The 55,739-nt window shown below is 59.9% G+C and carries 61 protein-coding genes and 1 tRNA gene (2 of these 62 cut by a window edge); 50 read left to right on the top strand and 12 right to left on the bottom strand.

The features are described from left to right. On the top strand, nt 1-590 hold the 3' portion of the coding sequence (locus tag J9870_RS20925; protein ID WP_210639815.1) for a S49 family peptidase. The gene continues 400 nt to the left of window position 1, outside the view; the window shows 590 of its 990 coding nt (coding positions 401-990); its start codon lies off the left edge, out of view; the stop codon is at nt 588-590. Between the two features lie 60 nt (nt 591-650). Here the strand turns inward: J9870_RS20925 and J9870_RS20920 are convergent, their stop codons facing one another. Further along, the gene (locus tag J9870_RS20920; protein ID WP_210639814.1) at nt 651-1,229 is read right to left on the bottom strand and encodes a nucleoside triphosphate pyrophosphatase; all 579 of its coding nucleotides are present in this window, start codon (nt 1,227-1,229) and stop codon (nt 651-653) included. Between the two features lie 105 nt (nt 1,230-1,334). On the opposite strand from J9870_RS20920, the gene J9870_RS20915 reads away from it, so the two are divergent. The 23 genes from J9870_RS20915 (at nt 1,335) to araH (ending at nt 21,565) form a co-directional block, all read left to right on the top strand. Next, a complete protein-coding gene (locus J9870_RS20915; protein WP_003204262.1) occupies nt 1,335-1,862 on the top strand; it encodes a YceD family protein in 528 nt (175 codons plus the stop codon). A gap of 13 nt (nt 1,863-1,875) precedes the next feature. Next, nucleotides 1,876-2,058, top strand: a complete 183-nt coding sequence (gene rpmF / locus J9870_RS20910) for a 50S ribosomal protein L32 (RefSeq protein ID WP_003179396.1) — start codon at nt 1,876-1,878, stop codon at nt 2,056-2,058. Nucleotides 2,059-2,061: 3 nt separating this feature from the next. After that, nucleotides 2,062-3,072, top strand: coding sequence for a phosphate acyltransferase PlsX (plsX, locus tag J9870_RS20905; RefSeq protein WP_210639813.1), 1,011 nt, complete (start codon nt 2,062-2,064; stop codon nt 3,070-3,072). A 123-nt stretch (nt 3,073-3,195) separates the two neighbouring features. Further along, complete coding sequence (gene fabD, locus J9870_RS20900; RefSeq protein WP_210639812.1) at nt 3,196-4,134, top strand: ACP S-malonyltransferase; 939 nt, start codon at nt 3,196-3,198, stop codon at nt 4,132-4,134. A 15-nt stretch (nt 4,135-4,149) separates the two neighbouring features. Next, entirely contained in the window at nt 4,150-4,893 is a 744-nt protein-coding gene (gene fabG / locus J9870_RS20895) for a 3-oxoacyl-ACP reductase FabG (RefSeq protein ID WP_210639811.1), read from the top strand. A gap of 191 nt (nt 4,894-5,084) precedes the next feature. Then, nucleotides 5,085-5,321, top strand: coding sequence for an acyl carrier protein (acpP, locus tag J9870_RS20890; protein ID WP_003175607.1), 237 nt, complete (start codon nt 5,085-5,087; stop codon nt 5,319-5,321). Between the two features lie 108 nt (nt 5,322-5,429). Then, on the top strand, nt 5,430-6,674 hold the full coding sequence (gene fabF, locus J9870_RS20885; protein ID WP_210639810.1) for a beta-ketoacyl-ACP synthase II: 1,245 nt from the start codon (nt 5,430-5,432) through the stop codon (nt 6,672-6,674). Further along, nucleotides 6,674-7,489, top strand: a complete 816-nt coding sequence (gene pabC, locus J9870_RS20880; protein WP_210639809.1) for an aminodeoxychorismate lyase — start codon at nt 6,674-6,676, stop codon at nt 7,487-7,489. The genes fabF and pabC overlap by 1 nt, the downstream gene beginning before the upstream one ends. A gap of 3 nt (nt 7,490-7,492) precedes the next feature. Continuing rightward, a complete protein-coding gene (gene mltG / locus J9870_RS20875; RefSeq protein ID WP_210639808.1) occupies nt 7,493-8,653 on the top strand; it encodes an endolytic transglycosylase MltG in 1,161 nt (386 codons plus the stop codon). A gap of 19 nt (nt 8,654-8,672) precedes the next feature. Then, nucleotides 8,673-9,305, top strand: coding sequence for a dTMP kinase (gene tmk, locus J9870_RS20870; protein WP_210639807.1), 633 nt, complete (start codon nt 8,673-8,675; stop codon nt 9,303-9,305). After that, a complete protein-coding gene (locus J9870_RS20865) occupies nt 9,298-10,284 on the top strand; it encodes a DNA polymerase III subunit delta' (protein WP_210639806.1) in 987 nt (328 codons plus the stop codon). The genes tmk and J9870_RS20865 overlap by 8 nt, the downstream gene beginning before the upstream one ends. 42 nt (nt 10,285-10,326) lie before the next feature. Then, complete coding sequence (locus J9870_RS20860) at nt 10,327-10,683, top strand: PilZ domain-containing protein (RefSeq protein WP_135846462.1); 357 nt, start codon at nt 10,327-10,329, stop codon at nt 10,681-10,683. 12 nt (nt 10,684-10,695) lie between these two features. Then, a complete protein-coding gene (locus tag J9870_RS20855) occupies nt 10,696-11,490 on the top strand; it encodes a TatD family hydrolase (protein WP_210639805.1) in 795 nt (264 codons plus the stop codon). A gap of 384 nt (nt 11,491-11,874) precedes the next feature. Next, nucleotides 11,875-12,513: a TetR/AcrR family transcriptional regulator gene (locus J9870_RS20850; protein ID WP_060741238.1), complete on the top strand. Its 639-nt coding sequence runs from the start codon at nt 11,875-11,877 to the stop codon at nt 12,511-12,513. Nucleotides 12,514-12,649: 136 nt separating this feature from the next. Next, entirely contained in the window at nt 12,650-13,618 is a 969-nt protein-coding gene (locus J9870_RS20845; protein ID WP_210639804.1) for a radical SAM protein, read from the top strand. Between the two features lie 134 nt (nt 13,619-13,752). Beyond that, the gene (locus J9870_RS20840) at nt 13,753-14,358 is read left to right on the top strand and encodes a DUF4823 domain-containing protein (RefSeq protein WP_210639803.1); all 606 of its coding nucleotides are present in this window, start codon (nt 13,753-13,755) and stop codon (nt 14,356-14,358) included. Nucleotides 14,359-14,373: 15 nt separating this feature from the next. Further along, on the top strand, nt 14,374-14,934 hold the full coding sequence (locus J9870_RS20835) for a DUF1285 domain-containing protein (RefSeq protein ID WP_210639802.1): 561 nt from the start codon (nt 14,374-14,376) through the stop codon (nt 14,932-14,934). 178 nt (nt 14,935-15,112) lie between these two features. Next, a complete protein-coding gene (locus tag J9870_RS20830) occupies nt 15,113-15,859 on the top strand; it encodes a FadR/GntR family transcriptional regulator (RefSeq protein ID WP_210639801.1) in 747 nt (248 codons plus the stop codon). Beyond that, nucleotides 15,856-16,731 carry an SMP-30/gluconolactonase/LRE family protein gene (locus J9870_RS20825; RefSeq protein WP_210639800.1) on the top strand — a complete coding sequence of 292 codons (876 nt, stop codon included), beginning with the start codon at nt 15,856-15,858 and terminating at the stop codon, nt 16,729-16,731. The genes J9870_RS20830 and J9870_RS20825 overlap by 4 nt, the downstream gene beginning before the upstream one ends. 236 nt (nt 16,732-16,967) lie before the next feature. Continuing rightward, entirely contained in the window at nt 16,968-17,786 is an 819-nt protein-coding gene (locus J9870_RS20820; protein ID WP_210639799.1) for an SDR family oxidoreductase, read from the top strand. A gap of 174 nt (nt 17,787-17,960) precedes the next feature. After that, the gene (locus J9870_RS20815; RefSeq protein WP_210639798.1) at nt 17,961-18,965 is read left to right on the top strand and encodes a substrate-binding domain-containing protein; all 1,005 of its coding nucleotides are present in this window, start codon (nt 17,961-17,963) and stop codon (nt 18,963-18,965) included. Between the two features lie 76 nt (nt 18,966-19,041). Further along, on the top strand, nt 19,042-20,586 hold the full coding sequence (gene araG, locus J9870_RS20810) for an L-arabinose ABC transporter ATP-binding protein AraG (RefSeq protein WP_210639797.1): 1,545 nt from the start codon (nt 19,042-19,044) through the stop codon (nt 20,584-20,586). A gap of 10 nt (nt 20,587-20,596) precedes the next feature. After that, nucleotides 20,597-21,565 (top strand): L-arabinose ABC transporter permease AraH, encoded by a 969-nt coding sequence (gene araH / locus J9870_RS20805; protein ID WP_025214842.1) that lies wholly within the window; start codon nt 20,597-20,599, stop codon nt 21,563-21,565. A 279-nt stretch (nt 21,566-21,844) separates the two neighbouring features. Here araH and J9870_RS20800 read toward each other — a convergent pair whose 3' ends face one another. The 3 genes from J9870_RS20800 to J9870_RS20790 all read right to left on the bottom strand — a co-directional run bounded on the left by J9870_RS20800 (nt 21,845) and on the right by J9870_RS20790 (nt 23,336). After that, nucleotides 21,845-22,225: a Rho termination factor N-terminal domain-containing protein gene (locus J9870_RS20800; protein WP_210639796.1), complete on the bottom strand. Its 381-nt coding sequence runs from the start codon at nt 22,223-22,225 to the stop codon at nt 21,845-21,847. Nucleotides 22,226-22,257: 32 nt separating this feature from the next. Beyond that, nucleotides 22,258-22,599 carry a hypothetical protein gene (locus J9870_RS20795; protein ID WP_210639795.1) on the bottom strand — a complete coding sequence of 114 codons (342 nt, stop codon included), beginning with the start codon at nt 22,597-22,599 and terminating at the stop codon, nt 22,258-22,260. 83 nt (nt 22,600-22,682) lie between these two features. Beyond that, nucleotides 22,683-23,336 carry an HD domain-containing protein gene (locus J9870_RS20790; RefSeq protein WP_210639794.1) on the bottom strand — a complete coding sequence of 218 codons (654 nt, stop codon included), beginning with the start codon at nt 23,334-23,336 and terminating at the stop codon, nt 22,683-22,685. A gap of 109 nt (nt 23,337-23,445) precedes the next feature. Between J9870_RS20790 and J9870_RS20785 the strand changes: the two genes are divergently transcribed. Beyond that, a complete protein-coding gene (locus tag J9870_RS20785; RefSeq protein WP_014339485.1) occupies nt 23,446-23,928 on the top strand; it encodes a GNAT family N-acetyltransferase in 483 nt (160 codons plus the stop codon). 3 nt (nt 23,929-23,931) lie between these two features. On the opposite strand, the gene J9870_RS20780 is transcribed toward J9870_RS20785, so the two are convergent. Then, nucleotides 23,932-24,564 (bottom strand): glutathione S-transferase family protein, encoded by a 633-nt coding sequence (locus J9870_RS20780; protein ID WP_210639793.1) that lies wholly within the window; start codon nt 24,562-24,564, stop codon nt 23,932-23,934. 189 nt (nt 24,565-24,753) lie between these two features. Here J9870_RS20780 and J9870_RS20775 point away from each other — a divergent pair, with 189 nt between their 5' ends. From J9870_RS20775 to J9870_RS20755, 5 genes are all read left to right on the top strand, one after another. Beyond that, nucleotides 24,754-25,737: a 2-dehydro-3-deoxygalactonokinase gene (locus J9870_RS20775; RefSeq protein WP_210639792.1), complete on the top strand. Its 984-nt coding sequence runs from the start codon at nt 24,754-24,756 to the stop codon at nt 25,735-25,737. A gap of 19 nt (nt 25,738-25,756) precedes the next feature. Further along, complete coding sequence (locus tag J9870_RS20770) at nt 25,757-26,377, top strand: 2-dehydro-3-deoxy-6-phosphogalactonate aldolase (RefSeq protein WP_210639791.1); 621 nt, start codon at nt 25,757-25,759, stop codon at nt 26,375-26,377. A gap of 49 nt (nt 26,378-26,426) precedes the next feature. Next, on the top strand, nt 26,427-27,575 hold the full coding sequence (dgoD, locus tag J9870_RS20765) for a galactonate dehydratase (RefSeq protein WP_003179439.1): 1,149 nt from the start codon (nt 26,427-26,429) through the stop codon (nt 27,573-27,575). A 178-nt stretch (nt 27,576-27,753) separates the two neighbouring features. Next, nucleotides 27,754-29,064, top strand: coding sequence for an MFS transporter (locus J9870_RS20760; RefSeq protein ID WP_210639790.1), 1,311 nt, complete (start codon nt 27,754-27,756; stop codon nt 29,062-29,064). Nucleotides 29,065-29,123: 59 nt separating this feature from the next. Next, nucleotides 29,124-29,927 carry an IclR family transcriptional regulator gene (locus J9870_RS20755; protein ID WP_210639789.1) on the top strand — a complete coding sequence of 268 codons (804 nt, stop codon included), beginning with the start codon at nt 29,124-29,126 and terminating at the stop codon, nt 29,925-29,927. 3 nt (nt 29,928-29,930) lie between these two features. Here the strand turns inward: J9870_RS20755 and J9870_RS20750 are convergent, their stop codons facing one another. Further along, the gene (locus J9870_RS20750) at nt 29,931-30,983 is read right to left on the bottom strand and encodes an NAD(P)-dependent alcohol dehydrogenase (protein WP_210639788.1); all 1,053 of its coding nucleotides are present in this window, start codon (nt 30,981-30,983) and stop codon (nt 29,931-29,933) included. Nucleotides 30,984-31,159: 176 nt separating this feature from the next. On the opposite strand from J9870_RS20750, the gene J9870_RS20745 reads away from it, so the two are divergent. Continuing rightward, on the top strand, nt 31,160-32,050 hold the full coding sequence (locus J9870_RS20745; protein ID WP_210639787.1) for an AraC family transcriptional regulator: 891 nt from the start codon (nt 31,160-31,162) through the stop codon (nt 32,048-32,050). A gap of 180 nt (nt 32,051-32,230) precedes the next feature. On the opposite strand, the gene J9870_RS20740 is transcribed toward J9870_RS20745, so the two are convergent. Next, nucleotides 32,231-33,895, bottom strand: a complete 1,665-nt coding sequence (locus tag J9870_RS20740) for an electron transfer flavoprotein-ubiquinone oxidoreductase (protein WP_210639786.1) — start codon at nt 33,893-33,895, stop codon at nt 32,231-32,233. A gap of 546 nt (nt 33,896-34,441) precedes the next feature. On the opposite strand from J9870_RS20740, the gene J9870_RS20735 reads away from it, so the two are divergent. From J9870_RS20735 to J9870_RS20670, 14 genes are all read left to right on the top strand, one after another. Beyond that, nucleotides 34,442-35,191 (top strand): electron transfer flavoprotein subunit beta/FixA family protein, encoded by a 750-nt coding sequence (locus tag J9870_RS20735; protein ID WP_003179445.1) that lies wholly within the window; start codon nt 34,442-34,444, stop codon nt 35,189-35,191. A 2-nt stretch (nt 35,192-35,193) separates the two neighbouring features. Continuing rightward, nucleotides 35,194-36,123: an FAD-binding protein gene (locus tag J9870_RS20730; RefSeq protein WP_210639785.1), complete on the top strand. Its 930-nt coding sequence runs from the start codon at nt 35,194-35,196 to the stop codon at nt 36,121-36,123. 91 nt (nt 36,124-36,214) lie between these two features. After that, entirely contained in the window at nt 36,215-37,039 is an 825-nt protein-coding gene (locus J9870_RS20725) for a transporter substrate-binding domain-containing protein (RefSeq protein WP_210639784.1), read from the top strand. Between the two features lie 9 nt (nt 37,040-37,048). After that, a complete protein-coding gene (locus J9870_RS20720) occupies nt 37,049-37,408 on the top strand; it encodes a DUF4398 domain-containing protein (RefSeq protein ID WP_210639783.1) in 360 nt (119 codons plus the stop codon). Continuing rightward, nucleotides 37,405-38,214: an OmpA family protein gene (locus J9870_RS20715; protein WP_210639782.1), complete on the top strand. Its 810-nt coding sequence runs from the start codon at nt 37,405-37,407 to the stop codon at nt 38,212-38,214. The genes J9870_RS20720 and J9870_RS20715 overlap by 4 nt, the downstream gene beginning before the upstream one ends. A 199-nt stretch (nt 38,215-38,413) precedes the next feature. Then, entirely contained in the window at nt 38,414-39,856 is a 1,443-nt protein-coding gene (locus J9870_RS20710) for a PLP-dependent aminotransferase family protein (RefSeq protein ID WP_210639781.1), read from the top strand. An 85-nt stretch (nt 39,857-39,941) separates the two neighbouring features. Continuing rightward, nucleotides 39,942-40,415 carry a translation initiation factor 2 gene (locus J9870_RS20705; protein ID WP_210639780.1) on the top strand — a complete coding sequence of 158 codons (474 nt, stop codon included), beginning with the start codon at nt 39,942-39,944 and terminating at the stop codon, nt 40,413-40,415. A 148-nt stretch (nt 40,416-40,563) separates the two neighbouring features. Then, nucleotides 40,564-40,818 carry a YkgJ family cysteine cluster protein gene (locus J9870_RS20700; RefSeq protein WP_210639779.1) on the top strand — a complete coding sequence of 85 codons (255 nt, stop codon included), beginning with the start codon at nt 40,564-40,566 and terminating at the stop codon, nt 40,816-40,818. 40 nt (nt 40,819-40,858) lie between these two features. Continuing rightward, complete coding sequence (locus J9870_RS20695; RefSeq protein ID WP_210639778.1) at nt 40,859-41,467, top strand: START domain-containing protein; 609 nt, start codon at nt 40,859-40,861, stop codon at nt 41,465-41,467. 139 nt (nt 41,468-41,606) lie between these two features. After that, nucleotides 41,607-41,843 (top strand): hypothetical protein, encoded by a 237-nt coding sequence (locus J9870_RS20690; protein WP_210639777.1) that lies wholly within the window; start codon nt 41,607-41,609, stop codon nt 41,841-41,843. Nucleotides 41,844-42,045: 202 nt separating this feature from the next. After that, complete coding sequence (locus tag J9870_RS20685) at nt 42,046-42,387, top strand: ribonuclease E inhibitor RraB (protein ID WP_025214821.1); 342 nt, start codon at nt 42,046-42,048, stop codon at nt 42,385-42,387. Between the two features lie 388 nt (nt 42,388-42,775). Further along, the gene (locus J9870_RS20680; protein ID WP_210639776.1) at nt 42,776-44,185 is read left to right on the top strand and encodes a circularly permuted type 2 ATP-grasp protein; all 1,410 of its coding nucleotides are present in this window, start codon (nt 42,776-42,778) and stop codon (nt 44,183-44,185) included. A 10-nt stretch (nt 44,186-44,195) separates the two neighbouring features. Next, nucleotides 44,196-45,146, top strand: a complete 951-nt coding sequence (locus J9870_RS20675; RefSeq protein WP_210639775.1) for an alpha-E domain-containing protein — start codon at nt 44,196-44,198, stop codon at nt 45,144-45,146. Continuing rightward, nucleotides 45,143-45,946: a transglutaminase family protein gene (locus J9870_RS20670; protein ID WP_210639774.1), complete on the top strand. Its 804-nt coding sequence runs from the start codon at nt 45,143-45,145 to the stop codon at nt 45,944-45,946. Before J9870_RS20675 ends, J9870_RS20670 begins: the two co-directional genes overlap by 4 nt. A 59-nt stretch (nt 45,947-46,005) precedes the next feature. Here the strand turns inward: J9870_RS20670 and J9870_RS20665 are convergent, their stop codons facing one another. Beyond that, nucleotides 46,006-46,818 (bottom strand): cytochrome c, encoded by an 813-nt coding sequence (locus J9870_RS20665; protein ID WP_210639773.1) that lies wholly within the window; start codon nt 46,816-46,818, stop codon nt 46,006-46,008. 608 nt (nt 46,819-47,426) lie between these two features. Here J9870_RS20665 and J9870_RS20660 point away from each other — a divergent pair. The 3 genes from J9870_RS20660 to J9870_RS20650 all read left to right on the top strand — a co-directional run bounded on the left by J9870_RS20660 (nt 47,427) and on the right by J9870_RS20650 (nt 51,624). Further along, a complete protein-coding gene (locus J9870_RS20660; protein WP_210639772.1) occupies nt 47,427-48,632 on the top strand; it encodes an acetyl-CoA C-acetyltransferase in 1,206 nt (401 codons plus the stop codon). 24 nt (nt 48,633-48,656) lie between these two features. Continuing rightward, nucleotides 48,657-50,801 (top strand): 3-hydroxyacyl-CoA dehydrogenase NAD-binding domain-containing protein, encoded by a 2,145-nt coding sequence (locus tag J9870_RS20655; protein WP_210639771.1) that lies wholly within the window; start codon nt 48,657-48,659, stop codon nt 50,799-50,801. An 88-nt stretch (nt 50,802-50,889) separates the two neighbouring features. Then, nucleotides 50,890-51,624: an amidotransferase gene (locus J9870_RS20650; protein ID WP_210639770.1), complete on the top strand. Its 735-nt coding sequence runs from the start codon at nt 50,890-50,892 to the stop codon at nt 51,622-51,624. 169 nt (nt 51,625-51,793) lie between these two features. Here the strand turns inward: J9870_RS20650 and J9870_RS20645 are convergent, their stop codons facing one another. The 3 genes from J9870_RS20645 to J9870_RS20635 form a co-directional block, all read right to left on the bottom strand. After that, nucleotides 51,794-52,765: a magnesium and cobalt transport protein CorA gene (locus J9870_RS20645; RefSeq protein ID WP_092204682.1), complete on the bottom strand. Its 972-nt coding sequence runs from the start codon at nt 52,763-52,765 to the stop codon at nt 51,794-51,796. Between the two features lie 136 nt (nt 52,766-52,901). Continuing rightward, on the bottom strand, nt 52,902-53,624 hold the full coding sequence (locus tag J9870_RS20640) for a 1-acylglycerol-3-phosphate O-acyltransferase (protein WP_210639769.1): 723 nt from the start codon (nt 53,622-53,624) through the stop codon (nt 52,902-52,904). A gap of 255 nt (nt 53,625-53,879) precedes the next feature. Beyond that, nucleotides 53,880-54,569 (bottom strand): crotonase/enoyl-CoA hydratase family protein, encoded by a 690-nt coding sequence (locus tag J9870_RS20635; RefSeq protein WP_210639768.1) that lies wholly within the window; start codon nt 54,567-54,569, stop codon nt 53,880-53,882. Nucleotides 54,570-54,876: 307 nt separating this feature from the next. On the opposite strand from J9870_RS20635, the gene J9870_RS20630 reads away from it, so the two are divergent. Together J9870_RS20630 and J9870_RS20625 are read left to right on the top strand one after the other, a co-directional pair. Continuing rightward, nucleotides 54,877-54,966 (top strand) — tRNA-Ser (locus tag J9870_RS20630). Between the two features lie 208 nt (nt 54,967-55,174). Beyond that, on the top strand, nt 55,175-55,678 hold the full coding sequence (locus J9870_RS20625; RefSeq protein WP_246883038.1) for a nuclear transport factor 2 family protein: 504 nt from the start codon (nt 55,175-55,177) through the stop codon (nt 55,676-55,678). A 6-nt stretch (nt 55,679-55,684) separates the two neighbouring features. Here J9870_RS20625 and J9870_RS20620 read toward each other — a convergent pair whose 3' ends face one another. Further along, on the bottom strand, nt 55,685-55,739 hold the end of the coding sequence (locus J9870_RS20620) for a DUF1206 domain-containing protein (protein WP_210645364.1). Its footprint extends 761 nt past the window's final position; 55 of the gene's 816 nt are visible here — the last part of the coding sequence; its start codon lies off the right edge, out of view; it ends in the stop codon at nt 55,685-55,687.

The raw sequence follows: 55,739 nt of genomic DNA, 5'->3' as shown, positions 1-55,739 counted from the left end.
TCGTCCGCTTGCGTGCCGCGCATCCGGATATCAAGGTCTACGCGGTGATTTCCGATCTTGGCGCCTCCGGTGCCTATTACATCGCCAGTGCGGCGGATCAGATCTATGCCGATAAGGCCAGTCTGGTGGGCTCCATTGGTGTGACTGCGGCCGGTTATGGCTTTGTCGAGACGCTGGGCAAGCTCGGGGTGGAGCGCAGGGTCTACACCGCAGGCGAGCACAAATCCTTCCTTGATCCGTTCCAGCCGCAGAAGCCTGAGGAAACGGCGTTCTGGCAGGGTGTGCTCGACACTACCCACAAGCAGTTCATCGCCAGCGTCAAGAAGGGCAGGGGCGAGCGGCTGAAAGACAAGGAGCATCCGGAATTGTTCTCCGGTCTGGTCTGGTCTGGCGAGCAGGCATTGCCGCTTGGGCTGATCGACGGATTGGGCAGTGCCAGTTCGGTGGCTCGGGATGTGATCGGCGAGAAGGAATTGGTGGATTTCACTATCGAAGAGTCGCCGATTGACCGCTTCTCGAAAAAGCTGGGCGCCAGCATCGCCGAGCACCTGGCAATGTGGATGGGCTTCCAGGGGCCAGCGTTGCGCTGATTGCTTTGGGGCTTGAGTGCAGGGGAGGGCTGATGCCGTCCCCTGTGACGAGGTTCTGCCTCAAGGCACCAGTACGTTCTCGGCCAGCAACATATCCACAAGGCGAATCAGCGGCAGGCCAACCAGACTGGTGGCGTCCGGGCCTTCGGTGCTCTGGAACAGGCTCACGCCAAGCCCCTCGGCCTTGAAGCTGCCCGCGCAGTCATACGGTTGCTCGGCCCGCAGGTAGCGTTCGACCCGTTCTGGGTCCAGCGAGCGCATATTCACGGTAAACGGAACGCAATCGACCTGGCAGGCGCCGGTCTGGCTGTTGAGCAGTGCCAGGCCGGTCAGGAAGGTCACCTTGGCGCCGCTGGCGGCCAGCAGTTGTTCGCGAGCATTCTCGAAGGTATGGGGCTTGCCCAGGATGCGTTCGCCGAGCACGGCTACCTGGTCTGAACCGATGATCAGGTGCGCCGGGTGGCTGCCTGCCAGTGCCAAGGCTTTTTCCCGGGCCAGGCGTTTTACCAGTTCGATGGCGGGCTCGCCGGGGCGGTGGCTTTCGTCGATATCCGGCGAGCTGCAGACGAACGGTAGTCTCAGGCGGGCGAGTAATTCGCGCCGATAGACCGAGCTGGAGGCAAGTAATAAAGGCAGCATGGGCATCTCCAAAAGGCAGGGGGGAATTCTAGCGAGGCGCGCAAGTAACGGACAGGGCTGAATTTCCTTTGACATGGCCGGGTGCATCCCTATAATGCTGCGCCTATGTTGAATGACCCGATTCCACCTCACGTTGACCCGCGCAAATTGGCTGATCGTGGCACCACCCTCCAAGGTGAACTGCTGCTGGCCGATTTGAAGAGACTCTGCGACCCGCTTTCCGACGATGTCGGTACGGTCCAGGCCAAATTCGTTTTTGAACGAGATGAACGTAAATCTGTGGTGATCCACAGCTTTATCGACACTGAAGTCAAAATGGTTTGCCAGCGTTGTCTTGAGCTGGTCACCCTGCCGATCCACAGCGAATGCAGTTACGCCGTGGTGAAGGAGGGTGCGAATACCCAGTCGTTGCCGAAAGGTTATGACGTGCTGGAACTGGGCGAAGATCCATTGGATCTGCAGTCACTGATCGAGGAGGAGCTTCTGCTCGCCTTGCCCATTGTGCCTGCTCATCATCCGGAAGAATGCCAGCAGCCGGCGGGAGCAGATGAGCCCGAACCGAGCGAGGACGAGGTAACGCGGTCCAACCCGTTCAGTGTATTGGCGCAGTTAAAGCGTGACCCAAACGTTTAGGAGTTAATCAATTATGGCTGTTCAGCAGAACAAAAAATCCCGCTCTGCCCGTGACATGCGCCGTTCGCACGACGCTCTCGAGGCTAGCACCCTGTCCGTAGAAAAAACCACCGGTGAAGTTCACCTGCGTCACCACGTATCGCCAGAAGGCGTATACCGTGGTCGCAAAGTGATCGACAAGGGCGCTGACGAGTAATCCTTGTCTGCTCAAGTCATCGCGATTGACGCAATGGGCGGGGACTTCGGTCCCCGCAGCATTGTTCAGGCCAGCCTTGCTTGTCTGAATGCTACGCCCTCGCTGCACCTGACCCTTGTCGGTCAACCCTCCCTCCTGGAAGAAATGCTCAATGGCCAATCGGCTGTGGATCGCTCGCGCCTGACGATTGCGCCAGCGTCCGAAGTGATTGCCATGGACGAAAAGCCTGCCCAGGCCCTGCGCAGCAAGCCTGATGCGTCGATGCGGGTGGCCCTCGAGCTGCTGCGAGATGGCAAGGTCCAGGCGTGTGTCAGTGCGGGCAATACCGGTGCGCTGATGGCGCTGTCTCGCTATGTGCTCAAGACGTTGCCAGGGATCGATCGGCCGGCGATGGTTGCGGCAATCCCGACCCAGCGCGGTTTTTGTCAATTGCTCGATCTGGGTGCCAACGTCGATTGCAGCGCCGAACATCTGCTGCAGTTCGCCGTGATGGGTTCGGTGGCGGCCGAAACCCTGGGCGTCGTGCGCCCTCGCGTGGCGTTGCTCAATATCGGCACCGAGGACATCAAGGGCAACCAGCAGGTCAAGCTGGCTGCCACGTTGTTGCAGGGCGCGCGCGGTATCAACTACATCGGTTTCGTCGAGGGCGATGGCTTGTATCGCGGCGAGGCGGATGTGGTGGTGTGTGATGGTTTCGTCGGCAACATCCTGCTCAAGTCCAGCGAAGGCCTGGCGACCATGATCGCTGAGCGAATCGAGACGTTGTTTCGCCAGAGCCTGGCATCGCGGGTGGTCGGCGCATTGGCGCTGCCGTTGATGCGGCGACTGCAGGCGGATCTGGCGCCGGCTCGACACAACGGCGCCAGTTTCCTTGGGTTGCAGGGCATTGTGATCAAGAGCCACGGTTCGGCAGGCGTGCAGGGCTTTCAAAGCGCGATTAACCGGGCGGTGATCGAGATCCAGGAAAACCTGCCCGAGCGCCTGCATGGTCGCCTCGAAGATTTGTTAACTTAGGCGTTTTCGTCCGACAATGCTTAAATGTGACCGGTCGGTTCAACCGGCCATCCAACTGTCAGTTTCCTAGCGCCCCCAGGGGCGTCAATTTTTGACGACAAGATCATTAGGGGCTTTGTTTTCATGTCTGCTTCCCTCGCATTCGTCTTTCCAGGACAGGGTTCGCAGTCCCTCGGCATGCTGGCCGAGCTGGGCGCGCAATACCCGCTGATCCTCGAAACATTCAAAGAAGCTTCCGATGCACTCGGCTACGACCTGTGGGCGCTGACCCAGCAAGGGCCGGAAGAGCAACTCAATCAAACCGATAAAACCCAGCCGGCCATCCTGACCGCCTCGATCGCGCTCTGGCGTCTGTGGCTGGCTGAGGGTGGCGCGCGCCCGGCGTTTGTCGCCGGTCACAGCCTGGGCGAATACAGCGCCCTCGTGGCAGCCGGCAGCCTGAGCCTGGGCGATGCGGTGAAGCTGGTGGAGCGTCGTGGCCAACTGATGCAGGAGGCTGTTCCGGCCGGGCAGGGCGGCATGGCCGCGATCCTCGGCCTGGAAGATGCCGATGTGCTGGCAGCCTGTGCCGAAGCCGCTCAAGGTGATGTGGTCAGCGCGGTCAACTTCAACTCGCCGGGCCAGGTGGTGATCGCCGGTGCCAAGGCTGCTGTCGAGCGCGCCATCGAAGGTTGCAAGGCTCGTGGTGCCAAGCGCGCCATGCCGCTACCGGTCAGCGTGCCGTCGCACTGTGAACTGATGCGCCCGGCCGCTGAGCGTTTTGCCGAGTCCATCGCCGCCATCGATTGGCAGGCGCCACAGATTCCCGTGGTGCAGAACGTCAGCGCCAATGTCGCGGCGGATCTCGAGACCCTCAAGCGCGACCTGCTGGAACAACTCTACAAACCGGTTCGTTGGGTCGAATCGGTGCAGACCCTGGCAGCCAAGGGCGCGACCGAACTGGTCGAGTGCGGCCCTGGCAAAGTGCTGGCCGGTCTGAACAAACGCTGCGCCGAAGGCGTATCGACTTCCAACCTCAATACCCCAGACGCTTTCGCTGCCACCCGTGCAGCACAAGCCTGAACAGGAGAAGCTTGCATGAGTCTGCAAGGTAAAGTTGCACTGGTGACCGGTGCAAGCCGTGGCATCGGCCAGGCCATTGCCCTGGAACTGGGTCGTCAAGGCGCCATCGTCGTGGGCACCGCGACTTCCGCTTCGGGCGCCGAGCGCATCGCCGCGACCCTGAAGGAAAACGATATTCAAGGCGCCGGCCTGGAACTGAATGTCACCAGCGACGAATCTGTTGCGGCGGTGTTGGCAAGCATTCAGGAGCAGTTCGGCGCGCCGGCGATCCTGGTCAATAATGCCGGTATCACCCGCGATAACTTGATGATGCGCATGAAAGATGACGAATGGTTCGACGTGATCGACACCAACCTGAACAGCCTGTACCGGCTGTCCAAGGGGGTTCTGCGCGGCATGACCAAGGCTCGTTGGGGGCGAATTATCAGTATTGGTTCGGTTGTGGGTGCCATGGGCAACGCAGGCCAAGTAAACTATGCTGCGGCGAAGGCCGGTCTGGAAGGTTTCAGCCGTGCACTGGCGCGTGAAGTGGGTTCGCGCTCGATTACGGTAAACTCGGTAGCCCCGGGTTTTATCGACACCGACATGACCCGTGAACTGCCGGAAGCACAGCGTGAAGCGTTGCAGACACAAATTCCGCTGGGTCGTCTGGGGCAAGCTCAAGAAATCGCGTCTGTGGTCGCTTTTCTTGCATCGGACGGTGCGGCATACGTGACCGGGGCTACAATCCCGGTAAACGGCGGGATGTACATGAGTTAAATGTGACGGATTGCTTCAAAAAAATGTCATACGAGCTGTCTAAAATCCGTTATAAAGCTGCAATCAATTTATAGACGGCGGGCCGCGGGGTTTGAGGAGTGAAGCTTTCGGTTGAAAAACCGAAAAGTTCTTCTATACACTTACCCACCGGCCAGCTGCCTGAATTTGTCCATTAGGAGTGAAAACAAGGTATGAGCACCATCGAAGAGCGCGTCAAGAAAATCGTTGCCGAGCAACTGGGCGTTAAAGAAGAAGAAGTTGTGAACACCGCTTCCTTCGTTGAAGACCTGGGTGCCGACTCCCTTGACACCGTTGAGCTGGTGATGGCTCTGGAAGAGGAATTCGAGACCGAAATCCCTGACGAAGAAGCTGAGAAGATCACTACTGTACAAGCTGCTATCGACTACGTTACCAGCCACCAGGCGTAATTGTTTTTAGTCGTCGCTAGCTGTCATGGAAAAACCGCACTGCCATCACGGCGTGCGGTTTTTTCTTTAGGCCTGATGCAAAGTCGTCATTAGAAAAAGGAGAGTGCTGTGTCGCGTAGACGCGTCGTAGTCACCGGTATGGGTATGTTGTCGCCACTGGGCACGGATGTGCCAAGCAGCTGGCAGGGCATTCTGGCTGGCCGCAGTGGCATTGGTCTGATCGAACACACCGACCTTTCTGCCTATTCCACCCGTTTTGGCGGCTCGGTAAAGGGCTTCAATGTCGAGGAATACCTGTCGGTCAAGGAAGCCCGCAAACTTGACCTGTTCATTCAATACGGCCTGGCAGCCGGTTTCCAGGCGGTGCGTAACGCTGGCCTGGAAGTCACCGATGCCAACCGTGAACGCATCGGCGTGGCCATGGGCTCGGGTATTGGCGGTCTGACCAATATCGAGGAAACCAGCCGCACGCTGCACGAGTCGGGGCCGCGACGGATTTCTCCGTTCTTTGTACCGGGCTCGATCATCAACATGATTTCCGGTTTCCTGTCCATCCACCTGGGTGCCCAGGGACCTAACTACGCCATTGCCACGGCGTGCACCACCGGGACCCACTGCATCGGCATGGCCGCGCGCAACATCATGTACGACGAAGCCGACGTGATGATTGCCGGCGGCGCCGAAATGGCAGCTTGCGGCTTGGGCATGGGTGGCTTCGGTGCCTCCCGTGCGTTGTCCACCCGCAACGATGAACCGGCCCGGGCGAGCCGCCCGTGGGACAAGGGGCGCGATGGCTTTGTGCTGTCCGACGGTGCCGGTGCGTTGGTACTCGAAGAGCTGGAACATGCCAAGGCACGTGGTGCGACCATCTATGCCGAACTGATCGGCTTTGGTACCAGTGGCGACGCCTACCACATGACGTCGCCACCGGCCGACGGTGCCGGTGCTGCCCGTTGTATCGCCAACGCCTTGCGTGACGCGAAAATCAACGGTGAGCAGGTCCAGTACATCAATGCCCACGGCACTTCGACCCCGGCTGGCGATTTGGCCGAAGCCCAGGCGATCAAGACCGTGTTCGGCGAGCACGCCTACAAGCTGGCGGTCAGCTCGACCAAGTCCATGACCGGCCACCTGCTGGGTGCGGCAGGGGCGGTGGAAGCGATCTTCAGCGTCCTGGCGATCAACAGCCAGACCGCGCCGCCGACCATCAACCTCGATGAGCCGGACGAAGGCTGCGACCTGGACTTCGTGCCGCACACCGCCCGCGGCATGGACATCGATGTGGTGTTGTCCAACTCCTTCGGCTTTGGTGGGACCAACGGCTCGCTGGTGTTCCGCCGGTTCGCCGGTTGATGGAAAGCTGGGTCGACGGTCAACCGGCCGACGTCCTGTCGCTGAAAGATCGCGGCCTGGCTTACGGCGATGGGTTGTTTGAAACCATCGCTGTGCGCAAGGGCGGGCCAGTGTTGCTGGACCGTCATCTGCAACGCCTGGAAACAGGTTGCCGGCGCTTGGCGCTCAAGGTCGACATGACCGCGTTGAGTACTGAGCTGGGTGCCTACGCCCGGTGCCTGGGCGACGGCGTGCTGAAGCTGATCGTGACCCGTGGGGACAGCTTGCGCGGTTATGCCGCTGATCCCTCGGCCACGGCCCGGCGCATCCTGCAAGGGAGCCCGTCGGCCGCTTATCCCGCGGCCCACGCCGAACAAGGCATTCGCCTGTTTCCTTGCACCGTGCGCTTGTCCGAGCAGCCCTTGCTCGCCGGCCTGAAACATCTCAATCGCCTTGAACAAGTGCTGGCCCGTGCTGAATGGGCCGACTCGGAACATGCCGAAGGCTTGATGCTGGATACGTCCGGACGGGTGATCGAAGGTGTCTTCAGCAACCTGTTCCTGGTGCGCGACGGTGTGTTGGTCACGGCGGATCTGAGCCGTTGCGGCGTGGCCGGCGTGATGCGTGCAGAATTATTGTTTCAAGCCGAGTCTCAAGGCATTGCCACGCAAATCACTGACATTAGCCTCGAACAACTGCAACAGGCCGATGAAGTCTTCGTCTGCAACAGCGTTTATGGCGTGTGGCCAGTGTTCGCATGTGGTTCGACGCGCTGGTCGGTTGGGCCGCTCACCCGTAAACTGCAGACCCTTGCCCGCGCGCTATTGGATGTTTGATTCGTGAGACGTAAATTCTTGCTGCTGCTGGAAACCGGACTGGTTCTGGCAGGGCTGTTGTTGGGCGCTTCGGCCTGGAAAATCCATTCGGCGCTGCTACAGCCGCTGAACATCACCCAGGAAGAACTGCTGGACGTACCCAACGGGACCACCCCGACCGGAACCCTCAAGCGCCTCGAAGCCGACGGCCTGATCAAGGACGCCTTCTGGTTGCGGGTCTATTGGCGCTTCAATCTCGCCGACCAGCCATTGCACTCCGGTGAATATCGGATGGTCCCAGGCATGACGATGGAAGGCCTGATCGGTGTCTGGAAACGCGGGGATGTGGTGCAGTACAGCGTGACGCTGGTGGAAGGCTGGAACTTCCGTCAGGTTCGTGCGGCGCTGGCCAAGGATGAAAAACTCCAGCAGACCCTCACCGGCCTGAGCGACAGCCAGGTGATGGAGCGTCTTGGTCATTCTGGGGTATTTCCCGAGGGCCGGTTTTTTCCGGACACCTATCGCTTTGTGCGCGGTACATCGGATGCCGACCTGCTGAAAAAAGCCTATGACCGACTGGAAGATGTGCTGGCCAGAGAATGGGAGCAGCGTGCCGCCGATGTACCTTATACCCAACCCTATCAGGCCCTGATCATGGCGTCCTTGGTGGAAAAGGAAACCGGTGTGCCCCAGGAGCGTGGGCAGATTGCCGGCGTGTTCGTGCGGCGCATGCGCCTGGGCATGCTGCTGCAAACCGACCCTACGGTGATCTACGGCTTGGGCGAGCGCTACACGGGCAAGCTCACCCGTGCCCATCTCAAAGAAGAAAATCCGTACAACACCTATTTGATTCCGGGCCTGCCACCAACGCCGATTGCGATGGTGGGGCGCGAGGCGATTCACGCGGCGTTGAACCCCGCGTCGGGGAACAGCCTTTACTTTGTCGCCCGCGGTGATGGCAGCCACGTGTTCTCCGATGACCTGGACGCGCACAACAACGCCGTGCGTGAATTCCAACTCAAGCGTCGCGCTGACTATCGCTCCAGCCCGGCTCCGGCCACGCCGGACGAGCAGGCGCCGATTCCCGCCGCATCGCCCGATACCGCGCCCGAGGCTGTGCCCCAGGTACCTGCAGAGCAACCTGCCCCGGAACCGAATGCCAGCGAGCCGCCGAGCGCGCAATGACTTTGATTAAGGATCGCCTGTGACTGGCTTGTTTATAACGCTCGAAGGCCCCGAAGGCGCCGGCAAGAGCACCAACCGCGAATACTTGGCCGAACGCCTGCGGGCCGCCGGCATCGAGGTGGTACTGACCCGCGAACCCGGCGGCACGCCGCTGGCCGAGCGCATTCGCGAGGTGCTGCTGGCGCCAATTGAAGAAGTCATGAATCCCGACACCGAGCTATTGCTGGTGTTCGCGGCGCGGGCGCAGCATTTGGCGGAAGTGATTCGCCCGGCGCTGGCCCGTGGTGCGGTGGTGCTCTGCGACCGTTTTACCGATTCCACCTACGCCTATCAGGGCGGTGGTCGGGGCCTGTCCCTGGAGCGTATCGCCGCGCTGGAGACCTTCGTCCAGGGCGAGCTGCGACCGGACCTGACCCTGGTGTTCGATCTACCGGTGGAGATCGGCCTGGCCCGTGCCAGCGCCCGGGGGCGCTTGGACCGTTTTGAGCTCGAGGGCCAGGATTTTTTCAACGCGGTGCGCAATGCCTTCCTGAGTCGCGCCAAGGCCGATCCAGCGCGATACCTGTTGATCGACGCCGCTCAACCGCTGACGCAGGTCCAGCAGTCCCTGGACAGCTTGCTGCCGCGTTTGCTGGAGCGTGCCCGTGGCTGAAGCCTATCCCTGGCAGGACGGCCTCTGGCAGCAGCTTGCCGGTCGTGCCCAGCATGCCCATGCCTATCTGCTGCACGGCCCGGTCGGCATTGGCAAGCGAGCGCTGGCTGAACGCCTGATGGCCAGCCTGCTGTGCCAGCGTCCGGGAGTCTCGAACGCCTGTGGTGAATGCAAGTCCTGCCTGCTGCTCAAGGCTGGCAGCCATCCCGACAATTACGTACTGGAGCCGGAAGAGGCCGACAAGGCAATCAAGGTCGACCAGGTGCGTGACCTGGTCAGCTTCGTGGTCCAGACCGCACAGATGGGGGGGCGCAAAGTGGTGCTGATCGAGCCGGTCGAGTCGATGAACATCAATGCCGCCAACGCCTTGCTCAAGAGTCTGGAAGAGCCTTCCGGCGACACCGTACTGTTGTTGGTCAGCCACCAGCCGAGCCGTTTGCTGCCAACGATCAAGAGCCGTTGTGTGCAACAGGCCTGCCCGCTGCCGAGCGAGGCGATGAGTCTGCAATGGCTGGCCCAGGCTTTGCCTGACAGCTCCGATGAAGAACGTATTGAATTGCTGACCCTGGCTGCCGGGTCGCCCTTGGCGGCTGTCAGCCTGCAAGCCCAGGGCGTGCGCGAGCAGCGGGCGTTGGTGGTGGACGGCGTGAAAAAACTGCTCAAGCAGCAGCAATCCCCGACGCAACTGGCTGAAGGCTGGAATGCCATCCCGTTGTTGCTGCTGTTTGACTGGTTTTGCGACTGGTCGAGCCTGATCCTGCGCTACCAGCTCACCGAGGACGAGGCCGGCCTGGGGTTGGCGGACATGCGCAAGGTGATCCAGTACCTGGCGCAAAAAAGCAGCCAGGACAAAATCTTGAACATTCAGGACTGGATTCTTGCCCAACGTCAGAAGGTGCTGAGCAAGGCGAATCTCAATCGGGTGTTGCTGCTCGAGGCGCTGTTGGTGCAGTGGGCGAGTTTGCCTGGTCGAAACTGACAGACACGGCCTAAACTCAGCTCAATTGCAGCGGAGATCAGCATGAACGAACCTGTCAGTCCTGGGCCACGCAATGGCATCCTGTCCCTGACGATCAAGGATAAGTCGGTGCTTTACGCCGCCTACATGCCCTTCATCAAGAACGGCGGCCTGTTCATTCCCACCAACAAGAATTATCGCCTGGGCGATGAGGTGTTCATGCTGTTGAGCCTGATGGATGAGCCGGAGAAGATCCCGGTTGCCGGCAAGGTGATCTGGATGACCCCCAAAGGTGCCCAGGGCAACCGTGCCGCTGGCGTTGGCGTGCAGTTCAATGACGGCGACAATGTGGCCCGCAATCAGATCGAAACCCACCTGGCCGGAACCCTGAAGTCCGACCGTCCCACCCATACGATGTAGCCCCGGCCCTTTATGCTTGTAGATTCCCATTGCCACCTTGACCGCCTCGACCTCGCCGCCCATGACGGCTCCCTGGATGCTGCGCTGGACGCTGCCCGCCAACGGGGTGTCGGGCACTTCCTGTGCATCGGGGTCAGTGCCGACAACGCCGCCGACGTCAAGGCGCTGGCCGAGCGCTATGAAGATGTCGATTGTTCGGTCGGTATCCATCCGCTGGATGTCCAGCCCGATGCCACACCGGCCCTCGACTGGCTGTTGCGTGAGCTGGACCACCCACGGGTGGTCGCCATCGGCGAAACCGGCCTGGACTATCACTACGAGCCGCAAGCCGCCGAAGTGCAGCAGGCCTCGTTCCGGCTGCACCTGGAGGCCGCGCAACAGACCGGTAAACCGGTGATCATCCACACCCGGGGCGCCCGGGCCGATACCTTGGCCTTGCTGCGTGACGCTGCGCTGCCCCAGGCCGGTGTGCTGCATTGCTTCACCGAAGACTGGGACATGGCCAAGGCTGCGCTGGACATGGGTTATTACATTTCCCTTTCCGGCATTGTCACGTTCCGCAATGCCGACGCGCTGCGGGACGTGGCCAGTAAAGTGCCCGCCGATCGCCTGCTGGTGGAAACCGACTCACCGTACCTGGCGCCGATTCCGTATCGCGGCAAGCCGAACCTTCCGCAATACGTCCGGGAGGTAGCGGAGTTTCTGGCGATGTTGCGCGGTGAGTCTTACGGGCGGTTCGCCGAACAGACCACGGAAAATTTTAAGCAATTGTTTCCGCTGGCCCATGTGCGGCCGATGCAGGCCTGAATTCCACGCAAAAAAAACCCGGGTTCTGGGGGGTGAATCCGGGTTAAGACCATTAGGAGTAAAACAAAGGCACGCGGTCCGTTGGTACCTTTATCGGTGCGTCACTTGGGGGAGATGTCGCCCCGACAGTTCAAGTATTGATCAGTATCACAACGCGTCCAGTCTGGCCGGGACGGTTTTTAAACAAATTTGGAATACGCTCGCTTCGGATAAGTTCTCACTGTCGCCAAAGCTTGCCGGTACGGGGTGATAGTGTGAAAAGTGGGGAGCCGGGCCAGCACGGTTTTCCGAAGAACGATGGCCGAGAACGGATGATCCGTGCATTTTTGCGTAAGTTAGGCATAATACCCGGCTTCGAATTTTGACCCTTCAGACCTTTTTCTTATGCACAAAGAACCCCGTAAGGTCCGTGAGTTTCGTCGCCGCGAGCAGGAAATTCTCGACACCGCGCTCAAGTTGTTCCTCGACCAAGGTGAAGACAGTGTCACCGTCGAGATGATTGCGGATGCCGTGGGTATCGGCAAAGGCACGATCTATAAACATTTCAAATCCAAGGCCGAGATCTACCTGCGCCTGATGCTCGATTACGAGCGCGATTTGAACGAGCTGCTGCATTCGGCTGATGTGGACAAGGACAAGGAAGCCCTGTCTCGGGCCTACTTCGAGTTCCGCATGCGCGACCCGCAGCGTTACCGCTTGTTCGATCGCCTGGAAGAGAAGGTGGTCAAGGGCAACCAGGTGCCGGAGATGGTCGAGGAGTTGCACAAGATCCGTGCCTCGAACTTCGAACGCCTGACCCTGCTGATCAAGGGCCGGATCAGCGAAGGCAAGCTCGAAGATGTGCCGCCTTACTTCCATTACTGCGCGGCCTGGGCGTTGGTGCACGGCGCGGTGGCGCTGTATCACTCGCCCTTCTGGAGTAACGTGCTGGAAGATCAGGAAGGCTTCTTCCAGTTCCTGATGGACATTGGCGTGCGCATGGGCAACAAGCGCAAGCGCGATACCGACGTCCCCAGTAACTGACATTCAGATGCCTTATTGCGCCATGTCCGCTTACATGGCGCAGTGCCCCAGGAATATACTCAGGCTTGGGTCTTGCGAAAACTTGATTTAAAGGTCAAGTTTCATGGGCCCGATTCTTCTTTCGCCGGAGTGATCCATGATCGTTGACCGTCAAGGCAGGCGTTTCCGCAATTTGCGGATCAGCCTGACTTCCGCCTGCAATTACGCCTGTACTTATTGCGTGCCCAACGGCAAGCGGCTGGTGGCTGCGCAGGATGAACTGTCGGCCGAGGCCATGGCGCGGGGTGTGGCTTATCTGATTGAAGCCGCTGGCATCGAGCGGTTGCGCATCACCGGTGGCGAGCCACTGGTCAGTCCCAAGCTTGAAAGCTTCATGACGGCGGTTGGGCAGATGGGCCTGGAAGACATCAGCCTGACCACCAACGGTCAGTTGCTGGCGAAAAAACTGCCATTGCTGGTAAACGCCGGTATCCGCCGGATCAACGTTTCCCTCGACACCTTGGACCCCGCTGCCTTTCGCAGCATCGCCCGCGGCGGTGATTTGGCGACGGTGCTTGATGGCATGGACCAGGCCCGGGCGGCGGGGCTGAAGATCAAGGTCAACATGGTGCCGTTGCGCGGGCAGAACCTTGATCAGGTAATGCCATTGCTCGAATACTGCATGGCGCGCGGCTATGAGTTGCGCTTTATCGAGTTGATGCGCATGGGCCACCTGGCCAGCGACTCCAACGCGTTCTTGCAGCAGTTCGTCAGTCTTCAACAACTGCTGAGCCTGATTGGCGAACAATACGAATACCTGCAGGCCGACGCGCCGGTGGATGCCACGGCGGTACGCTACGAGATCCCTGGGCTTGGGCACTTTGGCGTGATCGCCAACGAAAGCGTGCCGTTTTGCCGTACCTGCTCCCGGCTGCGGCTGTCCTCTACAGGTTGGTTGCATGGCTGCCTGTCGTCGAGTAACCGGCATTTCGTCGGCGACCTTTTGGATAAACCTCGCCATCAGGCATTGCCGGCGCTACAGCGCTTGCTGGTCAAGGCCTTGGGGGATAAGCAGGAAGTAGCGTTCTCTGGCGGCGCGACCATCATGAAAATCATCGGCGGCTGACCGAAGGCTTGCCCGCGATAGCCATTTTTCATTCAACTTGGAACCGTCTGACCCCCGTATTTCGATGAGCTGGCGCAAAAGCTGCATTCACTGGCCATTCGCCGGTTTTCCGTCACCGGTTTTTGGAGGGTAGGATGCGTAGCCTGGTTTTGCTGCTGGCCGTTTTGGCGCTTGGTGGCTGCATGAATGTCAGTGACATGGGAGAGGGCGTTCGTTATCACATGAGCGACGCCGGTCTGCTGGATCATAGCGACAGCCGTCGTATAAACAACCTGCGTATTCAGCCAGACTCGTTCATCTACATCGCTCAGGGGGCCTTCGCTCCACCAGGCAGCGCCTATCCACGTCCCAACGTCGTGGCCGAAGAAGCCTTTAACGGTTTCATCGAATATTTCCCCATGGTCCGTCGCGCCCGGGTTCCCGAAGGTCTCGACCAAGCCATGGGCGAGGCCCGTGCCGCCGGTGCCCACTACTTGCTCTACACCCGCTTCGCCAAGGCCGATAACCGTATCGGCAACACCGACGAATGGCAGGATGAAGAAGCCGTGGATCGCCTGGGTGTGGATACCAGCGTGATTCAGATCATGTTGATCGAGACCAGCACCCAGTATTTGATTGATACTGCGCGTATCAAGAGTCGTGGCGGTTTACTGACGTTGCACGACAAGCAGCCACAAGACCTCATCGCCACGCCGTTGCGTGAATATGCCCGCAGCCTGCTGGGGATGAGCGACGAGTAAACACAAGGAGTCACCATGAGCGGACCGCAAAAAGCCAATGATTTGCTGGGGCAGATCCCCAAGACCAAAGGCCTGCCGCCGGTCCACTTATGGAACCCTGACTTCTGCGGCGATATCGACATGCGCATCGCCCGTGATGGCACCTGGTACTACCTGGGCACGCCGATCGGGCGCAAGCCGATGGTCAAGCTGTTCTCCACCATCATCCGCCGCGATGGCGATGATTACTTCCTGATCACCCCCGTGGAAAAAGTCGGCATCAAGGTCGACGATGCGCCGTTCGTGGCCGTGACCCTCGAGGTTGAAGGCCAGGGGGAAGGGCAGTTGTTGCGCTTCACCACCAATGTCGAGGAAACCACTGAGGCCGGCGACGAACATCCACTGCGCGTGGTGATCGATCCCCAGACCCAGGAGCCTGCGCCGTACGTACATGTGCGCAGTAACCTCGAAGCGCTGATCCACCGCAATGTGTTCTACCAACTGGTGGAGCTGGCGGTCATTCGCGAGATCGACGGGCAGAAGTGGCTGGGGGTGTGGAGTGGTGGCAAGTTCTTCCCCATAGGCCTGGAACCCTGATTCCCTGTGGGAGCGAGCTTGCTCGCGATGACGGCATCATTATCAGCATCTCCTAAGCTGACCCACCGCTATCGCGAGCAAGCTCGCTCCCACAGGGGTGATGCTGAAAAATTCAAATTGACACTCAATCGTATGATGATTAGCGTGGGCCTCCAATAAGAGTGGCCCCGGGGTGTTCATGTCCAGCAGTTTTCATGCGTCGACCGTCGATTGGCTGGGGGGCTGGATTGCCGCCGGCCAGGTCAAGCCTGGGCAGACCATCAAGGTCGAGGCCGACTTGGGTGAGCAACTGGGGGTCAGCCGCACGGTGATTCGCGAGGCGATCAAGACGCTGGTCGCCAAGGGCATGCTGGAAGTCGGGCCGAAAGTCGGTACGCGAGTATTGCCGGTGCGACGCTGGAATCTGTTCGACCCCCAGGTCGTTGGCTGGCTGTCGCGCAGTGGCCTGCCGGAAAACTTTGTCGATGACCTGCTGGACCTGCGTCGCACCATCGAACCGATGGCGGTGCGCTGGGCCTGTGAGCGGGCCACGGCTGATCAGGTGCAGGCGATCCGCCTGGCCTACCATGCACTGGAACGGGCCGTGGACAGCGGCACCGATTACAACCGTGCCGATCAGTTTTTCCACGAGTGCATCCTTGCCGCCAGCCATAATCAATTCATCGAACAAATGGTTCCGGCCCTGGGCGCACTGCTGGCGGTGTCGTTCGAGGTGTCGGCCGCCGATCCGGATGAACTGCGCCGCACCTTGCCGATCCACAAGGATATCGCCGACGCCATCGCTGCCCGCGACGCGGCGCGGGGTGTCTGGGCCTGCATGACCCTGATCGATAACGCCGACCTGGCGATCAAACGCTTTTACCCCGATGTCATGGCCGGTCGAACAGACGCTGCCGGGCAAGCCGGGAACAGGAGGTTTCAATGAAGTGGACGGCTGTGACGGAACACCGGGCGAAATTGGGCGAGGGGCCCTTCTGGGACGAGCCGACCCAGGCATTGTATTGGGTTGATATCGCCGGCCGGCAGGCACTGCGGCTGATCGGCGCCAACGTGGATATCTGGCAGATGCCCGAGCACGTTTCCGCCTTTATCCCGACTCAGCGTGGCGACGCGCTGGTGACCCTGAGCAGTGGCGTGTACCGGCTGGATCTGGATTCACCGGGCCTGGAACCGCGGCTGACGCTGTTCTGCATGGCCGATCCCCAGCCAGGCAATCGCCCCAACGAGGCCCGTTGCGATGCCTTGGGTCAGCTCTGGCTTGGCACCATGCAGAACAATATTGGTGAAAACGCAGAAGACTTGCCCATCGAGCGGCGCTCCGGTGGTCTGTTTCGCGTTGGCGCCGATGGTCGGGTCATGCCGTTGCTGCGTGAGTTGGGCATTCCCAACACGCTGTTGTGGAGCCCCGATAACACCCAGGTGTACTTCGGCGACAGCCTCGATGGGACGCTGTATCGGCACTTCATTCACGCTGATGGCAGCCTGGCTCCCGCGGAAGTCTGGTTTGGCCCTCATCTGCGCGGTGGACCGGACGGTTCAGCGATGGATGCCCGGGGTTACATCTGGAACGCGCGCTGGGATGGCAGTTGCCTGCTGCGGTTGCATCCGGACGGCCATGTTGACCGGGTGATCGAGTTACCTGTCAGCCGCCCGACCAGCTGTGTGTTCGGCGGTGAAGACCTCAGGACGCTGTACATCACCAGCGCGGCGAGTCCGCTGGGCCATCCGCTGGACGGTGCAGTGCTGTCAATGCGGGTCGACGTGCCCGGTGTGGCTTGTACTCGATTCGCTGGCTAAATCCCAAAATATGGGATGTAAATATATATATTGAGATTGTTCGGCGGTCGGGTTTATAGTCGGCTCCATCAGCAATACGCACTCACACTAAAAAAACAAAACAGGTGAAGCGATGCAACGATCCTCCTCCGTACGCCCCGGTGGCGTACGCGACTCACTGTTTTCTGCAGCGCCTTTTGGCCGGGCTTCCCTGGATGCCCGGTTTTTGCCGTGCCTGCGAACAGGAGTCCTGATCCATGGCTGAACCTCTTGTCTTGCCGCCGGTGCCCGAGCCACCGAAGGGCGAACGGCTGAAAAACAAGGTCGTGCTGTTGACCGGTGCAGCCCAGGGCATTGGCGAGGCCATCGTCGCCGCGTTCGCTTCGCAACAGGCACGGCTGGTGATCAGTGACATTCAGGCCCAGAAGGTCGAAGCCGTCGCTGCCCACTGGCGTGAACGCGGGGCGGATGTACAAGCGCTGAAAACCGATGTGTCGAAGCAGCAGGACCTGCACGCCATGGCTCGTCATGCCATCGAATTGCACGGTCGGATCGATGTGCTGGTGAATTGCGCCGGCGTCAACGTGTTCCGTGACCCGCTGGAAATGTCCGAAGAAGACTGGCGTCGCTGTTTCGCCATCGACCTGGATGGCGCCTGGTACGGTTGCAAGGCTGTATTACCGCAGATGATCGAGCAGGGCGTGGGCAGCATCATCAATATCGCGTCGGTTCACTCTTCCCACATTATTCCCGGCTGTTTCCCTTACCCGGTGGCCAAGCATGGCCTGCTCGGCCTGACCCGCGCCTTGGGCATCGAATACGCGCCCAAGGGGGTGCGGGTAAACGCCATCGCGCCGGGCTATATCGAAACCCAACTGAACGTCGACTACTGGAACGGCTTTGCCGATCCGCATGCCGAACGCCAGCGTGCGCTGGATATGCACCCGCCACGGCGTATCGGGCAACCGATCGAAGTGGCAATGACGGCCGTGTTCCTGGCCAGCGACGAAGCACCGTTTATCAATGCCTCATGCATCACCATCGATGGGGGACGTTCGGTCATGTACCACGACTGAATATTCCTGGATTACAGTCGGAAACTTCGCCTGTAATCCAATCATCATACGATATGACTATTTGAGCCTATGCTGTGTAGCAACTTGATTTGACCGCCCAGCCTGCGCATTTCCACCGATGGTGGAGCAGACCCTGGACGTTTGGCTTTCAATAAAAAAAACAAGGAGTCAACTATGAATCATCGTCGTGGGATCCGTTCCCTGTGCCGTGCCGCCCTGGCGGTTACCGCGGTCAGCCTCAGCAGCAGCTTGCTGGCGGCTGCTCCCGTAAAAATCGGTTTCCTGGTCAAGCAGGCCGAGGAGCCCTGGTTCCAGACCGAATGGGCGTTCGCCGAGAAGGCGAGCAAGGACAAAGGCTTCGAATTGATCAAGATCGCCGTGCCCGACGGCGAGAAAACCCTCTCGGCCATCGACAGCCTTGCCGCCAACGGTGCCAAGGGCTTTGTGATCTGCCCGCCAGACGTGTCCCTCGGCCCGGCCATCATGGCCAAGGCCAAGCTCAACGATCTCAAGGTGATTGCCGTGGACGACCGTTTCGTCGACGCCAACGGCAAGTTCATGGAAGACGTACCGTACCTGGGCATGGCCGCTTTCGAGGTAGGCCAGAAGCAGGGCGCTGCCATGGCTGCTGAAGCGAAGAAGCGTAACTGGGATTGGAAAGAAACCTATGCGGTGATCAACACCTACAACGAACTGGACACTGGCAAGAAGCGCACGGATGGTTCGGTCAAGTCCCTTGAGGAGGCCGGCATCCCGAAAGACCACATCCTCTTCGCGGCCCTGAAGACCCTCGACGTACCCGGCAGCATGGACTCCACCAACTCGGCTTTGGTGAAACTGCCAAGCACCGCGAAAAACCTGATCATCGGCGGCATGAATGACAACACCGTGCTGGGCGGCGTACGTGCCACCGAAGCGGCCGGCTTCAAGGCCGACAACGTGATCGGCATTGGTATCAACGGTACCGACGCCATCGGTGAGCTGAAAAAGCCGAAAAGCGGCTTCTTCGGTTCGATGCTGCCAAGCCCGCACATCGAAGGCTACAAGACCGCCGAAATGATGTACGAGTGGATCACCACCGGCAAGGAACCGCCGAAGTACACCGCCATGGACGAGGTGACGCTGATCACCCGGGAGAACTTCAAGCAGGAGCTGGAAAAGATCGGCCTGTGGAATTGACGGTCGGTTGATTCAAGAGCGGCCCCGGTCAGTTGAGTGACCGGGATCGCTTGATCTCTGTGAGTTCGAGGTGGTTATGCAAGCGCAAACAGCGACACGGCAACACAACATCGGTGGCAGCTTGCGATTCAACGGGATCGGCAAGTCCTTTCCCGGCGTGCAGGCGCTGGCCAATATCAGTTTCGTTGCCCATCCGGGGCAGGTCCATGCCTTGATGGGTGAAAACGGCGCCGGCAAGTCTACGCTGCTCAAGATATTGGGTGGCGCCTACATCCCGAGCAGCGGCGACTTGCAGATCGGCGAGCAGACGATGGCGTTCAAAGGCACCGCTGATAGCATCGCCAGCGGTGTCGCGGTGATTCACCAGGAGCTGCACCTGGTGCCGGAAATGACCGTCGCGGAAAACCTGTTTCTCGGCCATTTGCCGGCACGTTTCGGCCTGGTCAATCGTGGCGTGCTGCGCCAGCAGGCGCTGACACTGCTCAAAGGCCTGGCCGACGAAATCGACCCGCAGGAAAAAGTCGGTCGCCTGTCCCTCGGCCAGCGCCAATTGGTGGAAATCGCCAAGGCTTTGTCCCGTGGCGCCCACGTCATTGCTTTCGACGAACCCACCAGTAGTCTGTCGGCCCGGGAAATTGACCGCTTGATGGCGATCATTGCCCGCTTGCGAGACGAGGGCAAAGTGGTGCTGTACGTCAGCCACCGCATGGAAGAAGTGTTCCGTATCTGTAACGCGGTGACGGTATTCAAGGACGGTCGTTATGTCCGGACCTTCGAGAACATGAGCGAGCTGACCCACGATCAGTTGGTCACGTGCATGGTCGGTCGCGATATCCAGGACATCTATGATTACCGCCCTCGGGAGCGCGGTGATGTGGCGCTGCAAGTGAAGGGCCTGCTGGGACCGGGCTTGCGCGAGCCGGTGAGTTTCCAGGTGCACAAGGGCGAGATCCTCGGTTTGTTCGGGCTGGTCGGTGCCGGTCGTACCGAGTTGTTTCGCTTGCTCAGTGGTCTGGAGCGCCAGAGCGAGGGAAGCCTCGTGCTGCACGGTAAGGAACTGAAACTGCGTTCGCCACGGGATGCCATCGCCGCTGGCGTGCTGCTCTGCCCGGAAGATCGCAAGAAGGAAGGCATCATCCCGTTGGGCAGCGTGGGCGAGAACATCAACATCAGTGCCCGTCCGGCTCATTCCGCGCTCGGCTGCCTGCTGCGCGGCGACTGGGAGCGGGGCAATGCCGACAAGCAGATCAAGTCGCTGAAAGTGAAGACCCCGGCGGCCAGCCAGAAAATCATGTACCTGTCCGGCGGCAATCAGCAGAAGGCGATTCTCGGTCGCTGGCTGTCGATGCCGATGAAAGTCCTGCTGCTGGACGAACCGACCCGTGGCATCGACATCGGCGCCAAGGCCGAGATCTACCAGATTATCCACAACCTGGCGGCCGACGGCATCGCGGTGATTGTGGTGTCCAGCGACCTGATGGAAGTGATGGGCATTTCCGACCGAATCCTGGTGCTGTGCGAAGGGGCCATGCGCGGCGAGTTGCCGCGCGACCAGGCCAACGAATCCAACCTGCTGCAACTGGCGCTACCGCGCCAACGCGTTGCCGACGCGGCGAACTGAGAGGTAAATCATGACCATTCAAAACAATGCACTGCCAACGGCACGCAAACCCCTGGACCTGCGCCGTTTCCTGGATGACTGGGTCATGCTGTTGGCGGCCATCGGTATCTTCGTGCTCTGCACCTTGATGATCGACAACTTCCTGTCGCCGTTGAACATGCGCGGCCTGGGCCTGGCGATTTCCACCACCGGCATCGCCGCGTGCACCATGTTGTATTGCCTGGCGTCCGGGCACTTCGACTTGTCGGTCGGTTCGGTGATTGCCTGTGCCGGCGTGGTCGCGGCGGTGGTGATGCGCGACACCAACAGCGTATTCCTCGGCGTCAGCGCGGCGCTGGCGATGGGGCTGATCGTCGGCCTGATCAACGGCATCGTCATCGCCAAGCTGCGGGTCAACGCCTTGATCACCACCCTGGCGACGATGCAGATCGTCCGGGGCCTGGCCTACATCTTTGCCAACGGCAAGGCGGTGGGGGTGTCGCAGGAATCGTTCTTCGTGTTCGGCAACGGCCAATTGTTTGGCGTGCCGGTACCGATTCTGATCACCATCGTTTGCTTTCTGTTTTTCGGCTGGCTGCTGAACTACACCACCTACGGGCGCAACACCATGGCCATCGGTGGCAACCAGGAAGCGGCGTTGTTGGCAGGCGTGAACGTTGATCGCACCAAGATCATCATCTTCGCCGTGCATGGCTTGATCGGCGCCTTGGCCGGGGTCATCCTGGCGTCACGCATGACCTCGGGCCAGCCGATGATCGGCCAGGGCTTTGAGCTGACCGTGATCTCGGCCTGTGTGCTGGGCGGGGTGTCGTTGAGCGGTGGCATCGGCATGATTCGTCATGTCATTGCGGGCGTGCTGATTCTGGCGATCATCGAAAATGCGATGAACCTGAAGAACATCGACACCTTCTACCAATACGTCATTCGCGGCTCGATCCTGCTGCTGGCGGTGGTGATCGACCGCTTGAAACAACGCTGAAAACCGAGATCGCTGGCGACTGATCTACCGCCATCGCGAGCAGGCTCGCTCCCACAGGTTTTTGTGTCAGCCGCAAAATTTCGGCACACCGAAGATCCACTGTGGGAGCGAGCCTGCTCGCGAGGCGTCAGTGCATTCAATACCTTCTAACCTGACCCACCGCCATCGCGAGCAAGCTCGCTCCCACAGGTCTTTGTGTCAGAGTCCAGAACCTCGACACAGCACAGACCCATGTGGGAGCGAGCTTGCTCGCGATGGCGTCCTCCCTGACGCCAACGATCACCCCGCCTTGCGCAACGCTTCGACCAACTCCTGCTTGCGCATCTTCGAGCGCCCGGGAATATTTTTCGCCCGGGCCTCCTTCATCAGGCTGTCCACGGTCTGGGCCCCATGGGAGGCCTTGCTGGTGCGCGGATGACCCTCACGGGTCTTGGCTGCGCGGCGGGCCGATTCCTTGCGGTCGGTTTTCTTCTCTGCGGCCGGTTTTGCCTTTCCCGAACCGCCGGAGCGCTCACCGCCGCCGGATTGCTTGTTCACCGTGGCCCACGCGCGAGCCTCGGCCTTGTCCTCGGACAGGCCCTTCTTCTCGTAACTCTCTTCGATGTGTTGGGCTTTGCGCTTTTGCTCGGTGGTGTATTTGTCTTTGCTTCCACGAGGCATGGGATCTTCCTCCTCAAGTGTCTGAGCAGCGGTTACTGGCTGGCGTTACCTTCCGAACCCGAACCACCGGTCGTGGTTTTCGAACCCACGCCGGTGTCGGCGTTATCGGGGGCCGTGGAGTCCGGCGTATTCATTCCGCCCTGGCGACCCATGTCGTTGCCTTGCACACGCGGATCAGTGCCGGTGGCAGGTGGCTGGCTATTGTCCGGCCCGCCGCCGGTACCGTCGGTGTTCAACTTGGGCATGCCTTGGGGCGCGGGGGAGTTGGGCGCCTGCACCGGATCGGTCGGCCCGGTGCCAGCGGTAGACGCCGCGAAAGCGACCGAGGACAGCAGCGTGGCGAATGTGAATGCAGTCAGCCTTGAAGTGATCATGGTGTCGCCTCCATTTTTCAGAATGCTTGCCTGATCTTGGGCTGCGCTGGATTTGCGTTGGTGCCTCGGGCGCGACGAATGGTCTAGGCGTCGAGTCCGGCTTCTTCGATGAATTGCTCCATGAAGCCTTTTAGCTTTTCGTGACGGACCTGCGCCATGTGTTGCCCGGTGACGGTCTGGAAACCGTCGGCCAGGTGCAACAACTTGGTCTGGAAATGATCGAGGCAGAAACGACGATCATCATAATCTCGCGACTTGGCTTGCGGATCCTCGGGATCGTAGAGCGCACTGCCCATGCGTCCGGCAACGTAGAATGTCCGCGCCACCCCGAGCAAGCCCAGTGAGTCGAGGCGGTCGGCGTCCTGGAGGATTTTTGCTTCGAGCGTGACGGCAGGAATGTTGGCCGAGAAACTGTGAGCTTCGATGGCATGGGCGACGGCACTGATTTTTTCGTCTGGCCAGTTCAGCGTCGACAACAGGGTCGATGCCTTGTCTGCCGCCAGTCGAGAGGCCTGGGCGCGCAGGGGGGAGTTCTTTTCCACTGCCACGCAGTCATGCAGCAACGTCGCCGCCAGCAGGATAGACAGATCACCGCCCTCATGACCCTGGAGGGTGCGCACGTTGTGCCAGACCCGTTGCAGGTGCGAAAGATCGTGCGCGCCGTCTTCCGAAGGCTCCAGTGCATGGGGTAACAATTGAGCGGCGACGGGTTGTAGTGGCGCAAAGGCGGCGGTCATGACAGATCCTTTGTTTGCAGGTACTTCGATGGAGATGTTCGTTTTCATGTGTGACGAGCGCCCTGTGGCGGCTTAGTATGGCGCTTTCAATTGGCTACAAGGCCTGTTCATGTCCATCGAGATCCGTCCTGCGCAACCGAGCGATGCGCCTCAAATCCTTGCCTTCATCACCGAGTTGGCCGATTACGAAAAGGCCCGCCACGAAGTCATCGCCAGTGTGGCCGACATCGAGCGCAGCCTGTTCAGCGAGGGCGCGACCGCCCACGGGCTGATCTGCCTGCGTGATGGCGTGCCGATCGGTTTCGCAGTGTTTTTCTTCAGCTATTCCACCTGGCTGGGCAGCAACTGCCTGTACCTCGAAGACCTGTACATCACGCCTGAACAGCGCGGTGGCGGGGCAGGCAAGACGCTGCTGCGCCACCTGGCGAAGATCGCCTGCGACAACGACTGCGGTCGCTTCGAGTGGAGCGTGCTGGATTGGAACACGCCGGCGATCGAGTTCTACAAATCCCTTGGCGCGCAACCACAGGAAGAGTGGGTGCGCTACCGAATGGACGGCAAGGTGCTACGGGATTTCGCTAACGGCAATTGAAATTCATGAGTATGCGTTGGATGCGTACTCGATAAATCCGGGGCGCTGTTCGAGCCGCTTGCAATAAGCGGCCACCGCTGGATAGTCCGGGCGCTCCATGGGCGTCTGGCGCCAGCGGTGTACGGACAGGCCGATCAGTACATCGGCGAGGGAAAATTGCGTACCGGCCACGTAGGCGCCGGTGCGGTTCAACTGCTGCTCCAGCAAACCCATCTTCTCGTTCCAGCCTTTGATGCCGGCGGCAATGCGCTGCGGGTCCTGGAAATCCGGATTCTTGCGCACCAGCGCGTGGAACGCGTAACCCCATGACGGGTTGAGTTCCGTGGCTTGCCAGTCCATCCACTGCTCGATGCGCGCCCGGGCGGCGGGTTCGACGGGCAGCAGATCGCTGCGCCCATGCTTGCCCACCAGGTAACGACAGATGGTGTTCGACTCCCAGAGCACGCCATTCTCATCGATGATCACCGGCACTTGGGCGTTGGGGTTGAGAGCCAGGAACTTCGGGTCATGGGTCGACGCAAAACCGATGCCCCAGTCTTCGCGTTCGTAGGGGATTTCCAGTTCCTGGCAGGTCCACAGCACTTTTCTGACATTGATAGAAGAAGTACGACCGAGGATTTTCAGCAGTTGTCCCATAAACGTTTCCTTGAGTTCTAAGACGTCCGGACAGAAAACGTAGCAGGGTCGTGGATGAATGGCGATGGGCTTTGCAATCAGGTTATAAAATCCCAATATATGGGAGTCATATTTATATATTGAGATTATGCTGCGCCCGGGTTTATAGTCCGTCTCACTCACTGCCAAAAAACAAAACAGGTGAAACGGATGCAGGCGCAATTGATTGCGCTCGATTGGGGGACCACCTCATTACGGGCTTACAAACTCGCCGCCGGGGGCGAGGTGCTCGAACAGCGCTCGCTGTCATCGGGGATCATGCAGTTGCCCTCCGGGCCACGAACACTGGCTGGCCAGGTGTGCATCGACGGCTTCGAATTGGCCTTCGATGAGGCCTGTGGCGATTGGCTCGATGCTCAGCCGGGCCTGCCCGTCATAGCCTGCGGGATGGTCGGCAGCGCCCAGGGCTGGCGCGAAGCGCCTTACTGCGACACACCCGCCAACGTCGCCGATCTCGGACATTCCCTACAAACCGTTCGCAGCCTTCGCGGTGTTGATGTGCACATCGTGCCTGGCGTAATCCAGCGTTCACGGCTGCCCAACGTCATGCGCGGCGAAGAGACCCAGGTGCTCGGTGCGTTGCACGACCTGCCGGACGGAGCGGTGCTGATCGGCCTGCCCGGCAGCCACTCGAAATGGGTGGAAGTGACCGACGGCTGCATCGTGCATTTCGACACCTTCATGACCGGCGAGATCTTCGCCGTGCTCAGTGACCACAGCATTCTCGGTCGCACCCAGCAGCGCGGCGCGACGTTCGACGGCCAGGCCTTCGATCGCGGCGTGCAGGTGGCGTTGTCGGTGGGCGGCGAGATCGGTCCGTTGTCCACCGTGTTCAGCGCCCGCAGCCTGGGCTTGACCGGCGAACTGGCTGCCAGCGCCCAGGCTGACTACCTCTCTGGCCTGTTGATCGGCCATGAGCTGACAGCGCTGGCTACCGTGCAACGTCGGCGGCGCGACAGCATCCACTTGCCCGCAGTGGTGCTGATTGGCAATTCCCAACTCTGTGCCCGTTATCAACGGGCTCTCGACGCCTGCGGTTTCGCCCGGGTGACCATGGTCGAACAGGCCACTGAACGTGGTTTGTGGCAACTGGCCGTGGCGGCCGGGCTGCTCGATTCCACCGCATCGCGTTAAACCTGACTGGAGGTCTGACATGCTCACACAAGCACTGGCGCACAATGGGCTGATCGCAATTTTGCGTGGTCTGCGCCCGGAAGAGGCCGCCGCTATCGGCGAAGTCCTTTATAGCGCCGGATTTCGCGTCATCGAAGTACCGCTCAATTCCCCCGAGCCGTACGAAAGTATCCGCATCCTGCGCAGTACGTTGCCCGCCGATTGCCTGATCGGTGCCGGCACCGTGCTGACGCCGGAACAGGTCGAGCAGGTGAAAGCCGCTGGCGGACAAGTGATCGTCATGCCCCACAGCGATCCGAAGGTGTTGCGGGCAGCGAAAGCGGCAGGGCTGTACCTGTCCCCTGGCGTCGCCACGCCCACCGAGGCTTTTGCCGCCCTGGCCGAAGGCGCCCATGTGCTGAAGATGTTCCCGGCCGAGCAAATGGGCCCGGCGGTGGTCAAGGCCTGGCTCGCGGTGCTGCCGGCCGGGACCGTGCTGGTGCCGGTGGGCGGGATTACCCCGGACAACATGGCGGTGTTCGTCGAGGCTGGCGTCAAGGGCTTCGGCCTCGGTTCCGGGCTGTTCAAGCCAGGCCTGAGGGCAGATGAGGTGGCGGTGCGCGCCAAGGCCTACGTGGCCGCGTGGAATGCCTTGAACTGAAGACTTTTCCAGCGCCCCGTGCGCTGCATCTGATAAGAGAGACAACAAGATGAAAATCACCAAACTGACCACGTTTATCGTTCCGCCGCGCTGGTGCTTCCTCAAGGTCGAAACCGACGAAGGTGTCACCGGCTGGGGCGAACCCGTGGTCGAAGGCCGTGCCCACACGGTGGCGGCGGCCGTCGAGGAACTGTCCGACTACCTGATCGGCAAAGACCCACGCAACATCGAAGATATCTGGACGGTGTTGTATCGCGGCGGCTTCTACCGGGGCGGGGCGATCCACATGAGTGCCCTGGCCGGTATCGACCAGGCGTTGTGGGACATCAAGGGCAAGGCCTTGGGTGTGTCGGTCAGCGATTTGCTCGGTGGCCAGGTGCGCGACAAGATCCGAGTGTATTCGTGGATCGGCGGCGACCGGCCGGCGGACACCGCACGGGCGGCGAAAGAGGCGGTGGCGCGGGGTTTCACGGCAGTGAAAATGAACGGCACCGAAGAGCTGCAATTTCTCGACACCTTTGAAAAGGTCGACCTGGCCCTGGCCAACGTCGCGGCGGTGCGCGATGCGGTGGGGCCGAACGTCGGCATTGGCGTGGATTTCCACGGCCGCGTGCACAAGCCGATGGCCAAGGTGTTGATGAAGGAACTCGACCCCTACAAGCTGATGTTCATCGAAGAACCGGTGCTCAGCGAAAACTACGAAGCCCTCAAGGAATTGGCGCCGCTGACCAGCACCCCGATTGCCCTGGGCGAGCGGTTGTTCTCGCGCTGGGACTTCAAGCGTGTACTCAGCGAAGGTTACGTGGACATCATCCAGCCGGATGCGTCCCATGCCGGTGGCATCACCGAAACCCGCAAGATCGCCAACATGGCCGAGGCCTACGACGTGGCGCTGGCGCTGCACTGCCCACTGGGCCCCATCGCCCTGGCAGCGTGCCTGCAACTGGATGCGGTCTGCTACAACGCCTTCATCCAGGAGCAGAGCCTGGGCATCCACTACAACGAGAGCAACGACCTGCTGGATTACATCAAGGATCCGCAGGTGTTCGACTACGACAAAGGCTTCGTGAAGATCCCCAATGGGCCGGGCCTGGGCATCGAGATCAACGAGGAATACGTCATCGAACGCGCGGCTATCGGCCATCGCTGGCGCAACCCTATCTGGCGGCATGCCGATGGTAGTTTTGCCGAGTGGTGAGTCACGCCTGACCCTGTGGGAGCGAGCTTGCTCGCGATGGCAGTGCATCAGTCACACATGCGCCAACTGACACGCCGTCATCGCGAGCAAGCTCGCTCCCACAGTCTGATCTTCGCAAGCAGGGAGATCTTCTTCGATGCGCCCGTTTCCTCAATAAACATAAAAAGAGGCACCTCACATGCAAGCGCACACCCTGAGCGCGCAAGCGTCGTTGGTGACGCCCAGCCGCAAGCGTTTTTTCATCATGGTCCTGCTGTTCATCACCGTGGTGATCAATTACCTGGACCGCAGCAACCTCTCGATTGCCGCCCCCGCGCTGACCAGCGACCTGGGCATCGACCCGATCCACGTCGGGCTGATTTTCTCGGCGTTCGGCTGGACCTACGCGGCCATGCAGATTCCTGGTGGCTGGTTGGTGGACCGGGTGCCTCCGCGCATTCTTTACAGCGTGGCGCTGCTGCTGTGGTCGGTGGCCACGGTGATGCTTGGCTTCGCCGCCAGTTTCATCGCGCTGTTCGTGCTGCGCATGGCGGTGGGTGCCCTGGAAGCGCCGGCTTATCCGATCAACAGCCGCGTGGTCACCACCTGGTTTCCCGAGCGCGAGCGGGCCACGGCCATCGGTTTCTACACCTCCGGGCAGTTCGTCGGGTTGGCCTTCCTGACGCCGGTATTGGCCTGGCTGCAACACGCCTTCGGCTGGCACATGGTGTTTGTCGCCACGGGCGCGGTAGGCATTATCTGGGCGTTGATCTGGTACGCGGTGTATCGCGAACCACGGGACTTCAAAGGGGCCAATGCGGCTGAAATCGAACTGATCCGCGAAGGTGGCGGATTGGTCGATATCCAGGCCGATACCGCGAAGGCCAAGGCAAAATTCAGCTGGGCCGACTTGGGGATCGTCCTGACTCAACGCAAGTTGTGGGGCATTTACCTCGGCCAATTCTGCCTCAACTCCACGCTGTGGTTTTTTCTGACGTGGTTCCCGACCTACCTGGTGAAATATCGCGGCATGGACTTCATCAAGTCCGGCCTGTTGGCATCGTTGCCGTTTCTCGCAGCGTTCGTCGGCGTGTTGTGTTCCGGATTCTTCTCCGACTGGTTGATCCGTCGCGGTGCCACGGTGGGGTTCGCTCGCAAGCTACCGATCATTGGTGGCCTGTTGATTTCCACGTCGATCATCGGTGCCAACTTTGTCGAATCGACACCGTTGGTGATCGCTTTCCTGGCCCTGGCGTTCTTCGGCAATGGCCTGGCGTCGATCACCTGGTCATTGGTTTCGACCCTGGCACCGGCACGGCTGCTCGGATTGACGGGTGGGGTGTTCAACTTCATCGGTAACCTGGCGGCCATCGCCACGCCTATCGTCATCGGCTTTCTCGCCAGCGGCGATTCGTTTGCCCCAGCCATCACTTATATCGCCGTTCTGGCATTGATTGGCGCGCTGTCCTACATCCTGCTGGTGGGGAAGGTCGAGCGCATCGAGTTGTAGTCCGACGGGGCGGGCGACCATAATGCCGCCCGTTCCCCGCTCACTGTTGAAGGCCGGTTATGCAGCAAGACGATCCCAAAATCTCCAAGGATGCAGCGCCCACAGGCACCCAGACATTGCTGCGTGGCCTGGGTGTGGTCCAGGCGGTCGCCAGCGGCGCCCGTGACTTGAAGGAAATTGCCCGGTTGATCGGCACCACCCGCAGCACTACCCATCGCCTGGCCAGTTGCCTGGTGGACGAACGTTACCTGCGCGTCGTGCCGCAAGTGGGTTACCTGCTGGGGCCCAAGCTGATCGAACTGGGTTTCCAGGCCCGGGAAGAACTGCCGCTGGTGAGCCTGGCGGGGCCGTATCTGGACGAGCTGTCGGCACTCACCGGCGATACCGTTCACCTGGCGATTCGCGAGGGTGACGAAGTCTTGTACCTGCTGAAAAATCCGGGGCGTAATGGCCCGGAGATGCGCTCGCGCGTAGGCCACCGCATGCCGTTGGCGCGCACCGGGATCGGCAAGGCGCTGATGCTCGATGACACGCAGGAACAATGGAAGCGGCTGTATGAAATCAGCCTGCCGGCCGGCGGGAAGAATCAGTTCTGGCCCCAGCATCAGGAGCAATCCTGGGAACAGTTCCAGCAACGGATGGTGGAATACGTGGCGGGGGGCTATGCCTTCGATCTGGAAGACAACGAACCGTCGATTCGTTGCGTGGCGGCGCCGATCCGTGACGCCGGCAAGCGCATCGTCGCCGGTATCAGTATCGCCAGCACCGTGCCATACATGCCGCTGGAAAAAATGGCCGAGCTGATTCCCCTGGTCAAAGGGGTCACAGCCCGGCTGTCGGCGGAGCTTGGCGCCAAGGTTTGAGGATCAGGCCTTGAGTGTCGCCATGTCGATGACGAAGCGGTACTTCACATCCCCGGCGATCATGCGGCTATAGGCCTCGTTGATCTGACGGATGTCGAGCATTTCAATGTCGCAGCTGATGTTGTGTTCGGCGCAGAAATCCAGCACTTCCTGGGTTTCTGCGATACCGCCGATCAGCGAACCGGCCAGGACCCGACGGCCCATGATCAGTTTTGCGGCATGGACCGGCGGATCAATCGGTTCGACCAGACCCACCAGGATGTGCACACCATCAAAACGCAAGGTGTCGAGGTAGGGATTGAGGTCGTGCTGCACTGGAATGGTGTCCAGCAGGAAGTTGAAACGTCCGGCGGCAGCGGCCATCTGCTCGGCGTCGGTAGACACGATCACATGGTCCGCACCTTGGCGACGGGCTTCCTCAGCCTTGCTCGCCGAGCGGGTGAACAGCGTCACTTCCGCGCCCATGGCCTTGGCGAACTTGATACCCATGTGCCCGAGGCCGCCCATGCCCAGTACGCCAACCTTGTCGCCAGCCTTCACGCCATAGTGCTTGAGGGGCGAGTAGGTGGTGATGCCGGCGCAGAGAATCGGCGCGGCACCGGCCGGATCGAGGGTTTCCGGGATGCGCAGCACGAAGTGCTCGCTGACCACGATGCTGTTGGAGTAACCGCCCATGGTGTGGCCGCCGCTGATACGGTCCGGGCTGGCGTAGGTCTGGGTCATGCCCTGGTAGCAGTATTGCTCCAGGTCCGCGCGACAGGCTTCGCACTCGCGGCAGGAGTCGACCATGCAGCCAACGCCCACCAGGTCGCCGATCTTATAGCGGGTGACATTCGCACCGACGGCGGTAACTTTGCCGACGATCTCATGGCCGGGCATCAGCGGATAAACGGCGATGCCCCATTCATTACGGGCCTGGTGGATGTCGGAATGGCAGACGCCGCAGTAGAGAATGTCGATCGCCACATCGTCGGCTCGCGGGCTGCGGCGTTCGAATTTCATGGGGGCGAGGGGAGTGGTGGCCGACTGGGCGGCATATCCGATGGCAGTGTACATAGTGGACCTCGCTAAGCAGTGAACAGTGAGACGATCCATTCTGGGAGTCTTGCCGGATTGAGGCGATGGTGATTCCTACGTATGTCATGCCTATTTCTCCGGCGCTGGCTATGATTTGATCTCTACGAGACGCAGACCTGCGATGATGCCCTCATCTTTTTTCGTGAAGTTTTCCTATGTTGTTGACCCGTCATCTTGATGCCAATGCCTCTTTGGTCTCGCTGATCGAGCCCTTGGCGATCCGCGATGGTTTCGTTCCCACGCGGCTGCCCGGCGTGCATGTGCTCAGGGCCTGCCAGGATGTTGCCCGCGGTCCGCAGCTTTACGAGCCGAGCCTGGTGATCATTGCCCAGGGCAGCAAGCTGGCCTACCTGGGACCTCGCACATTGGAATATGGTGCCGGGCATTATCTGATCCAGGCATTGCCGGTGCCGTTCGAGTGCGAAACCTATGCCATGCCCAATGCCCCGCTGCTAGGGGTTTCTGTGGCGATCGATCGGGTGATGCTGGGGGAGCTGGTGCTGGCCATGGGGCTGGTGGCGGGGCGGAGCCTGGCGCCGCAGACGCCGGAGTCCATGACCTGTGCCGTGCTCGATGACGCGATGCGCGGGTGCGTCGAGCGCTTGTTGCACTGCCTGCACGATCCGCTGGAGTGCCAGGTCATGGGCCAGGCGCGGCTGCGGGAATTGCTGTTCGTCGCCTTGCGTGGGCCCCAGGCCGATGTATTGCGGGCACTGGTGGAACAGCAAGGGCAGTTCGCCCGGATTGCCGCTGCCCTGAGCCATCTGCATGCACACTTTACCGAGCCGCTGAACGTCGAGACGTTGGCCAGTTGCGCGAACATGAGCGCCTCGACCTTTCATGAGCATTTCAAGCGCAGCACCCTATTGTCGCCGGTGCAGTACCTCAAGCGCTTGCGTCTGCTCAAGGCTCAGCGATTGCTGCTTAGCGAAGGCTTGGGCGTGGCCCAGGTCGCGCATCAGGTGGGGTATCAGAGTTCGTCGCAGTTCAGCCGGGAGTACAAACGTTACTTCGAGCGCAATCCCGGGGAAGAGCGCGCCGCCTGATCCCGTGATGTTCCCTTGTGGGAGCGAGCTTGCTCGCGATAGCGGTATGTCAGTCGACATCTGTGTTGAATGAAAAATCGTTATCGCGAGCAAGCTCGCACACATTGGGTTGCGGTGTTCCTTGAATGGCAGGCAACAAAAAGGCCCCCTTTCGGGAGCCTTGATGTTCAGCGAATCGGCTTACATGTTCGGGTAAGTCGGCCCACCGGCGCCTTCCGGCGAAACCCAGGTGATGTTCTGCGAAGGATCCTTGATGTCGCAGGTCTTGCAGTGCACACAGTTCTGGGCGTTGATCTGGAAGCGCTTCTCGCCGTCTTCCTTGGTCACCACTTCGTACACGCCGGCCGGGCAGTAGCGTTGTGCCGGTTCGTCGTACAGTGGCAGGTTCTTGCTGATCGGGATGCTCGGGTCGGTCAGCTTCAGGTGGCAGGGTTGTTCTTCTTCATGGTTGGTACCGGAGATGAACACCGAGCTGAGTTTGTCGAAGCTCAACTTGCCGTCAGGTTTGGGGTAGTCGATCTTCTGGCTGTCCTTGGCCAGTTTGAGGCAGGCGTAGTCCGGCTTGGTGTCGTGCAGGGTGAACGGCATTTTGCCGCCCATGATGTTCTGGTCGAACCAGTTGAAGCCAGCGCCAATGATCGGACCGAATTTGTGCATCGCCGGGCCGAAGTTGCGGGTGGCGAACAGTTCTTCGTAGAGCCAGCTGTTCTTGAAGCTGTCGACGTAGGCAGTCAGTTCATCGCCGCCTTCGGATTCGGCGAACAAGCGATCGGCCACGGCGTCGGCCGCGAGCATGCCGGACTTCATGGCAGTGTGGCTGCCTTTGATCTTGGCGAAGTTGAGGGTGCCGAGGTCGCAACCGATCAGCGCACCGCCCTTGAAAACCATTTTCGGCAGCGAATTCAGACCGCCCTTGCAGATGGCGCGGGCGCCGTAGCTGATGCGCTTGCCGCCTTCCAGGTACTGCTTGAGGACCGGGTGATGCTTGAGGCGCTGGAACTCATCGAACGGCGACAGGAAGGTGTTGCTGTAGGACAGGTCAACGATCAGGCCGACTACGACCTGATTGTTTTCCAAGTGATACAGGAACGAGCCACCGGTGTTTTCGGCGCTCATGATGTCCAGCGGCCAGCCGGCGGTGTGCACCACCAGGCCCGGTTGATGCTTGGCCGGGTCGATTTCCCAGATTTCCTTCAGGCCGATGCCGTAGTGCTGGGCGTCGGCATCGCTGTCAAGGTTGAAGCGCTTGATCAGTTGCTTGCCGATGTGACCACGGCAGCCTTCGGCGAACAGCGTGTACTTGCCGCGCAGTTCCATGCCGGGAGTGTAGAGGCCTTCCTTCGGCTGACCTTCACGGTCGACACCCAGGTCGCCGGTGATGATCCCGCGGACCACGCCATTCTCGTCGAACAGCGCTTCCTGGGCGGCGAAGCCCGGGTAGATTTCCACGCCCAGGTTCTCGGCCTGCTGGGCCAGCCAGCGGCACAGGTTGCCCAGGGAGATGATGTAGTTGCCTTCGTTGTGCATGGTCTTGGGCACAAAGAAGTCGGGCACCTTGGTGGAGGTATCGCTGCTGCGTAGTACATAGATGTCGTCGCGCACCACCGGGGTGTTGAGCGGGGCGCCCAGTTCTTTCCAGTCCGGGAACAGTTCGTTCAGGGCGCGGGGTTCGAACACCGCACCGGAGAGGATGTGCGCACCGACCTCGGAGCCTTTTTCGACCACGCAGACGCTGATTTCCTTACCGGCTTCGGCGGCCTTCTGTTTCAGTCGGCAAGCGGCAGACAGGCCAGCGGGGCCGGCACCGACGATGACCACGTCGAATTCCATGTATTCGCGTTCCACAGGCTATCTCCTACTCAAGGCTCTACAGTTTTTTCTAATTGGAGGTTGGGCGTGGCATCCGTCGTTTCTTTGCTAAAAGCGACGAAAGTGACACGGAATGGCACGCGGTGCTCTCTTAAGCGGCGCATTATATCTACACCACTCTCAGGGTCCAATACAAACGTTTGTTTGAAATTGCCGCAGGCCAGATAAATCACTGACGTGCGGCTTATGACTGACCATTTTGCCGTATTGACCGGAATAGGTGTTCCGGTCAAGATACGGGCGGTTTTGCGCTCGCCGTAGGCTGACTGTTGGTTTCAAGAGCACCTCTAAAGACAGGGCGAAGGCAGCACAAAGTGACGTATTGCGTGGTTCGGACGCGCAGTTTACACGCCGCGATAATGAATGACTCATCAGTCATCACTGACGAACGGTCTTCACTCCCGTGAGCAAGGTCATGTGTGGTTCATGCCGGCGTTTTTAGAGGTGCCCTTGCGCCCATGAGCATCAACCGCCAGGTTCGCCTAGGCGACTTTCTTTTCACCGGAGAGTAACGAGGAATCCATGAAGGTTCTTGTAGCTGTCAAACGAGTGGTCGACTATAACGTCAAGGTTCGCGTCAAGGCGGACAACTCCGGCGTCGACCTCGCCAACGTCAAGATGTCGATGAACCCTTTCTGCGAAATCGCCGTAGAAGAAGCCGTACGCCTGAAAGAAAAAGGCGTGGCGACTGAGATCGTCGTCGTCTCCATCGGCCCGACCACCGCCCAGGAACAACTGCGCACCGCGCTGGCACTGGGTGCCGATCGCGCCATCCTCGTCGAATCCGCCGAAGACCTGACTTCCCTGGCCGTGGCCAAGCTGCTCAAGGCCGTTGTCGACAAGGAACAGCCATCGCTGGTGATCCTCGGCAAGCAAGCCATCGACAGCGACAACAACCAGACCGGCCAGATGCTCGCGGCATTGAGCGGCTATGGTCAGGGCACGTTTGCGTCCAAGGTTGAAGTGTCCGGCGACAGCGTTGCCGTGACCCGCGAAATCGACGGCGGCGCGCAGACGGTTTCCTTGAAACTGCCGGCTATCGTCACCACCGACCTGCGTTTGAACGAGCCGCGCTACGCGTCCCTGCCAAACATCATGAAAGCCAAGAAGAAGCCGCTTGAAGTGCTGACGCCTGACGCTTTGGGCGTTTCCACCGCCTCCACCAACAAGACCGTAAAAGTCGAAGCGCCGGCTGCACGCAGCGCGGGCATCAAGGTCAAGTCGGTGGCTGAACTGGTCGAGAAACTGAAAAACGAAGCGAAGGTAATCTGATCATGACTATCTTGGTAATCGCCGAACACGATAACAAGGCGCTGGCTCCGGCCACGCTGAACACCGTTGCTGCCGCTGCCAAAATCGGTGGCGATGTCCACGTCCTGGTAGCCGGGCAGGGCGCTGGCGCCGTTGCCGAAGCTGCTGCGAAAATCGCTGGCGTGGCAAAAGTGCTGGTGGCCGACAACGCCGCCTACGCGCACCAACTGCCGGAAAACGTTGCTCCTCTGGTTGCAGAGTTGGGCAAGGGCTACAGCCACATCCTGGCTGCCGCTACTTCCAATGGCAAAAACATCCTGCCGCGCGTTGCCGCTGCCCTGGATGTCGACCAGATCTCCGAGATTATCTCGGTGGAAAGCGCCGACACCTTCAAGCGTCCGATCTACGCCGGTAACGCGATCGCAACCGTTCAATCGAACGCTGCGGTCAAGGTCATCACCGTCCGCGCCACCGGTTTCGACCCGGTTGCCGCCGAAGGTGGTTCGGCTGCCGTTGAAGCCGTAGGCGCTGCCCACGACGCCGGCATCTCCAGCTTCGTCAACGAAGAACTGGCCAAGTCCGATCGTCCGGAACTGACCGCTGCCAAGATCGTCGTTTCCGGCGGGCGTGGCATGCAGAACGGTGACAACTTCAAGCACCTGTACGCCCTGGCCGACAAGCTGGGCGCTGCCGTCGGCGCTTCCCGCGCGGCGGTCGACGCAGGTTTCGTACCCAACGACATGCAGGTCGGCCAGACCGGCAAGATCGTTGCGCCGCAGCTGTACATCGCCGTCGGTATCTCCGGCGCGATCCAGCACCTGGCCGGCATGAAAGACTCCAAGGTGATCGTTGCGATCAACAAGGACGAAGAAGCGCCGATCTTCCAGGTGGCCGATTATGGCCTGGTAGCCGACCTGTTCGAAGCCATCCCTGAGCTGGAGAAGCTGGTCTAATCCGGCGTCTTCACTTATAAAGAGCCCGGCCCTTTGGCCGGGTTTTTTATTTGTGCACTATCTGTTTTCGCTGCAAGGGGAGCGTATTGCCATGGATCTTCGCCGTTTGGCTGGTTGGTCATTGTTGTGGGCGTTGGCGGGTGTGCCAGGCCTGGCCACTGCCGCCGGCAAGTGTGAGCGACTGATCGCCACCGGCAGCCCGGATGCGCCGCCCTACCTTTGGCAAGACCCCCAGGACCCCAAGCATCTGATTGGCGCCGGCGCCGACCTGCTGACGCAAGTGGCAGGGGAGCTGGGTATCAAGATCGAACTGCTTTATGCCGGCAAGCGCGCCCAGGCGCTGGATGAAGTGCGCAGCGGGCGCATGGATCTGCTCACCGATGCTCCACTGACCAGCACTGGCCTCGAAGCGTTGGACTACGTCCATCCACCTTTGCTGGAAAACGATTACCTGGTCTGGACCCGCAAGGATTCGACGCTGGTCATCAACCAGCCTGAGGACCTACATGGTCATCCCGGAGCCTTGTCGGAAAAGGCCCGTATGACCCAGGGATTCGGCATCTTCGCCGAGCAGAAATTGTCCTTGGTCCGCACACCCAACCTGACCCAGGCCTTTCAGAAATTGCTGTTGGGTGAGGTGGAATATGTCCTGGCGGGGCGCTACTCGGGCCTGGCAATGGCGCAGACACTGGGCATGGCGAACGACCTGCAGGCTGCGCCGCAACCGGTGGATAAACCGGGGCTGTTCCTCGCGGTTTCCCATAACTCCGCCTGCAATGACCCATGGTTACGCGGACAGCTGGCGCAAAAGATGACAGAATTGGCCGCGTCCGGCCTGACAGAGGCTGTGTTGCAGCGCAATCTTGAGCGTTGGAACACACAGTTGCAGCCACCTGTCGGTGCCCCAAAACAGTAGGGAACATTAGTGACTATTCGACCTCTTTTCGCTGCCCTGGCCGTTCTGGCTCTGGCGGGCTGCGCAGCCGATCCGGCGCCGAATGAACAGATCCGCCTGACCGAACAGGCACTGGAGCAAGCTCGGGCCGTGGGCGCCAATGCCGACGAAGTGCCCGAATTGAAACTGGCCGAGGAAAAGTTCGCTCGGGCCAAATCCAACATGGCCGACGAATCGTACAAGAAGGCACGCATGCGGGCTGAACAGGCCGAGCTGGATGCACGTCTGGCCGAAGCCAAGGTGCTGACCCTCAAGAGCCAGGAGCAACTGAACGTGCTCGACACCCGCATCAAGCGTTTGCGCAAACAGCTGAGGGATGATGCCCAATGAAGCAGTCCCATGTATTTGGCGGGCTGGTCCTCGCGGGCCTGGCCAGTTTGTATGGCTGTGCCGGCCAGCGCAGCGAAGCAGCGCTCGAACAGGCCAGCACCGACTTCCAGAAGGTCAAGGAAGACGCCAACGTATTGCGCGCCGCGCCCAGGGACGTGATCCGTGCCGGTGAATCCCTGGCCCGGGCTGATCGCTTGTCCAGCTACTGGGGCAGTGGTGAGGATGTTCAGCATTACGCCTACCTGAGCCAGCGCTACAGTGCGATTGCCCGGGAGCACAGTAATCAGGTGCTGAACGAAGAGCGTGCGGCAAAGCTCGAACTGGAGCGCCAGCGCCTGCAGTTGGCCCTGCGTGAGTCCAAGTTGCTGAGCGTGCAGCAGCAGGGCAAATGGCTGGAAGAACAGATCATGGCGATGGCGACCACCCAGACCGATCGCGGCCTGGTGATGACGCTGGGTGATGTCCTGTTCGACACCGGCGAGGCAGAACTGAAGAATTCGGCCAACCGCGTGGTGCTCAAGATCGTGCAGTTCTTGCAGCTCAATCCCAAGCGTGTCGTGCGCATCGAGGGCTATACCGATAGCACCGGCGGCAAGCAGGAAAATCTCAAGCTGTCTCGGGACCGTGCACAGTCGGTGGCGGACGTGCTGGTGGACTTGGGGATTGACGAAAAACGTATCCAGGTCGAAGGCTACGGTGACGAGTATCCGGTGGACGTCAACGCCTCGGAGCGGGGGCGGGCCCAGAACCGCCGTGTTGAAATTGTGTTCTCCGACGAGAAAGGCCAGCTCGGCGCCGCCCGCTGAGGGCGGCGTCACTGGAAAACCCGGCCCCTTCCACGGCGCCGGGTTTTTTTGGCTCGCAGATTATCCTCCCAGGGGTACAGTTAGCGCTGTCACTCCACTGTACTGTCGAGTAATCTGGCAACTGTCCCCGTACACTTCTAAACTGTTCCGGTATCGTTTCCGACAAGAATAAAATGCCCGTGAAATCGAGTGCTGCGTCATGACCAACCTTCTGCTCTATCAACGTATTGCTCAGCAACTGGCTGAAGACATCCGGCGCGGTGTGTATCAGCCTGGCGAACGCGTGCCGTCGGTGCGCAAGATGAGTTCCCAGCTCAACGTCAGCCATGCCACGGTGCTGCAGGCCTACGCCAACCTTGAAGACCAGGGGCTGATCCGCGCGCGGCCGCAATCGGGTTACTACGTGCACCAGACGCCGGCCCTCACCGCGCCGACGCCGGACATCGCCCGGGTCGAGCGCCCGGGGCTGGTGACGCGCAGCAGTATCATCCAGCAAGTTTTGGTCGAGTCGCGCCGTGAAGGGGTGTTCCCATTGGGGGCGGCGGTGCCGAGCGTCGATTACCTGCCTGTGCGGGCGCTGCACCAGCAATTGGCCAAGGTCACGCGTTTCCATAGCCCGCGGGCGTTCAGCTACATGTTCAGCCCGGGCTTCGAGCCGTTGCGGCGTCAGGTGGCGATTCGTATGCGCGACGCTGGCGTCGTGGTGGATCCTTCTGAAGTAGTGATTACCCACGGCTGTGTCGATGCGCTGCAAATGTCCTTGCGCGTGCTGACCCGGCCAGGGGATCTGATCGCCGCCGAATCACCCACCTATTACGGCTTGCTCCAACTGGCGGATCTGTTGGGGCTCAAGGTCATCGAGATCCCTAGTGATCCGGTTACCGGCATGAGCCTCGAGGCTTTGCAGCTGGCGGCCAACCAATGGTCGATCAAGGCACTGGTGTTGACCACGCGCCTGAGCAATCCCCTTGGCGGCACTATGCCAGAGGAGCGACAAAAGCAACTGCTGCGCCTGGCGTCGGACTTCGACATTCAGGTCGTCGAGGACGATATCTATGGCGAACTCATGTTCGAGCAGGGGCGTACCAAGGCGCTCAAGGCCTACGACCGGTTGGACCGGGTCATCTACTGTTCGAGTTTTTCCAAGACCTTGTCGCCGGGCGTGCGCATCGGCTGGATGATTGCTGGAAAATTCCAGCAGGAAATCCAGCGACTCCAGACTTTCAGTACTCACTCGGCGTGCAGCGTCACGCAGATGGGCATCGCGGCGTATCTGGAAAATGGCGGCTACGACCGGCACCTGCGCTATATCCGCCAGGAGTACCGCAAGAACCTCAGCGCTTTTCAACTGGCGGTGCAGCAGTACTTCCCCGAAGGCACGCAAATGAGCCGGCCTACCGGAGGTTTCATTTTGTGGGTCAGCCTGCCGGGGCGGGTCAATACTCAAGAGTTGCATGTGCGGGCGCTGCAGCAAGGTATCAGTATCGCGCCAGGGCTGATTTTCAGTAACACCGAGCAGTTCAATCATTGTATCCGCCTCAACTGTGGCACGCCCTGGAACCGCGAGGCAGAGCGGGCCTTGATGACGCTGGGGCTGTTGGCGACTCAACTGTGCCAAGAGACCGCCAACGGATTTTTATAGGAATCAGCGGTTTAGCCTGATGTGCTTGTCAGCGTCTCATTATCAGGCGAGCATGGGGTTCCCTGCCGTAAGTGCCGTTGTGTTTATGAAAGCCATTGTTCCTGCCGTGTGGGTTTTGATCGGCCTGTTGACTGCCTTCCACATGGGAGGCGTGATGGCCGCGTCGGCAGCGGAGAAACCCGCCGCCAGCGCCACGAAAAATGTGTCGAAAAAACCGGCTGCGGTCAAAAAGGCGCCCGTGAAAAAAGTGGCTCCTGCAAAGAAGAAACGTGCTCCCATCGCCTCCAAGAGCAAATCTGCCCACGAGGTTGCCAAGACCCCGTTGCCGCCGGCCAAGCTGGATTTGAGCCTGCCCCATGACATGGTCGAGGAACTGCAGCCGCCCGGTCAGGTGCAGTCAACCAAACATCAACCACTGCTGCCGTCCATGTTTGGAGATAAACCCGGGCCGTTCCAACTCAATGGCCGTTTGCTGAGCAATGAAATGCAACTGCCGCTGCGCAATCAAGAGCGCAATGAAGTGGAAGGCGCGGCGCTGGATTTTGAATTCAAGCAATAAACCTCCGTCATGCAGGCAGTTGGTCGCTGACTGCCCAGTCATCTCACCGTGGCCGAAAAAACACGCGATCGGTAATTTAAAACGAGTGTTTTAGCCGTTACTCTGTGACCCGTTACCAACCATTACCTGTCGTGAGGATGTTGTCGTCATGAAGTGCCGTGAAGGCTGTGGCGCCTGCTGCATCGCCCCGTCCATCAGCTCGCCGATCCCTGGTATGCCCCATGGCAAGCCGGCGGGAGAACGTTGCGTGCAATTGTCGGTCGATAATCTGTGCCGGATCTTCGGCCAGCCGGAACGCCCGGCGGTGTGCTCGGCGTTCGAAGCCGACATCGAGGTCTGTGGCAGCAGCAGCGAAGACGCCATCCGATTGATCGGTTGGTGGGAGCAAGTCACGGCAGCGTAGTGGGTCAATGATCAGAACTTGGACAATAAGGAAAAAAACTATGGGTTCGCTGCATCGTATGGCTGTGTTGTGTGGGTTGACCGTGTTGTTGGCGACGGCAACCGCCCAGGCAGAGAGCTGGAAAGTGGCCAAGGAGCAGGACGGTATCAAGGTTTCCCTCAGTGAGGTGGCCGGCTCCAAGTACAAGGCCTACCAGGGCGTTACCGTCATGAACACCACCATGGAAAAGCTGCGGGCCCTGCAGGAAGACGTCGCTGGGGCTTGCGCCTGGATTCACGAATGCAAGAGCCAGAAACTGGTCAAGCATGAGGGCAATAAGTCCTGGACCTACACCCAGTTCAATACGCCGTGGCCGGTCACGTCCCGGGACTCGGTGCTGGAAGTCACCACTGTCGAAGGTGCCGATGGCAGCCTGACGCGTAACCTCAAGGGCGTGCCAACGTACCTGCCTGAAGAGCAAGGGTTTGTGCGGGTCACCCAGGTCGAGGGCTTCTGGAAGTTCACGCCCAAGGGCGCGAATCAGATCGAAGTGACCTATCAGGTCCACACCGATCCGGGTGGCAGCGTACCGTCCTGGCTGGCCAACAAGTTTGTCGTCGACGCACCGTTCAACACCTTGAAAGCCCTCAGGGACCGCGCCGAAAAGTAATCGGCTATGGTTGCATCTGGAGACCGCCCATGAGGCGGTCTTTTCATGTGTGCCGTCCAACGACCCGGCGGAACGATTGTTCGACCCTCAATGTCGAGATAAAGGTAAGCCAGGCCCTGAATTGATCGAGGAGACACCGATGCAAAAGTGGGAAATCACTTTCGTGGATGATCACAGCGAAACCAACGTCCAGGAGTTCGAGTATGACCAGGAGCCTACTATGGAACAGGCTGCACAGCTGATTCGCGAAAGGCTGCTTCCGGTGGCCAATGAGCTGGACCTCAATGATCTGGAGGGGCGTACCGCGGACCCGACGGTCAAGAATCTCAAGTCCCAGTACAGCATCGAAATCATCAGCATCACACCGATTTCATGAAATCGTTGTCTGGTCCCGCTTGGCAGTGGCTGCGACTTGCAGCTACTCTGCAAGTGAGATCAGCGAAAGGATCGCTTAGGTCCGGTCTTGTCAGCTACATGCTTGTGTCCCGACGGTAATTTGATGCCGTAGCGCATGCAACTTACCGGTTGTACGCACGGGAAGACGGAAAGTCTATCCATCGGTTTGAGGAGGACGTTTCATGAGCACAGCCTATCAAGAAGACATCAGCACCAGCGTGCTTCGCCGCATGAAAGAAGGTGGTTTCGATTTCTCACAGTTCCATCCCATCGAGTTCTACGCCATTTTCCCGGATGAGGAGCGGGCGCGCAGGGCGGCAGGTCAATTTCGGGGTGAGTCATTGAATGCACAGATCAGCGCACGGGATGACGGGGCCTGGTCATTGGAGCTGAGCCGTGTGATGTACGCCACCTACGATGACATTGGAGACTTCGAGCAGGACTTTGAGGCCGTGGTCGAGCCGCTGGGCGGCATCATCGAAGGCTGGGGCGTCAAGCAGGAGATTCGGCGCCTGCAGGCCTGATAATTCACTCACCGCAACCAGAGCAACGGCTGACCTTTGTGTCGGCCGTTTTCATGTGTGCGAGCCAGTCAATTTCCTTGTTGGGGCGAGCTTGCGCACGAGGGCGGTCATGCGGCCCACATTATTGCCAACTGACCACCGCCATCATTCCCCCCAGGTTTTGTACCTAACTGTATCCAGATCAAGCCACGTGCTCTTTCCATGTCTATGCTCTGGGTAGCGGCGCCCCCTGCGTCGCAATGGAGCGGGAGCAGTGGGGCGAGGGCATTTGCTGCACTACAAGGGTGCGCAGCCTGTCGGAGGCTTATTCAACCCATTGATCATAAAGCGTTTATGCCGATGGCACGGGCCTTGCGAAGCCTGATGCCAGGGTGACAAGGAGTACGGCATGATTCGCACTGGTTTTGACGAAATGTACGACGCCGATGGCCAGGTCCGCCCGCATTATCGGGCATTTGCCCGGTGGCTGGCCGAAACGCCTGACGAACTTCTGGCACAGCGGCGGCGCGAAGCCGACCTGTTGTTTCACCGCGCCGGGATTACCTTCACGCTCTACGGGGACGAGCAGGGGACAGAGCGCCTGATCCCTTTCGACACCATCCCGCGCAGCATCCCTGCCAGTGAATGGCGGGTCGTCGAACGTGGCTGCATCCAGCGAGTCAAGGCGCTGAACATGTTCCTGGCCGACCTCTACCACGAGCAACGCATCATCCGCGCCGGCATTATTCCGGCCGAGCAGGTGCTGGCCAACGAGCAATATCAATTGGCGATGCAAGGTCTGGATCTGCACCGCGATATCTATGCCCACATTTGCGGTGTCGACCTGGTGCGCGACGGTGACGGTACGTACTACGTGCTTGAGGATAATCTTCGTACGCCCAGCGGCGTCAGCTACATGCTGGAAGATCGCAAGATGATGATGCGCCTGTTTCCCGAACTGTTTGCTGTCCAGCGTATCGCTCCGATTGATCATTATCCCAACCTACTGCTCGACACCCTGAAAAGCGCCAGTCCGCTGGATGACCCCAGCGTCGTGGTGCTCACTCCGGGGCGCTTCAACAGTGCGTTCTTCGAGCACGCGTTCCTGGCCCGGGAGATGGGGGTGGAGCTGGTAGAGGGCGCTGACCTGTTCGTGCGCGATGACAAGGTATTCATGCGCACCACCGACGGGCCGAAAGCGGTGGATGTGATCTATCGTCGCCTCGACGATGCGTTCCTCGACCCGCTGGCCTTCAATCCGGATTCGATGCTTGGGGTGCCGGGGCTGTTGTCGTCCTACCGTTCCGGCAACGTGGTGTTGGCCAACGCCATCGGCACGGGCGTGGCGGACGACAAGTCGGTGTACCCGTTCGTTACCGACATGATCCGTTTTTACCTGGACGAAGAACCGATCCTGAAGAACGTTCCTACGTGGCAGTGTCGTAATCCTGCTGAGCTTTCCCATGTGCTGGCGAATCTCCCGAACCTGGTGGTCAAGGAAACCCAGGGCTCCGGTGGCTACGGGATGCTGGTGGGGCCGGCGTCGACGACGGCGCAGATCGATGCCTTCCGCGAGCGAATCAAGGCCAAGCCGCACGCCTACATCGCCCAGCCGACGCTGTCACTCTCGACGTGTCCGACCTTTGTCGAAAATGGCATCGCCCCGCGCCACATCGACTTGCGCCCGTTTGTGCTGTCCGGTCGGGAAACCCGTGTGGTCCCGGGCGGCCTGACCCGGGTGGCGTTGCGTGAAGGGTCGCTGGTGGTGAATTCGTCCCAGGGCGGGGGCACGAAGGACACCTGGGTGGTCGAGGATTGAGGAAGCTGCCATGTTAAGTAGAACTGCCTCGGACCTGTACTGGATGTCGCGTTACCTGGAGCGTGCGGAAAACCTCGCGCGGATGCTCGACGTCAGTTACTCGTTGTCCCTGATGCCTCAGGACGGGCGCGGCGATGGCCTGCACGAATTGGCCATGCCCTTGCTGATCACCGGAACGCTGGACGATTACCGGGAGCGACACGGCGATCTGCATGCCGAACGACTGCTGCATTTCTTTGCCTTGGACGCGGCCAACCCGGCCAGCATCTACAGCTGTCTTGGCTCCGCGCGGGCCAGCGCCCACGCGGTACGTGGGCGAATCACCGCCGACATGTGGGAAAACATCAACGCCACCTGGCTGGAAATTCGCGGGATTGCCGAGCAAGGTTTGACTCGCTACGGCATGAGCCGTTTCTGCGAGTGGATCAAGGAGCGGTCCCACCTGTTCCGAGGTGCAACCTACGGCACCATCATGCGTAACGACGCATTCAGGTTCATTCGCCTGGGGACCTTTATCGAAAGGGCTGATAACACTTTGCGCTTGCTCGACGCCCGCTACGAAATGGCCGGCGATCAGGCCGACACGGTCAGCGACGGTACCGCCCACGCGTATTACCAGTGGAGCGCCTTGTTACGGGCCTTGTCTTCCTTCGAGGCCTACACCGAGATCTACCGCGACGCCCCGGGTGCCCGTCATGTGGCTGAACTGTTGCTGTTACGCGCCGATGTGCCGCGTTCGCTGCGGGCCTGCACCGAAGAAATCGAGCAGATCCTCGCGAGCCTGCCAGGCTCCAATGGCCGGCAGGCACAACGGCTGGGTGCGGAGATGGACGCGCGTCTGCGCTACACCGGTATCAACGAAATCCTCGACGGGGGCCTGCATGCCTGGCTCACCGAATTCATCCCACTGGTCCGTGAACTGGGCAATGCCATTCACAGTTCCTACCTGGAGGTCATATGAGACTCTCAATCAGCCACGAAACGACCTACCACTATGAAGACCAGGTTCGTGCCAGCATCCAGTACCTGCGCCTGACGCCCCACGACAGCGAACGCCAGCATGTGCTCAGCTGGCAACTGGATTTGCCACGGCCGGTACGGGCGCAGCTGGATCCGTTCGGCAACATCTTTCATGTACTCACCCTCGACGAACCCCACGAAACGATCATCATCGGCGCGCGCGGACAGGTGGACATCGATCCGTTGCACGAAGCCGAGCATGAGAGCCAGTCGGCGCTGCCATTCCTGCGGTTCACCCGATTGACTGAAGCGGACGAAGCTCTTCGCGCGTTTGCCCAGCAGCAATGCAAACAGCGTCGTGATCGCACGGCATTGATCGATTTGATGTACGGGCTGAACCAGCACATGACCTACACACCCGGCGCCACGGAGGTCGAGACCAGCGCAGCCCAGGCTTTTGCTGGTGGTAGCGGGGTGTGTCAGGACCACGCCCACGCATTCCTGGCCTGTGCCCGCAGTCTTGGCGTGCCAGCGCGGTACGTGTCGGGCTATCTGTTCAGCGACAACAGCGAACAGCTGGTCAGCCACGCCTGGGCCGAGGCCTGGCTCGATGACGCCTGGTACAGCTTCGATGTGACCAACCAACTGGTCCGCCCGGAACGACACCTGAAACTGGCCGTGGGCCTGGATTACCTGGATGCCTGCCCGGTGCGGGGCATGCGTCGCGGGGGTGGGTTTGAGCAGATGCATGCCAAGGTGGTCGTGACACCGGCGCCGGTGATCTCGGTGCAACAACAGTAACCGTCTGGCGAGCGAGCTTTTGTGGCAAGGAAGCAGGCTCCCTCGCCACGCAAGCAAATTTACTGCTTCAACGGCTGTTTGCGTCCCGCCATATGCTTCAAATAGCCCACCAACAAATCCAGCTCCGAGTCCGGTAGCACCGCCTCCGAGAACCCCGGCATCTTGCCCTGGGGCCAGCTACGCAGATTCTGTGGATCACGGATATAGCGTTTGAGGAAATCCCCCGAGAAGTATTCGGTCGGGTTGAAGGGAATGTTCAGGTCCGGGCCGAACTGCGCATCGCCCGCGCCATTGAGCCGATGGCAGGCCAGGCAGTTCTTCTGGAACAGCTCGAAGCCTTTATTGACCGGATCGTCCTTGGCCAGGCTGGGTGACGGTAGCAGGGCCGGGAAGCGTTCGGCCACCGCGGACAGACGCTTGATGCTCGCCAGCGCGTACGGCCATTGTTCAGGGCTGATATGGCCCGCCTGCGGGTTCGTCCAAACCAGATAGAAAGGCCCGGCACTGTGCTTGCCTTCGCCCAGCGCAGGCCAGGGCTTGGCCGGGTCCTCAATCGCCAACCAGGCCCGGGCGCCGCTCTTATTGAGTAGTGGCGCGGCGGGCATTTCGGCGGCGAAACCATCCAGCGCCACGGCTTGCAGATGCTCGTCCGACTGGACGCCAGCCAACAATGCCGTCAGCGGGACGGCGCGATAACTCATCGGTTTCTTGTAGGAAACGTCGTCAGTGATCTGGACTGTCTGGGCTTCAGGATGCTTGAGCAGTTCTTCGGTTTGCCAGGTGCGCGCATTCGCGCCCAGCTCCAGCACCAGCTGCGCGGCATACAGGGGCGTGCTGAGCAGCAACGCCCCGAACACAATGAGAGCTTTCAAATGGATCGCCTTCCATGTCGTGGAGAATGCCGTAAAGGTTGGCACAGCCACCGTCGCCGGAACAACGAACCCGTCACATTTCTTGGCGATACAACGTGCTGATGGTGCAGGCACCCGCGCGCAGGACTCAGCCGATCACCTTGGTGATATTCGGCAAAATCAACAGCAGCGTCGTGGCGAAGAGAATGAGCCCGGCTTGACGAACTTTCGAATGTTTGAACATGGCTGACCCGCCTTTTTTGTTATTTCCTGAGGCCAGCCTGCATATCCATGATGGCTGGCGGTGCACTTCCTGTCTGACAAGCGTCTCGGCAAAACCCGACGACCTTCTTGTACAAGGATTACATTAGGGGCCGCAGCCGCCTTGGCTTAGATCCAATTCGTATCAGTTCAATGGGTATCGCTATTAAAACGGCATGAGGCCTATTGCCACCTGCTTGAAGGCCCTTTTGCTAGACAGCTTGCCCACCTGAATCGGTTAACCCGATAGCTCGCTACCGTTCGTCTGAGCGTGGCTGTCAACGCCATTGAGCACTGTGGTCATTGAATCCCGCGCCGCTGGGCTTATGGTTGAAGCCAATTGCCTACCCCCGTGGTTCGAGGATGTCATGATCCAAGCTTTGATTTTCGATGCATTACGCACGCCTCGCGGCAAGGGCAAGGCCGATGGCGCGCTGCACAGCGTCAAGCCGGTGAACCTGGTGGGGGGGCTGCTCATTGCGTTGCGCCAACGCATGAGCCTGGACACCAGCCAGGTCGACGACATCGTGCTGGGTTGTGTAACGCCAGTGGGCGAGCAGGGCGCCGACATCGCCAAGACCGCCGCTCTGATCGCCGACTGGGACGTCAGCGTGGCAGGTGTGCAGCTCAATCGGTTTTGCGCCTCGGGTCTGGAAGCGGTGAACCTGGCGGCCATGAAAGTGCGATCCGGGTTCGAGGACCTGGTCGTGGCTGGCGGCGTCGAATCCATGTCCCGGGTGCCTATGGGCAGCGATGGTGGTGCGTGGGCGCTTGACCCGCAATCCAACCTGCATGGCCACTTCACCCCTCAGGGCATCGGCGCCGACCTGATCGCTACTCTGGAAGGCTTCAGTCGCGCGGATGTCGATGCCTACGCGTTGCATTCCCAGCAAAAAGCGGCGCGGGCCCGGGCTGACGGCTCGTTCGACAAATCGCTGGTGGCGGTGCGGGACCGGAATGGCATCGTGCTGCTGGACCACGACGAATTCATCCGCGCCGACTCGACGCTCGAAGGCCTGGGCAAGCTCAAGCCAAGTTTCGAAGCCATGGGCCAGATGGGCTTCGACGGTACGGCGCTGCGGGTCTATAGCCACGTTGAACGAATCAACCATGTGCACACGCCGGGTAACAGTTCCGGCATCGTCGATGGTGCGGCGCTGATGTTGATCGGTTCCGAAGCCAAGGGGCGCGCATTGGGCTTGCGACCCCGGGCGCGGATCGTCGCCACCGCCGTCACCAGCACCGACCCGACGATCATGCTCACCGGCCCGGCGCCGGCCACCCGCAAGGCCTTGGCCAAGGCTGGGTTGCGGGTGGAGGACATCGATCTGTTCGAAGTCAACGAAGCCTTCGCCTCGGTAGTGCTCAAGTTCATCAAGGACATGGCCATCGACCCCGCCAAGGTCAACGTCAACGGTGGCTCCATCGCCATGGGGCACCCCTTGGGCGCCACCGGGTGCGCAATCCTCGGCACTCTGCTCGATGAGTTGGAGGCGCGTCGCCTGCGCTATGGTCTGGCGACCTTGTGTGTCGGCGGCGGCATGGGCATTGCCACTGTGATCGAACGCCTCTGAGCCACGACTTCAAGGAATATTTTGATGACCGATGCCATCCGTTACGAAATTGGCCAGGACCGGATCGTCGTCCTGACCCTGGACATGCCAGGGCAAAGCGCCAACACCATGAATGCCGTGTACCGCGAGGCGATGGCTGCCTGCGTCGCCCGTTTGACCGCCGAAAGAGATTCGATTACCGGCGTGATCATCACCTCGGCGAAGAAAACCTTTTTCGCCGGCGGTGACCTCAATGAGCTGATCAAGGTCGGCAAGCCCGAGGCCAAGGCTTTCTACGACATGGTTCTGGGACTAAAGGCGCAGCTGCGCGTTTTGGAAACCTTGGGCAAACCCGTGGTGGCGGCCATCAATGGCGCGGCCCTTGGCGGTGGCTGGGAGATCTGCCTGGCGTGCCATCATCGTGTGGCACTGGAGCATCCATCGCTGCAGATCGGCCTGCCGGAAGTCACCCTTGGCCTCCTGCCGGGCGGCGGTGGGGTGGTGCGAATGGTGCGCCTGCTCGGGTTGGAAAAGGCCTTGCCGTATCTGCTCGAGGGTAAGAAGGTGGGCCCGCAACATGCGCTGCAGGCGGGTTTGATCGATGAGCTGGCGAAGGACCGCGATGAGCTGCTGGCCAAAGCCCGGGCCTGGATTCTCGCCAACCCCAACGTGGTCCAGCCATGGGACGCGAAGGGCTATCAGATTCCGGGTGGCACGCCGTCGGACCCGAAAGTCGCACAAATGCTGGCGATTGCTCCCTCGATCCTGCGTAACAAGACCCAGGGTTGCCTGCCAGCACCAGAGAAAATTCTCTGCGCCGCGGTGGAGGGCGCCCAGGTGGATTTCGCCACCGCTCACCTGATCGAAACCCGCTACTTCACCGAGCTGACCAGCGGCCAGGTGGCCAAGAACCTGATCGGTACCTTCTGGTTCCAGCTCAACGAGATCAAGGCTGGCGGTTCGCGCCCACAGGGTTTTGCGCCGTATCTGACAAAGAAGGTCGGCGTGCTTGGAGCGGGCATGATGGGCGCTGGTATTGCCTACGTCAGCGCCGTGGCCGGCATTGAAGTGGTGCTCAAGGATATCGACCGAAGCGCTGCCGAGAAGGGCAAGGCCCGTTCGGCGATGCTGCTGGACCAGAAAGTCGCTCGCAGCCAGCTTACCTCCGAGCAACGCGAAACCACGCTGGCGCGGATTCACACCACGAACAGCGACGCTGACCTGGCCGGTTGCGATCTGATCATCGAAGCGGTGTTTGAAGACCGCGCCCTCAAAGCCAAGGTGTCGGCTGCCGCTCAGGCAGTGGCGGGGCATGACGCGGTGGTCGCCTCCAACACCTCGACCTTGCCCATCAGCGGCCTGGCCATGGCTGTAGCGGACCCGACGAAGTTTATCGGGCTGCACTTCTTCAGCCCGGTGGAAAAAATGCCCTTGGTGGAAATCATCAAGGGTGCCCGCACCAGCGACGAGACCCTGGCCCGGGGTTTTGATTTCGTCCTGCAGATCAACAAGACGCCGATTGTGGTCAACGACAGTCGCGGTTTCTTTACCTCCCGGGTCTTCGGCACCTTTACCAATGAAGGTATCGCCATGCTTGGCGAGGGCGTGAGTGCGCCGATGATCGAGACCGAAGCGCGCAAGGCCGGGATGCCGGTTGGGCCTCTGGCGGTCTCTGACGAAGTTTCCCTCAGCCTTATGAGCCATATCCGCAAACAAACCGCCCAGGATCTGAAATTGGAGGGGAAAACGCCCGTCGAGCACCCAGCATTCGCCGTGATTGACTTGCTGCTTAACGAATACAAGCGGCCGGGCAAGGCCGCTGGTGCGGGTTTCTATGAATATCCGGCCGGTGGGCCGAAGCACTTGTGGCCGGGACTCAAAAGCCGTTTCGAGAAAGCCGACGGACAGATTTCGCCGCAGGACATCCGTGATCGCCTGCTGTTCATCCAGGCCCTGGAAACCGTGCGCTGTGTGGAGGAAGGCGTGCTCACTTCGACGGCCGAGGCCAATGTCGGTTCGATCTTCGGTATTGGCTTCGCGGCCTGGACCGGTGGTGCGTTGCAGTTCATCAACCAGTACGGCCTGCAGGATTTTGTCGCTCGCGCCCAGTATCTGGCCGAGCAATACGGCGAGCGTTTTTCGCCACCCGCCTTGTTGTTGAACAAAGCCGTCAGGCAGGAACTTTTCTGACATGTTGGGGAGGGGCTTGCCTTGGAACGGTGTTTCAGGGCAGGCTCTGGGGTGTGCAATATTCCCATCATCGTGTCAGGTATTTTTTATGTCGCTACGCATCTGCATTCTGGAAACCGATATCCTGCGTCCGGAACTGGTCGACCAATATCAGGGTTACGGGCAGATGTTCCAGCGCCTGTTTTCACAACAGCCTGTTGCGGCCGAGTTTACTGTGTACAACGTGATGGAAGGCCATTACCCCAGCGATGATGAGCAGTTCGACGCCTACCTCGTGACCGGTAGCAAGGCTGATTCTTTTGGCACCGATCCGTGGATTCAAACCCTCAAGACTTACCTGCTGGGCCGCTACCAGCGTGGCGACAAGCTGCTGGGCGTGTGTTTCGGCCATCAACTGTTGGCGTTGTTGCTGGGCGGCAAGACCGAACGTGCCACCCAGGGTTGGGGTGTCGGTACCCATCGCTATAAACTCGCGGCCAAGGCGCCGTGGATGAGCCCGGTGATGGAAGAACTGACCCTGCTGATCAGTCATCAGGACCAGGTTACCCAATTACCCGAAAACGCCACGGTCATCGCCTCCAGCGATTTCTGCCCGTTCGCCGCCTATCACATCAACGATCAGGTGCTGTGTTTCCAGGGCCACCCGGAATTCATCCACGACTATTCCCGGGCCTTGTTGGAGATTCGCCAGCAGCATCTCGGCGAGCAGATTTACAGCCAGGGTGTGGCGAGCCTGGCCCACGAGCACCATGGCACCACGGTGGCGGAGTGGATGATGCGTTTCGTTGCTCACAAGCCACAGGCCGAAGCCGCCCAAGGCTAACGTTCACCGATGTCTAATTGGGAGCGAGCCTGCTGGCGATAGCGGTGGATCAGTTGGCATGGATGATGGATGGGCTGCCCTCATCGCGAGCAGGCTCGCTCCCACAGTTGTTTCTGGGAGCGAGCCTGCTCGCGATGAATGCCCACAAATCCCAGCGAAGAGCGCCCGCTTACAACCACCCCGAACGCTTGAAGCTCCACCACAACGAGGAGCATCCCACCGCAATGACCCCCAGCACGGCAAAATACCCGTATTGCCAGCTCAACTCCGGCATATCCTGGAAGTTCATCCCATAGATCCCGGCCACTGCCGTGGGAAACGCGAGGATCGCCGCCCACGCCGCGAACTTGCGTTGCACCACGCTCTGGCGCGACGCTTCCAGCAACACGCCGACTTCGATGGTCTGGCTGGCGATGTCGGCCAGGGTCGCCAGGTCTTCCATTTGCCGCGTGACATGAATCTGCACATCGCGGAAATACGGGCTCATGTTCTTGTCGATGAAGGGGAAGTCGAGTCTCTGCAACTCTTCACTGATCTCCACCATCGGCGCCGCGTAGCGACGCAGGCGCAACACGTCGCGACGCAAGCTGTGCAGGTTCTGGATATCCCGCTCGTTCAGGGAGCTGCACATGACATTGCGCTCCAGCTCATCGATTTCAGCGTGAATGGCTTCACCCATCGGCTGGTAGTTTTCAATCACGAAATCAAGAATGGCATAGAGGACAAAATCTTCCCCATGTTTCAGCAAAAGAGGACGCGCCTCACAGCGTTGTCGGACGTGGGCGTAGGACGCTGAGTGACCGTTACGGGCGGTGATGATGTAGCCCTTACCGGCAAAGATATGGGTTTCGATGAACTGCAGCTTGCCGTCCTTGCGTATTGGCGAATAGGTGACGATAAACAGCGCATCGCCAAAGGTCTCCAGCTTGGGCCGGCTGTGCTTCTCCATCGCGTCTTCGATCGCCAATTCATGCAGATTGAATTGACGCTGCAGGTTGGTCAGCTCCAGGGCACTGGGCTCTTCCAGGCCGATCCATACAAAATGACCAGGTTTGGCGGCCCAGGCGCTGCCTTCGTCAAGGGTGATATTGGTGACTTTCTTTCCGGCGCTGTATACCGCAGCAGCAACGACTCTACCCATAATGGTGGTTCACTTCTTATTGTGAAAATGGCAGTGGCAGGCAATGTTCAGCTTAGCGCGCCCTGTTGCTTGAGAGTCAGCAAAATCTGCGGAGTTCGACGGCAAAAGAAAACCCGCCGTGGGGCGGGTTTTTCATTCAAGCGGCCTGCAGCTGCCGGTCCAGTGTCGCGATGCACTCGCGCATCAGCTCACGGCACTGGGCGATGAGCTGGGGCATGTCGTCCATACTCAGTCCCGCCGTGGGAATGGCCGGCAGCGAGCGTATGAGAATGTCACCGCTGCGCCAGCGATTGAGCTGCATGTGCTTGATGTAACTGCTGACACACACCGGAACAATCGGCACCCCGGCGGCTATCGCCATCTGAAAGGCGCCTTTCTTGAATGGCAGCAAGTCCTCGCCAAGATTGCGCGTGCCCTCTGGGAACACCCAGATCGACGTATCCTCATGCTGCAGCGTATGGGTGGTGGTCAGCATCGACCGGCGCGCCTTGATCGCATTGCCCCGGTCGATCAACACGTTGCCCGCCAACCAGAACAGTTGTCCGAACAGCGGCACCCACTTCAGGCTCTTCTTGCCGATGCACACGGTGCGGCGCGGCACCACGTTGCCGAACACGAACAGGTCATAGTTGGATTGGTGGTTGGCGATGATCACGCAGCTCTGCGGTTTATCCACCAGCGTGCTGACCTCAGCCTTCACCCGCAGGCGCAAGATGCACATGGCGGGCAATGCATACAATCTTGCGCATAAACGGCTGTTGTCCGGATTGAACGGTCGGCACAGGCCCAGGATTACACCGAGCATACCCGCGAGGACAAAATGCAGGGCCATCAATGACATACGCAGTACAAACAGCATCTACAGGCCCTATCGGGACAAAAGGTGGCGCAGTGTACGGATGTGCACTGTTTTCGGCAATTGCCGCCATAGAGGTAGGAGATGGAGGATGTTTGAGCGTATGTTTCCGAATGAGGCGACAGAAGCGGGCTAGAGCGGTTGCTGATTTTTAAACGGCGCGCGTAGGAAAAGGCCCTGCCCTGAGGGGGAGCCTGTGGTGAGGGAGCAAGATCCCTCACCACAATGAGCGTGGAAGCCTTGAGTGACGTGGGAGCGTCAGCCCATGTGTTCCTGATCCAGCAGAATCGCGCTGTCCAGCGTTTCCAGCAGGGCTTTGCGAACCTTCAGCTTGGTGTTCTTGTGGGCGGACATGTTGATTTTCTTCAACTGACGCGCCGCTTCCAGAGCTGCGCTCTGCAGTTCTTCTGCCGACACCACCTTGTCGAGGAAACCTGCATCCACCGCGCCCTGTGGGTTGAACATCTCGGCATTGATCACCGAGCGATGAAACGCCGACTTGCGCAGGCGATCACGGGCCAGTTCGATACCCGCATGGTGCATGGTCATGCCGATCTGTACCTCATTCAGGCCAATGCTGAACGGCCCGTCCACACCAATGCGGTAGTCCGCCGACAGCAGCAGGAACGCGCCCTTGGCCACCGCATGCCCGGGGCAAGCGACAACGACAGGGAAGGGGTGTGACAACAGGCGACGGGCCAGGGTCGAACCGGCCGTGACCAGGCTCACCGCTTCCTTGGGACCAGCGGTCATCACCTTCAGATCGTAACCACCCGACAAAATCCCCGGCTGCCCGGTAATGATCACCACCGCCCGATCCGCCGTCGCCTGGTCCAGCGCAACGTTGAACGCGGCGATCACATCCGGCGAAATGGCATTGACCTTGCCGTTGTTCAAGGTCAGGGTCGCGATACCGTCTTCGAGATGGTAGGCAATCAGGTCGCTCATGGCGCTATTCCTTGTAAGAGAAGTGACGCAGACGTTACCCACCGTCGCAGGCCAGGTAAAGCACCGTGACTGACTCACCGGTCAGCCCCAGGCCCCACAAACAACCTGGCCCGCCCAAGCGGCCATGCCTTCATCTATAGTGCAGCGCAGACACAAACCCGGAGATTGGCCGATTTGCCATGCTCCTAGGCGTTTGAAATGCCCAACCGCCTTAACCGCATGAAAATTCTGAAAAAAACCTTTGCCATCGGAAAAGCTTTCGACTACATTAGCGCGCCTCGACAGACTGAACAGTTTGCCGAGATACGGTGAAGTGTCCGAGTGGCTTAAGGAGCACGCCTGGAAAGTGTGTATACAGGAAACTGTATCGAGAGTTCGAATCTCTCCTTCACCGCCACATTCTGCAAACACAAACCCCTGATTTTCCTAGAGAAAGTCGGGGGTTTGTGGTTTTTGGCGTCTGAAAAAGGGCGATATGGGAACAATATGGGAACAGCGCCAAACAGTATCAGGCAACCCCGCAGCAGTATTGAGCACGGACTTCTGGGCGCAAGCCGTTAAGGTTCTCTTGAAGAGATTCCTATCAACGGGCGTGAGAGAAGATCATGACTATATGGATGAGTTCGGCGATGCGTCTTCAGGCCGCCGCACTGTGTTTGTTATTTTCAATCAGCACAGTTAACGCGTCGGAAACAATGACACAAGACGCCAATGCACATCAGGTGCGCCAAGCGTTCACGAACTGGCAACAAGGCAAAGGCACTGTGTTCGATCTGCTGGCGCCTGACGCTGTATGGACTGTTGCCGGATCAAGCCCGGTGTCTGTTGTATATAACAGCAAGACCGATTTAATGGAGCGGGCCGTTAAGCCGATCAGCGCTCGGCTGGCCAGCCCTATCTCTCCCACCGTCCAAAGCATCGTTGCCGAAGACGATGTCGTGGTCGTTCTATGGAACGGCAAGGCCACAGCCCTGGATCAAAGGCCCTACAACAACACCTACCTCTGGCACATGACCTTCAAGGACGGCCGGGTCACTGAAGTAAACGCCTTTCTGGATACCTACGTACTGGACGATCTTTTGCGTCGTGTAAAACCTGTGCAGCAATAAATAACGCTATGTTCCCGACATTCCAGGTACATCCATGTTTATCTTGCGCCAGGCCGCTTCG

The sequence above is a fragment of the Pseudomonas sp. Tri1 genome (assembly GCF_017968885.1).
In the GTDB taxonomy this organism is placed as follows: domain Bacteria; phylum Pseudomonadota; class Gammaproteobacteria; order Pseudomonadales; family Pseudomonadaceae; genus Aquipseudomonas.
Note: the sequence above shows the minus strand (reverse complement) of the source record. Positions and strands in the feature narration are given on the sequence as shown.

Bases quoted from the DNA above. Each gene is read 5' to 3' on its own strand.
- J9870_RS20920 (WP_210639814.1), bottom strand. From the start codon at position 1,229: ATGCTGCCTTTATTACTTGCCTCCAGCTCGGTCTATCGGCGCGAATTA.
- J9870_RS20915 (WP_003204262.1), top strand. From the start codon at position 1,335: ATGTTGAATGACCCGATTCCACCTCACGTTGACCCGCGCAAATTGGCT.
- rpmF (WP_003179396.1), top strand. From the start codon at position 1,876: ATGGCTGTTCAGCAGAACAAAAAATCCCGCTCTGCCCGTGACATGCGC.
- fabD (WP_210639812.1), top strand. From the start codon at position 3,196: ATGTCTGCTTCCCTCGCATTCGTCTTTCCAGGACAGGGTTCGCAGTCC.
- fabG (WP_210639811.1), top strand. From the start codon at position 4,150: ATGAGTCTGCAAGGTAAAGTTGCACTGGTGACCGGTGCAAGCCGTGGC.
- acpP (WP_003175607.1), top strand. From the start codon at position 5,085: ATGAGCACCATCGAAGAGCGCGTCAAGAAAATCGTTGCCGAGCAACTG.
- pabC (WP_210639809.1), top strand. From the start codon at position 6,674: ATGGAAAGCTGGGTCGACGGTCAACCGGCCGACGTCCTGTCGCTGAAA.
- J9870_RS20860 (WP_135846462.1), top strand. From the start codon at position 10,327: ATGAACGAACCTGTCAGTCCTGGGCCACGCAATGGCATCCTGTCCCTG.
- J9870_RS20855 (WP_210639805.1), top strand. From the start codon at position 10,696: ATGCTTGTAGATTCCCATTGCCACCTTGACCGCCTCGACCTCGCCGCC.
- J9870_RS20850 (WP_060741238.1), top strand. From the start codon at position 11,875: ATGCACAAAGAACCCCGTAAGGTCCGTGAGTTTCGTCGCCGCGAGCAG.
- J9870_RS20845 (WP_210639804.1), top strand. From the start codon at position 12,650: ATGATCGTTGACCGTCAAGGCAGGCGTTTCCGCAATTTGCGGATCAGC.
- J9870_RS20840 (WP_210639803.1), top strand. From the start codon at position 13,753: ATGCGTAGCCTGGTTTTGCTGCTGGCCGTTTTGGCGCTTGGTGGCTGC.
- J9870_RS20835 (WP_210639802.1), top strand. From the start codon at position 14,374: ATGAGCGGACCGCAAAAAGCCAATGATTTGCTGGGGCAGATCCCCAAG.
- J9870_RS20830 (WP_210639801.1), top strand. From the start codon at position 15,113: ATGTCCAGCAGTTTTCATGCGTCGACCGTCGATTGGCTGGGGGGCTGG.
- J9870_RS20825 (WP_210639800.1), top strand. From the start codon at position 15,856: ATGAAGTGGACGGCTGTGACGGAACACCGGGCGAAATTGGGCGAGGGG.
- J9870_RS20820 (WP_210639799.1), top strand. From the start codon at position 16,968: ATGGCTGAACCTCTTGTCTTGCCGCCGGTGCCCGAGCCACCGAAGGGC.
- J9870_RS20815 (WP_210639798.1), top strand. From the start codon at position 17,961: ATGAATCATCGTCGTGGGATCCGTTCCCTGTGCCGTGCCGCCCTGGCG.
- araG (WP_210639797.1), top strand. From the start codon at position 19,042: ATGCAAGCGCAAACAGCGACACGGCAACACAACATCGGTGGCAGCTTG.
- araH (WP_025214842.1), top strand. From the start codon at position 20,597: ATGACCATTCAAAACAATGCACTGCCAACGGCACGCAAACCCCTGGAC.
- J9870_RS20800 (WP_210639796.1), bottom strand. From the start codon at position 22,225: ATGCCTCGTGGAAGCAAAGACAAATACACCACCGAGCAAAAGCGCAAA.
- J9870_RS20795 (WP_210639795.1), bottom strand. From the start codon at position 22,599: ATGATCACTTCAAGGCTGACTGCATTCACATTCGCCACGCTGCTGTCC.
- J9870_RS20790 (WP_210639794.1), bottom strand. From the start codon at position 23,336: ATGACCGCCGCCTTTGCGCCACTACAACCCGTCGCCGCTCAATTGTTA.
- J9870_RS20785 (WP_014339485.1), top strand. From the start codon at position 23,446: ATGTCCATCGAGATCCGTCCTGCGCAACCGAGCGATGCGCCTCAAATC.
- J9870_RS20780 (WP_210639793.1), bottom strand. From the start codon at position 24,564: ATGGGACAACTGCTGAAAATCCTCGGTCGTACTTCTTCTATCAATGTC.
- J9870_RS20775 (WP_210639792.1), top strand. From the start codon at position 24,754: ATGCAGGCGCAATTGATTGCGCTCGATTGGGGGACCACCTCATTACGG.
- J9870_RS20770 (WP_210639791.1), top strand. From the start codon at position 25,757: ATGCTCACACAAGCACTGGCGCACAATGGGCTGATCGCAATTTTGCGT.
- dgoD (WP_003179439.1), top strand. From the start codon at position 26,427: ATGAAAATCACCAAACTGACCACGTTTATCGTTCCGCCGCGCTGGTGC.
- J9870_RS20760 (WP_210639790.1), top strand. From the start codon at position 27,754: ATGCAAGCGCACACCCTGAGCGCGCAAGCGTCGTTGGTGACGCCCAGC.
- J9870_RS20755 (WP_210639789.1), top strand. From the start codon at position 29,124: ATGCAGCAAGACGATCCCAAAATCTCCAAGGATGCAGCGCCCACAGGC.
- J9870_RS20750 (WP_210639788.1), bottom strand. From the start codon at position 30,983: ATGTACACTGCCATCGGATATGCCGCCCAGTCGGCCACCACTCCCCTC.
- J9870_RS20745 (WP_210639787.1), top strand. From the start codon at position 31,160: ATGTTGTTGACCCGTCATCTTGATGCCAATGCCTCTTTGGTCTCGCTG.
- J9870_RS20735 (WP_003179445.1), top strand. From the start codon at position 34,442: ATGAAGGTTCTTGTAGCTGTCAAACGAGTGGTCGACTATAACGTCAAG.
- J9870_RS20730 (WP_210639785.1), top strand. From the start codon at position 35,194: ATGACTATCTTGGTAATCGCCGAACACGATAACAAGGCGCTGGCTCCG.
- J9870_RS20725 (WP_210639784.1), top strand. From the start codon at position 36,215: ATGGATCTTCGCCGTTTGGCTGGTTGGTCATTGTTGTGGGCGTTGGCG.
- J9870_RS20715 (WP_210639782.1), top strand. From the start codon at position 37,405: ATGAAGCAGTCCCATGTATTTGGCGGGCTGGTCCTCGCGGGCCTGGCC.
- J9870_RS20710 (WP_210639781.1), top strand. From the start codon at position 38,414: ATGACCAACCTTCTGCTCTATCAACGTATTGCTCAGCAACTGGCTGAA.
- J9870_RS20705 (WP_210639780.1), top strand. From the start codon at position 39,942: ATGAAAGCCATTGTTCCTGCCGTGTGGGTTTTGATCGGCCTGTTGACT.
- J9870_RS20700 (WP_210639779.1), top strand. From the start codon at position 40,564: ATGAAGTGCCGTGAAGGCTGTGGCGCCTGCTGCATCGCCCCGTCCATC.
- J9870_RS20695 (WP_210639778.1), top strand. From the start codon at position 40,859: ATGGGTTCGCTGCATCGTATGGCTGTGTTGTGTGGGTTGACCGTGTTG.
- J9870_RS20690 (WP_210639777.1), top strand. From the start codon at position 41,607: ATGCAAAAGTGGGAAATCACTTTCGTGGATGATCACAGCGAAACCAAC.
- J9870_RS20685 (WP_025214821.1), top strand. From the start codon at position 42,046: ATGAGCACAGCCTATCAAGAAGACATCAGCACCAGCGTGCTTCGCCGC.
- J9870_RS20680 (WP_210639776.1), top strand. From the start codon at position 42,776: ATGATTCGCACTGGTTTTGACGAAATGTACGACGCCGATGGCCAGGTC.
- J9870_RS20675 (WP_210639775.1), top strand. From the start codon at position 44,196: ATGTTAAGTAGAACTGCCTCGGACCTGTACTGGATGTCGCGTTACCTG.
- J9870_RS20670 (WP_210639774.1), top strand. From the start codon at position 45,143: ATGAGACTCTCAATCAGCCACGAAACGACCTACCACTATGAAGACCAG.
- J9870_RS20660 (WP_210639772.1), top strand. From the start codon at position 47,427: ATGATCCAAGCTTTGATTTTCGATGCATTACGCACGCCTCGCGGCAAG.
- J9870_RS20655 (WP_210639771.1), top strand. From the start codon at position 48,657: ATGACCGATGCCATCCGTTACGAAATTGGCCAGGACCGGATCGTCGTC.
- J9870_RS20650 (WP_210639770.1), top strand. From the start codon at position 50,890: ATGTCGCTACGCATCTGCATTCTGGAAACCGATATCCTGCGTCCGGAA.
- J9870_RS20645 (WP_092204682.1), bottom strand. From the start codon at position 52,765: ATGGGTAGAGTCGTTGCTGCTGCGGTATACAGCGCCGGAAAGAAAGTC.
- J9870_RS20640 (WP_210639769.1), bottom strand. From the start codon at position 53,624: ATGCTGTTTGTACTGCGTATGTCATTGATGGCCCTGCATTTTGTCCTC.
- J9870_RS20635 (WP_210639768.1), bottom strand. From the start codon at position 54,569: ATGAGCGACCTGATTGCCTACCATCTCGAAGACGGTATCGCGACCCTG.
- J9870_RS20625 (WP_246883038.1), top strand. From the start codon at position 55,175: ATGACTATATGGATGAGTTCGGCGATGCGTCTTCAGGCCGCCGCACTG.